The sequence below is a fragment of the Pectinatus cerevisiiphilus genome (assembly GCF_004341685.1).
Classification (GTDB): Bacteria; Bacillota; Negativicutes; order Selenomonadales; family Selenomonadaceae; genus Pectinatus; species Pectinatus cerevisiiphilus.
Map to the genome: position 1 here is coordinate 1 of NZ_SMAA01000001.1, position 57671 is coordinate 57671.

Genomic DNA, 57671 nt, shown 5'->3' on the forward strand with positions numbered 1-57671 from the left:
AATTATTGGGATATAAAACTCCTCAAGAAGTATTTTTAGAAGAAGTTAGGCAGTTAGTGGATTTACAAACTGTTCAATTTGATATTGCAATTTAAAAAAAATTTTTGTTATTAAATTTGAACGGCCCCTGTCAATTGACAGGGGCCGCATTTATATTATCTCGTCAGTCTATAATTATTTTATATCTAGACACTGGTTGGGGGAAGCATCAAAGTAATTATACTGACGATGATAGAAAATATAAATGCACTGGCTATAACAAATATACAGTGAGCCATTCATTATAACTAGTGACTGTTCGGGATTAGTAAGTCTTTACTTACTAATTGAATAGATTATATCACTCTAAAAATAAAAAGTAAATATTTATTTACATTTTATGCCTTCAAGAGACAATAGATTTCCCAAAATAAAAATCTACCTAATTTTGTGATATAATATATACATTCCTTACGTTATGTATGTAAATCATTAAAATGCAGTATCTTTTAATTAGTGTTACGGAGTATAAAATTTTATGCAGCAGCGATTATGGTCACAAGCGTTTTTAGGTATGAGTTTCAGCAGTTTATTTCAATATATGACACATTATTCTTTAATTACGGTCTTACCTATTTTAGTAATCAACCAATTTTCAGGAAGTGTTTTTCAAGCCGGTCTGGCGATGACTTTTTTTCAAATTGGCGCTATTGCTTCACGCCCTCTGGCCGGCAGGTTGATAGACTCCTGTAATAAAAGGAAAATATTGTTGCTGTTTTTAGGTGCCTTCTTCGTCATAAATGTCCTCTATTTTTTCATAACAAATATTAACTTTCTATTGGGATTACGCGTTTTCCACGGAATAGCCTTTGCCGTAGGAACGACTTCAACAGCTACTGTAGCGGCATTAGTACTACCAAACAGTCGCAAAGGGGAAGGTATTGGCTATTTTGCCGCATTCTCTAATTTGGCAATGGTTATTGGCCCGTTTATGGGATTATTTTGTCTATCAAATTTTGGTCCTACACCGTTCTTTATTTTTATAATTATATTAGGCTTTTTAATATTTTTCGCAGGAACATACCAAAAATTAGATAAGAATATTATTTTACCCCATGAAAAAGAAAAGAAAGCATTGTCCCTGGCTGATTTTCTTGAACCAAAAGTTTTTTCGATCGCTTTTATCGGCGGGCTGGTTTTTTTCGCATATTCAGGCATATTGGTATTTATTCCCTTATACTTAAAATCTTTGAATTTAGTAAACTATTCCAGTCTTTTCTTCGCTGCGTTTGCTCTGGTAATTATCCTTACCCGCCCTATTATCGGCAAGCTTTTTGATAAATTTAGTGCAAAATACATTATCTATCCAGGCTTATTTTTATTTTTCTGCGGTTTTATTTACTTGAGCACTGCGCAGACTCCACCTGCTTTACTAGTAAGCGCCGTTATAATAGGTCTTGGTTTCGGTGCGCTCGGTCCTTCCTTTCAGACAATGGCCGTCCAAAGTGTTCCGCTGGAAAGGGCAGGTGTAGCCACAGCCACCTATTTTTTAGCACTTGATATAAGTGTAGGGCTAGGCTCTTTTTTCCTTGGGTTAGTAATTAATTATATGGATTATAGCGGTATGTATCAATTTGCCGCGGCTGTTATCGCCGTGACAGCCATTATATTTTTTATTGTTTTTAAAAATAAATAAGGTATTGCTATTATTATATTTTATAAAACGCCCTTGTTGCCAAAGTACCAAAACGTCCATTCCCAGAATTTCATTCACTATATATAGCAGCTATTGACAGAGAAAAGTTATTCGAGTAATATTATATATAGTTTATATGGACAGTTGATCATAAAAATGAAGACTGGGTTGTTAAAAAAACTCTTTGCGGCATTCACATACAATGCCTTTCAATGATGCTTTTTTACGGCTCAGTTTTTTTTATTACAAAAAAACCGTTTATAATAGAAAGGTCGCATATTAATTATGAACAATAAAGATATAGAAAAAAAGATCCATGAAGAATTTTATTGGTTCCACAAACATCCCGAACTGTCCTATGCAGAAGTTAATACAACAAAACGAATAAAGAAAAACCTACAGGAAGCAGCTATTGATGTTTTGGATCTGCCGCTGCAAACAGGTCTTGTAGCGCAAATAGGCTCAGGGAAACCACCGATTGCGGCAATACGCTGTGATATTGATGCTCTGCCAATACAGGAAGAAACAGATTTAGCATATAAGTCTCAGACAGAAGGAAAAATGCATGCCTGCGGACATGATTTTCATATTTCCACCATCTTAGGTGCAGCCTATATTTTAAAACAAAAAGAAAAAAACTTAAAAGGCACAATACGCATCATCTTCCAACCGGCAGAAGAAGCTCCGGGCGGAGCACTTGATGTGCTTAAAACCGGAGTATTAGACGATGTACAAGTGATTTTCGGTCTGCATAGCTCCCCACTATTTCCCGTTGGTGTCGTTGGCATCAGGGAAGGCGCCGTCACAGCTGCCGTAGATCGCTTTGAAATCAACTTTATCGGTAAAGGAACACATGCGGCCCATCCCCAAAATGGTATCGATCCCATCGTGGCAGCATCTACCTTTATTTCTTCCTTGCAAACAGTTGTCAGCCGCAATGCCGATCCGTTTGCAACAGACCTTATAAGTATAACGCATTTTCAGAGCGGCAATACCTGGAATGTCATTCCGGAAAAAGCCTACTTGGAAGGAACCACACGCACACTACAACCTGAAGATCGCAAGCTTGTACGGCAAAGAGTATACGACTTAGCAGAAAACATAGCCAAAGCATACGGAGCCAAAGCAGAAATCATCTGGCATGCCGGCCCACCGGCAACAAACAATGATGCAGCTTGGACAGCCTTTGCCAGAGAACAGGCTCCCAAAGCTGGTCTTCGCGTAGAACCATCACCCTATTCACTGGGTGGCGAAGATTTCGCCTTTTACCAAGAAAAAATAAAAGGTGCCTTTGTGCAGATTGGTACAGGAAAATCCTATTCAAACCACAATCCGCATTTTCAAGTCGATCCGGCAGCACTCCTACCAGCCGCTGAATATATGTCGCAGCTGGCCTTTAACGCATTGGCGCGCATTGGGAAATAACAAAGTCTGGAGATGCTAAATATGATAAAATTTACCGATATCAGTAAAACTTTTATAGTAAAAAAACAAGAAATACATGCATTACAACATATATCATTAGAAATACAAGATGGTGACATATTTGGTGTTATCGGCTTTAGCGGCGCGGGAAAATCCACCCTGCTCCGGATGGTCAATGCCTTAGAATCACCGACAGAAGGAACCGTAGAAATAAACGGCAGGGACATAAATAAGTTATCTTTTAACGAACTAAGAAAAGTGCGTAAAGATATAGGCATGATATTTCAACAGTTCAACCTTCTCGAGTCTAAAACAGTTTATGACAATATTGCCATTCCATTAGTATTAAAACGCATGAACAAAGCGGATATAGAAAAACGCGTTTCCCAGCTGCTGGATTTTGTAGAACTAGCCGATAAACGAAATGCTTATCCTGCACAGCTGTCTGGCGGCCAGAAACAACGTGTTGGTATTGCCCGCGCTTTATCTACCGATCCTTCTATTTTACTGTGCGATGAAGCGACAAGCGCACTTGATCCCGAAACGACAGATTCTATTCTGCGTTTACTGGAAAAGATCAACAAAACACTTAACATAACGATCTTGGTAGTAACACACGAAATAAATGTCATTCAACATCTCTGCAACCAGGTAGCCGTGATGGAACGGGGACACATTGTCGAAACTGGCTCTGTCTTAGATGTATTCAGCAACCCCCAGCAAAATATCACAAAGAGATTTGTCAGGAATGTGCTGCCGGATACAATACCAGCTAGTGTTGCAGCAAAATTAAAAGAAGATACGCGGCATTATAAAATTATTAAACTGCGCTTTTTAGGTGATAATGTTGAAGAAAACATACTTTATTACATTAATAAACATTTTTCGGCAGAAACTAATATGCTTTTTGCCTCTGTCAACGAATTACAAAAGACAGTAGTAGGTATTTTTATTCTTCAAATAATAGGTGATAATACGGAATTTGATAAAATCACAGCCTATATAAGCGAACACAATATTCAATGGCAGGAGGTAACATTATGATTGACTTGGGTGTACCTTATTCACAAATAATACTTGCTGCGGAACAAACACTTTATATGGTCTTTATCTCTTTGGCAATAGGAACGGTTATCGCCCTTATCCTATCCGTCGTACTGGTATTGACAAATCCCAGCGGAATACTAAAAAACAACATTATTTATAGTCTTGTAAATACCGTAGTAAATATCATTCGCAGTATACCATTCATTATTTTGATGGTATTTATTCTACCTCTGACCAAAATGATTGTAGGAACCCGCGTTGGTACGACAGCAGCTCTGGTGCCGTTGGTAATCTTTATTGCCCCTTATCTGACAAGACTATTTGAAAATTCTATTCTGGAAGTTAATAAAGGGATTATTGAAGCAGCCCAGGCTATGGGAGCATCACATTTTGAAATTGTCTGGTACTTTATCCTGCCAGAAGCACGTGGTTCTTTGATTTTATCTGTCACTACAGGTACTATCGGCCTGATCGGGGCAACAGCTATGGCTGGTGCCATAGGCGCCGGCGGTGTCGGCGATCTGGCTTTAACATATGGTTATGAACGATTAAACTTTCCTCTAATGCTTTTTACTGTAATCGTCTTAATTATTTTTGTGCAAATAATACAATCAGTAGGAAATTATTTCTCTGCAAAGGTACGTGGACATTGAGCGTATAGTAGCCATCATTTTATATATTAGAAAGAAGGAAAACCAAATGAAACTAAAAAAATTAGGCATTGCACTACTAACATTAATCATGGGAGCGTCATTACTCGCAGGCTGCGGCAACGACACCGCTTCCAACAATAACAAAAAAGAACTCGTCTACAGTAAATCCCAAGGCCCTTACTCAGAACTATTTGAACAGGGAATCAAACCTATTCTGGAAAAGAAAGGCTATAAAGTAACCGGTAAAGATATGTCAGACTTACTCCAAGCTGATGTGGCTCTAAATGAAGGAGAAGTAGACTTTAACGTAGAACAGCATACGGCTTATATGGAAAATTTCAACGAAAAACAAGATGGTCATTTAGTGGCACTCACACCGATACCTACTGTTCCGGCAGGTATTTATGCCGGTTCCAAAACCTCGCTTGACCAGATTGCTGATGGTGACCGCATCGCCGTACCAAATGATGCTTCCAATACGGCACGGGCTTACGCCTTACTGCAAAAAGCAGGCTGGATAAAATTAGACCCTAACAAAGATCTGACAGATGTTACACAGCAGGATATTGTCGAAAATCCGCACAATCTTCAATTTGTAGAAATGAAATCCTTAAATATCCCCGCAGTTCGCAGTGACTTCGCTTATATTGTCATCACGGGTTCAATTGTCTATAATGCCAAGATTGATCCATCAACAGCACTTTTAAAAGAAGATATTTTACCGCATCTGCTTTTACAGTTGGTTGTCAATGAAAAGAACAAGGATGCCCAGTGGGCTAAAGATATCGTCGCTGCCTACCATTCTGACGAATTCAAAGATTACATCAGTAAAAACAACAACGGTTTATGGTTCGTTCCGGAACAATAATAGTATATATACTCTTTAAAATTAACATTATAAAAACTACCATTGATATACGATATTTCCGTAATTAGGACAAAATCTAATTTACAGGGAAAATCCACAATATCAATGGTAGTTTTTTTATAAAATTTTATGCAGTCGTTATTATTACTATAAATTACTACAAAAAGAAAATTACTGTAAAAGAAAAGTAAATAAGAAAAAGCTTTCTTTATAATGTCATTTAGTATATACTAATATTGTTGTTTATATAATTAGCATATACTAATGGAGGGATATACATGAATAAAGAAAAGGCTCTAATTCTCTGGTTCGAAGCTATCGGCAAACAGGATACCGCCATTGTCGGCGGAAAAACAGCATCCTTGGGTGAACTTACCGTAAAAACAGCAGTTCCCGTCCCCTACGGTTTTGCCACTACAGCCAATGCTTACCGGTACTTTATGGAAAAAAGCGGTGTAAATGAGAAAATAGCTGCATTGCTGAAGACATTGACCGATGTGGAAAATAATTTACTGCTGCGCCGGATCAGCGCCCAAATCCGCAAAGAAATTATCGAAGCGAAAATGCCAGAAAAATTAGCGGAAGCTATAAGGGAGGCTTATAACGAACTGGGTCAAAAGATGAAGCAGCCTTCTCCTTATGTAGCGGTGCGTTCCAGTGCCACCGCAGAAGATTTACCAGATGCAAGTTTTGCGGGGCAGCAGGAAACTTATTTAAATATAACTGGTGCCGACGCTGTAATTGCTATGGTAAAAGAATGTTATGCCTCTACATATACAGACCGTGCTGTTTACTACCGCACTAAACAAGGTTATGACCATCTTGCTGTAGCACTTAGCGCAGTCATTCAAATGATGGTATTTTCCAAAGCCGCAGGCGTAATGTTCACCGTAAATGTAGCAACCGGTGATGACTCACATATAATGATAGAAGGTGCCTGGGGGCTCGGTGAATACATAGTACAGGGAACCGTAACACCGGACAGTTACCTGATAGATAAAAAAACCTTAGCTGTAGACAGTAAAATAATCCATGAAAAGAAAATAAAATTTGTGCGTATGCCATCAGGCGGGTGCGAAGAAAAAACTGTGCCTGCTGATATGGTAAAGACTTCTGTTTTAACACAACAGCAATTATGCGAACTGGCAAAATATGCATTGGCAATAGAAAAACATTACGGTTGCTATATGGATATAGAATGGGGTATAGACGAAAGAGACGATAAAATCTGGATCTTGCAAGCTCGTCCGGAAACTGTATGGTCAAACCGTAAAACTACCATACCAAAGGTAGAAAAGACAATCCATAACCATAACGCACTGGTAAAGGGGATGCCGGCAAGCCCCGGCATTGTCACCGGCAAAGTCAGGGTCATAAACGATCCAGCAAAAATAGATACTTTTCAGACAGGTGAAATATTGGTGACTGAAATGACCGCCCCTGACTGGGTTCCTGTAATGAAAAAAGCAAAGGGCATTGTCACCGATGCCGGCGGTATGACCTGCCACGCTTCCATTGTCAGCAGAGAACTGGGTATTCCCTGTATTGTAGGTACTAAAAGCTGTGGCTGTGCGGGAACTGCCGCTATGAAAAATGACATGATCGTCACCTTAGATGCAGCCCATGGTGTAGTGTATGCAGGTGATTTATCTAGCGAAGAAAATAAAAACGGGGAAAAAGAAAATCCAGCATATTATGTACAGGAAAGTTTCCCTGTTACCGGCACTAAAATTTACATGAATCTAGGTGACCCCGACCTGGCGAAAAAATACGGCAAATTGCCATGTGACGGTGTAGGTTTGATGCGTGAAGAATTTATCTGGACGACATATATCCACGAACATCCCCTTTACATGATAGCTGAAGGCAGGGCACAGGAAGCTGTAGATAAACTTGCCGAAGGTATCAATAAAGTATGCAGTGCTATGGCTCCACGCCCAGTCACCCTGCGCTTCAGTGATTTTAAATCAAGTGAATACAGATCACTCAAAGGCGGCAGCAATTACGAACCGCATGAACCGAGTGCGCTTTTGGGCTGGCGCGGTGCCTCCCGCTATTATGACCCCAAATATATTGAAGCCTTTAAGCTGGAAATAAAAGCCGTACGGAAAGTACGCGAAGAATACGGCCTAAAAAACCTGCATGTAATGATCCCCTTTTGCCGTTCAGTCGAAGAAGCACGTAAAGTGACCGAGATAATGGCTGCTGGTGGTTTGCGCCGCAGTGCTGATTTCAAAATATGGTTAATGGCTGAAATCCCAGCCAATATTATTCTCGCTGACCAATTTAACCAATTTGTCGATGGTTATTCCATTGGTTCAAATGACCTCACAATGCTTATTTTAGGCTGTGATCGGGATAATGATACCATATCGCACATCTTTGATGAAAGGAACCAGGCCGTAAAACGGGCAATACAGCACTTACTGCAAACAGCCCATCAGGACGGAAAAACAGTTTCCATATGTGGCCAAGCACCAAGTGTATATCCTGATTTTACGCAATTTCTCATTGAAAACGGCATAGATTCCATCTCAGTAAATCCCGATATGGTTGCCCAGACCAAAAGGAATGCAGCGCAGATAGAACAGCGCATTATATTAAATAACGCCCTTAAAATGAGTAAAATAAAATAATCACAGCTAAAAATACAAATGTAGTTTCAAGCAGTATTTAAAATATGCTATCATAAGAATAGTGCTAAAATATAGTAGATATTGCAAACACTGTTTGAGGGGGAGATAATTATTGCATTGACAAAAAGGCAGCAGGCAATCGTTGATATAGTGCAGCAAGAAGGGCCTATCACGGGCGGTCAATTAGCTGTGCGGATGCATGTCACCCGAGCAGCTCTCAGAGCTGATTTGGCAGTTTTGGTCATGAGCGGTTTATTGGGCTCACGCTCCAAAGTCGGTTATTTCTATACCGGTAAAAGTCTGCTGTCATTTTTTACTGAAGAACTTGATTCTGTCCGAGTGCGTGATATACAATCCGTACCGGCAGTCCTGCCTATAGGAGCCACAGCTTATGACGCTATGGTAGCGCTTTTTCTGGAAGATGTAGGCAGCGTGTTTATCGTTGAAGGACAAGGCCTGTTAAAAGGTGTAGTGTCACGCAAGGATTTGCTCAAAGCTTCATTATCCGCAGGTGGTAATCTGGCGAAAATTCCTGTCCAGATGGTTATGACCCCGCTGGCAAAATTAATAGTTACTGAACCCAGTGAATCAGTCGTTGCCGCCGCCCAAAAAATTATTGATAACGAAATCGATGCCTTGCCGGTTGTGAAAGTCCTGCCAAAGGGAAAGCGCTCCTACGAAATTGTCGGCCGCCTTACCAAAACCAATTTAGCGCGGCTGATAGTGGATTTGGCAAAAGGCAAAAGGGGGTATTCAGCATAGTGAATTTGCCAATTATTTATATGATCAGTGAATCGTTGGGTGAAACCGCCGAAGCAGTTATCAGGGCTACTGCCAGTCAGTTTGAACCGGAAAATTTTGAGATTGTCCGCATCCCGTATGTAGACTCAGTCAAGCTGCTCGAAGATACCTTGCAGGAAGCCAGCGGGCAAAACGCCTTTGTCTGCCATACACTCATTTCACCTAAACTGCGTGCAGCTTTTACCAAACTAGCTGCTAAATACAGTGTAATCGCGGTCGACATCCTAGGTCCCATGCTGGCGACTGTCCAAAAATTGTCTGGCGTTGAACCTAAGAATCAGCCAGGCCTTACACATCTTTTGACAAAAGACTATTTCAGGCGGATTGAAGCCATTGAATTTGCCGTAAAATACGATGACGGGAAAAGTCCTGCTGGCCTATTAAAAGCAGACATAATTCTTATCGGTGTGTCGCGGACATCAAAAACACCGCTGAGCATGTATCTTGCCCATAAGGGTTTAAAAGTAGCAAATGTCCCGCTTATTCCCGGAATAGCACCACCGGAAGAATTATTCAATATATCACCCCAAAAAATCATAGGCCTTATCGTTGACCCCGGCAAGCTCAATGAAATCCGTGCCGAAAGACTGAAAGCAATCGGCCTTATGCCAGGTGCCAGCTACGCCAAACTAGCATGTATTGCCGAAGAAATCGAATATTCAAAAGCTATCATGCGGCGTTTAAGCTGTCGAGTAATAGATGTATCCAACAGTGCCATAGAAGAAACTGCACATATGATATTGGAACACCATGGTAAATACTTGGAAATGAATAATTATTGACGTCTATATGCCCTTATCTACGGTATATTTATTTAAATTATAAAAAATCCATAGCGAAGTTTCCTATAGTGAATGTAACCACTAAACTATGCACTAAAGGAAAACAATCGCTATGGATTTTTCGTGTCCAGACTTTCGTCAAATTTTTCAATCTGACAATAGAAAAAGTAATTATTATAAACATCTTTATACTTGTTTCCGCGGATAAAATCCTACAAAAACAAGCATAACAAATATGCTAAAAATTATAGCAACCGATTGGGCATTAAATATACCAAATCCATTCCCCGCATTGAAAATTTGCAGGATAATCGTGATTACTACACCACTGCCTGCCGAAGAAAAAGCTGCCGTAGTAGATGTTCTCCTACAAAACAAGCCAAAAATAAGCGGTGCTGTCAATGATACCGACATCAAAGAATAAAATATAGACAACGCTGAAATAACATTAGGTAACACACTCGCAAGGAAAATACCAATCAGTCCGGCAACCACAGCGGCAAGTCGGCTCATACGCAAAAGTTTTTTATCTGTTGCCAACGGATTAATAAAGGACTTATACAAATCTTTGCTGAACGATCCTGTAATCATATACAAGACGGCATCCGCTGCACTGATTTCCGCGGAAAAAATGGCGGCCAGCGCAATCGCCGATGCCCAAAACGGCATACATTCCTTCATTATATAAGGCAACGCTAAATCCCTCTGCGGCAAATCCGGAAATAACGCAAAAGCAGCCATGCCGAGAAATACAGGAACAATAGCAAAAACCAGCATAACCAGTCCACAAAGGAAAGTGCTCAGCCGAGCTGTCTTTTTATCCTTTGCTGCATATACCTTACCGATTAATGCCGGAGATAAAAAGAATGAAGGCGTCAGCATCAAGAAGAAACCAATTATAGCACCAATTCCTATACCGCTAAGGCTGAAATAATCAGTTGCTGTCGTCGCTGTCCCCACCATGTTGGCTGCTGCCTTTGCCTGCAATCCGTCTAAGCCGCCCACGAAGCTAAATACAAAAGGAACAGCTATAAAAAAGCCAATGAGCTTAACACATGCTTCTACAATATTTACATAAGCCGCCGAAAGCAGTCCACCTGTACAAAAATAAAGCACTATGACCACGGCTCCAATCAGGACGCCCGTGCCTTTATCTATATTGGCAATAACAGAAAGAATCCAAGCTATTCCCATGAGTTGCCCCGCAAAAATAGCGACAGTACCGATGAGCATAAAAGAAGAAATAAGACCGCGAAAATTTTTATTATATCTGTATTCGAAATAATCTCCCAGCGTATAAAAATTATGCTTTTTGGCCAATTCCCATATATAAGGACCTATTATAAAGGCCAAGATAAATGTGCCCACTGCTGAAGCAGTAATCCACCACACAGCAGAAAGCCCGGTTTTAAAACTAAGACCTGCAACCCCGACAGTAGAACCAGCCCCAATATTTGGTGCAACTAAGGTAATAAACAACAGCGCCGGTCCCAGCTTGCGCCCACCCACGAAAAAATCGTCGGCTGTTTTTACCCGCTTTGACATAATAAAACCTACGCCTATAAGAAATAATGCGTAAAGCACGATAACGACGATATAGCTGATCATGATAATCTCCTTTCAGAAAATTAAACTCAGCTAATAATACATGTATTATTGGTAAATGTAAAGCTTTACAAAAAATTGCAAAATTTAGGACAAGACAAAAGCAAAAGGGTAGTAAACTATAATTCCAGCATAGTTTACTACCCTTCTATTGTAGTTGTCTTTATCTCGTTTAGAATAGAAACTTCCTAATTAAAAGCAACCATTTATTGAAGCTATTTTATTATTTTTTCAAAACATTTTTCATAGCTGCTGCTACATTTTCTTTTGTAAAACCAAACTTCACAAACAATTTACTTGCCGGTGCCGATGCGCCAAACCCTTTCATCGTAACAGTGGCACCATTAAGCCCTACATATCTGCCCCAGCCAAAATCTACGGCAGCTTCTACGGCAACACGCGCGCAAACATTTTTAGGTAAAATACTTTCTTTATATGCATCGCTTTGCTGTTCAAAAAGATCCATACAAGGCATGCTGACAACACGTACGTCAATTCCTTCTGCTGCCAATGTTTCTTTTGCTTCTATGGCAAGGGAAACTTCCGAGCCGCTGGCAATGAGAATGCCATCCGGTGTAGCTTTCTTCGACGGAGCAATAACATAAGCACCCTTTAGTGCATCCTTACTGCTGCCTGCAAGTTGCGGCAGGTTTTGGCGGGTAAGGACAAGTGCTGTCGGTGTTGCTTTGCTGGTGATAGCAAGATACCAGCCGGCGGCTGTTTCAGTAGCATCCGCAGGACGGAACACATTGACATTAGGCATAGCTCTAAGCATAGCAAGCTGTTCAACAGGTTCATGGGTCGGCCCATCTTCCCCTACACCGATACTGTCATGCGTAAGCACATAGGTTGTCGGCAATTTCATTAATGCTGCTAAACGCATCATTGGTTTCATATAATCACTAAAGACAAAGAATGTGGCTACATACGGTTTCAGCCCGCCATGTAAGGCAAGTCCGTTCGCGATACCTGCCATTGCCAATTCCCTTACACCAAAATGGAGGTTACGTCCGCTATAATTGGTTTTACTGAAATCGCCTTCGTCGTCCATATGTGTTTTGTTGGAAGGAGCCAGATCGGCACTGCCGCCGATAAGCTGAGGAAGAATATCTTTAATGCGGTTTATCATAACATGGGAAAGATTTCTTGTTGCCTGCGGTTTATTTTCATAAGCCCAGAAAGCTTCATTATGCAAAAGTGCTTCACTATCAGCATCCTTATGCATCGTATCCCATAATTTCTTTTCCTGCGGGAATTTTGCAGCATATTCAGCAAAGAGTTTTTGCCATGCAGCTTCAACAGGTTCACCCTTTGCGGAAAGTTCACGGTAATGTGCATAAACATCATCAGGTACCGCAAAAGCTTCTTGGGTCGGCCATTTAAGGTTTTCTTTTAATGCCCTTACATTATCTTCACCCAATGGTTCACCATGGGCACTGGCCTTGCCTTGTTTAGCAGGACAGCCATAACCGATCTGTGTTCTTATCGTAATAAAGGAAGGATGTTCCTTGTCAGCCTTAGCAGTTTCGATAGCAGCGCCAATAGCAGCCAGATCATTACCATCTTCAACTGTAATTGTCTGGAATCCAAATGCTTCCATACGCTTTTGTACATTTTCGGTAAAGGCGATATCAGTACTGCCTTCAATAGAAATCTTGTTGCTGTCATATAAAACAATCAATTTGGACAATCCCAATGTGCCGGCGAGAGAAAAAGCTTCAGAAGAAATGCCTTCCATCATACAACCGTCACCACCAAGGGCAAATGTATAATGGTCAACTAACGGAAATCCCGGCTTATTGAAAATAGCTGCCAAATGGGCTTCCGCCATTGCCATGCCGACCGCCATAGACATGCCTGCACCAAGCGGTCCAGTGGTTGCTTCAACGCCAACCGTATGTCCATATTCTGGATGTCCCGGAGTAAGCGAATTATCCTGACGGAAATTTTTCAAGTCATCAATGGTCAATCCGTAGGAAAATAAATGCAAAAGTGAATACAAAAGCGCTGAACCATGTCCTGCTGAAAGGATAAAACGGTCACGATCAGCCCATTTCGGATCTTTAGGATTATGTTTCATATGGTTTGCCCATAATTCATAAGCCATAGCAGCAGCATCAAGCGGCAGTCCCGGATGTCCGGATTTAGCCTTTTGTACTGCATCTGCTGATAATACACGGATAGCATTCACACATTTTACATCGATATTACTCATAATATCTCTCCCTTTTAATAATTCTATAAAAAATATCCATACTGCCATAATATTATAAAATCTTCCATTTATTAGTATAGGACATATATCTGTGTTTTATCAATACATATTTGTATCTTCTTGCCCAAAAGTTATATGACATTTTAATTATGTAGAATATTTTCTCAAGATATCGTCCGATTTGCATTATATGCATAGCAATTAACTTGAAAATTATGTATCTTTATGTTACAATATGCGGTATATTGATGGATTTTAAATGCGGAGGTTTGTCTTTTTGCAGACACGGTCTGTTGGGAAGCAAATTGCGCGAATAGATGATATTTAGTAAGTGACCAACTGAATAAGAGTTGTTTGATAGATAGATTTTGGAAAGTCAAATAGTGGGCTGATTTTCGCTTGGGCTATATAGACACCTATATCTTTTTTGATATAGATGTCTTTTTTTTGTTAAATTAACGCACATAACCAAATAATTTTGACAGCAGACAGCATTAAAAATTAAAATAGGGTGCGGTTGATTTTCACCAGCAGATACATTGTATTTCAGGCGAACCAATATCTTCTGGTAAAGGAAATCTGTTAATAAAACTAATTACATTAAAGGAGACATATTTGTGGTTAAAAAAAAATCTTTATCTGCAATCTATTCAGTCGATACTGGACTATCAGAAAAATTTAAGGCGTAAAATATACGAACACTATCAATTTCCTGAGCTTACACAGATAAAGCACATAACAGTTGGCAGACAAGTAGAACTCATTGTTTATGTGGAATATTTTTCAAAATGGGAACGGGCTTTGCTTGATTATGGAGGAGAGCATGATAATTTCAAAAAATATTATCCTCTAATCCTCAATATCATCCAAAAACATATCCTGCCCCAAAAAGAAAAGGATTATGCGGCCCATATCCGTTATTTTCATTTATTTAAACCATGCAGCCGCCAAATATTATCATACAGTATTTCTTTAACGGTATACGATGATAATATATTCAAACATTTGACCAAAGGACAAGGTAGCAGTGACGATTCTCTTGCGGCTGATATATCAAGGTATTATAGGGAACAAAACCAACGCGGTCCAGAATGGGTAACGGTAGTAAGTCTTGATAAAACTTTCATAGCAATCATAATAAGTGGCGTTACCTCTCCATTCTGGTACCGCTATCAGCAAATTTCTCCGGAATCAAAAATTTTCTTTAAAAATGCAATAAAGCAATTATCTAGAGAAGCTATTGACATAGCTTTTAAAAATCATAATCTTGCAGGAACCCGCATTCTATTCTCAGATTTTCAATGGGAAAAAGATGCCATATTTATTGTCGCTATCCGCGATATGGAAAGTTGGGAAAAATTATTGAGCATATAATTTAGAAATTATTAAACAGGATGTTGATAATCTATAATTTTAAAGGAGAGATTTTTTCGTGCAATGGTTAAACGACCTAAAGGTCGGAACAAAAATAAGCCTTCTGGGCGTAGGGACAATTATCGTATTAATAATTGTCGGTGGGATAGGCTATTATTATTTACAGGCAATCAGTAATGATATGCGCAAAATGTACAGCGAGAAACTTATGGCAGTTGACTTCATCAATGATTCCCGGGTGCAGAACCGGATGGTAGAAGCAAACGTTTTTGCTTCTATCGCCGCGAACCAAATCTCTGACAAAAATGCCTTCATTGATAATTTAAAAGCACGTATGGACGACTTCAATAAAGACTCGGAAGAATTTCAAAAAATACCAATGACTGCTGCAGAAAAAGCAAAATACCAGGAGTTACTATCTCAACTTACACAATATCGCTCTCTGCGTGACAAAGTAATTGACCTGTCATTACAAAATAAAAATGATGATGCATTTGCCCTATATATGTCGCAAGTAAAACCATTGGCCGATAAATTTAACGATTCCTTAAAAGACTTCTCCGATGATATGAAAAAATCAGCTGATACCATGAATGAAGAAAGTAAAAGAAGAGCTGATTTTGCCGGAATGTTATTTGTCGGCATAATTTTATTATCCATATTAGCTATGGTCGGCCTAAGCTGGCTGATTATCAAACAAATAACAGGCAGATTAAATGATTTCACCAACTATTTAGAGATATTAGCCGGTGGTGATTTTTCCCAGTCCATAAGCCAGAAAAGCCTGGATGATAAGAGCGAGTTCGGCAATGTTTCAAGAATGGTCGACAAAATGAAAACTAATATCCATGCATTAGTCAAAGAACTGCTGAATATAGCCGAACAATTAGCCGCCTCTTCCGAAGAATTGACTGCCAATGCCGAAGAATCGGCACAGGCCTCCGACCAAATTGCTGGAGCAATTTCTCAGGTCGCTGAAGGCTCTGAAAAACAACTGGCCGCTGCCAATAACACTGCCAATATCGTTGAACAAATATCTACCGCGATTGGCCAAGTTGCCGTTAATACAGAAACAGCAGCTAATTCAGCTGAAGATACGGCAAATGCTGCCAACAATGGTGAAGATTCTATAAAACAAGCTGTCAACCAGATGAAAACTATTGAAACAAAGACCAATGCTACATCAGATGTCATCCTTGATCTTGAAGAAAAATCCAAGCAAATCGGCCAAATAGTCGATGTTATTTCCAGTATTGCCGGACAAACCAACCTGTTGGCACTCAATGCCGCTATAGAAGCAGCAAGAGCAGGTGAAGCCGGTAAGGGATTTGCCGTAGTAGCAGAGGAAGTAAGGAAGCTGGCTGAACAGTCACAGGAAGCAGCTAAACAGATCACTGAACTTATCGGTGATGTACAGACTAAAACAGATAATGCCGTTGCCTACATGAGCGACGGTAAAAAAGAAGTAGACCGCGGAGCGAAGGTTGTATCTGGTGCCGGTGAAAGTTTCGGCCAAATTTTGAAAATGGTGCGCAATATCACTAACCAAATACATGAAATATCAGCCGCAGTAGAAGAAATAACCAGCAGCACGCAAGATGTCGTTACCGCTGTAAAGAGTGTTGATGAAGAAAGCCAAAAAGCTTCAGAACATACACAGACGATATCGGCAACAACACAGGAACAATCTTCCTCTGTCGAAGAAATAGCTACAGCCAGTGAACATCTGGCCCAAATGGCAGAAAGACTGCAACAATCTGTCCGTCAGTTTAAAATTTAAGGTTCTATACTAAATGTTGGGGTAAGCAAAAATTCAAGCTTACTCCAACATTATTTTTTTACAAAAAAAGAACATAAAACAAAAAATCCGTTACAATTAAAGTTCCGCAACTTAAAAGAAAGGATTGATGTTTTATGCTCAAAGAAAATTATACTATAGAATTATTAAATTTAAAAGGATTTAACGTAATAAGGACAGTTAACAATGTAATGTTTATATCCACATGTTTATTTTTTACTTTATATTTTGGCTGATATAACTTACATCTGCTGCGATACCGTCAATATCCTGTGCACACTGCTGACCATATTCAACAACTATATCCGCATTTGGCGTATACGTCTTATACCAATCTATAAAATTTGCGAACTTAAACTTCCCGTTAAAGATTCTGTCATGCTTATCCTCATGACCATCATTATTATGTACATGATATGCGGTTATTCTATCTGCCAATTTTTCCATGACATATTTTATATCCCATCCATTAGCATATGCATGTCCTATATCCAGTAATATTTTTTCTTCTATATTTCCTGCCATTTCAATAAATTCATCCTGATCGAAAAGCATATTTTTACGCGCCAACACACCCGCATTTTCCACAACAATCCTTGCCCCAAAAGCTGCTGCCGAATGCCTCAGCTTTAATAAATTTTCGGTGCTTATAGCAATCATTTCCTGCTTATGTGCAGCATCCACCGGACAATTATTATGATGAAATACTATATGTCCAGCGTGAAGTGATTGGGATAATTCTAATGTTTTTGCAAAATATGCTGTTGCCTGCGCAAATTCCTTTGTTCCTTCAGGCTTGCTATGTTCCGTCCCGTAATAGGGACCATGTAATGTTATGGGATATTGCCGAAATGCATCACGGTATTTTTTAATTGCCGTACAAAAATCCTCACTCTGCCATTCGGGGAAGATTTCTATTCCTACTGGTACAGCGACTTTATCGACTAACGTAAAAATTTCTTGCAGCTGCTGTGGTTTATACAGATTGGTACTGATATACATTGTCATAGCATACCTCCGGATACCCTATATTTTTTTTGCTTTCCTTATCAAATACATGCATTCTGGCACTATCCAACGTGAAATATATATTAGTGCCCGGTTTTAAAGCCGTATTAGTCCCGCTTGCCACTACTTCATGTCCTTCCAAGTCAAAATATATTCCACAATGGCTGCCATATTCTTCAACGTATTTGACTACGCCGACAAAACTATTTTTGCGTTTTTCATTTTGTAAAAAAATATGCTCCGGCCTAATACCCAAATAAAATTCCCGACAATTCCTTTTGCCAATGTAAGCACTCCAAAATTCAGGTAATTTTACGGACTGTTTACCTATTTTCAAAAAATGGTCTGCATAGGCCGCTGCAAAAATATTCATTCCCGGTGAACCGATAAATTTAGCCGTAAAAATATTTGCCGGTTTATTATAAACATTGCTAGGTGTATCTATTACCTGTAACCGCCCTTTATCCAATATTGCCACCCGATCACCGATTGTCATCGCTTCTACCTGATCATGCGTAACATAGATAAAGGTCTGCTTATATGTCTGATGAATCTTTACAAGCTCTTTTCTAGCATGTACCCTAAGCTGCGCATCAAGATTCGACAACGGTTCATCAAGTAAAAGTAATTCGCTGCGTTTCACTACAGCCCGCGCCAAAGCGACTCTCTGTCTTTGCCCACCTGATAAATCCTTTGGTTTCCTATTCTCCAAGCCGCCCAGTTCCAGCATTTCTACTGCTGCCTTAAGCCTGCTGCTGATTTCTGCTTTTGCTATGTTCTGCACTTTTAATCCGTAAATTATATTATCCGCAACTGTCATATGCGGATAAAGGGCATAATTTTGGAAAACCATACTTATATTGCGTTTACCGCTGCTTATATCATTGACACGTTTGCCATTCATATATAAATTACCCGAAGTAATATCTTCCAGCCCTGCTATCATTCGCAGTGTGGTAGATTTACCACAGCCAGATGCACCCAAAAGGATCAAACGTTCACCACTTTTTATCGTAAAATTCAAATTATCTATTATAAGATTTTTACCATACTTTTTGCATACATTTTCAAACACGATTTCTTTCAACGCATACCATCCTTTCCTATCAGCCTTTTACCCCTGAAGAAGTGAACGTATTAATAATGTATTTCTGGAAAATCAAATACAACCCCAACGGAATAATCATTGTGACAACTGATACCGCCATAGCCAGACAAAAATCTGTTCCGCCTTCAGAGCTGACAAACAATTGCAGGGCAAGCGGCAAGGTATAATTTGTCGTATCCTTTAAGATCAGCACTGGCCATACATACTCATTCCACGAATTTATAAAAAACATTATGCCGGTAGAAATCACTGCCGGCTTGACCAGTGGCAGCACTATATTGGCCATTATTTGAAAATTCCCCGCCGCTTCCAAGCGCGCCGCTTCTATTAAAGGCATTGGTATACTTCGCATCGCCTGGCGAATGAGGAATATACCGGTAGCATCGCTTAACTGTGGTAAAATGACACCCATTATATTATTTCTTAAACCAATTTGGGAAATAATAAGATAATTAGGTATCATCGTCATCGTAAACGGAATAAAGATGGTACTTATCAATATAAAATACAGCAAATTTTTCCCTTTAAAATCAAAATAAACAAAGGCATATGCAGCCATAACACTTGTTATTACCTTAAAAATGGTCACTGTTGCCGCTACTACAAGAGTATTAAATGTTATCTTATTCAGCGGCAGTTCTTGAAATATACGCAAATAATTACTTAGCGTCGGCTTATCTGGTATAATTCCCAAAACATTACTATAAGCCTCACTGAGTTCCTTAAAGGATGTAGAGACAGCAAAAACGATAGGCATTAATGAAATAAAAAGCGCTAAAATAAGTAATATATGCCATTTTAAATTACTTTCAATTCTCATAATATATACCTTTTTCTACATACCTAAATTCAATAACCAGCAACACGATAAATAAAACCATCGCTACAATAGACATGGCAGAAGCATATCCCGTATGATAGAATACAAATCCTTCCTGATAGATGTTATAGATAATATTGGAACTTGCATTATCCGGGCCGCCCTGTGTAACCACCTTCACAGGTGTAAACACATATTGCAGTCCCTGTACAATCGTCATTATAAAAATATATACTCCCGTAGCACTGCTCATTGGCAATACTATATCAAAAAATATCTTATACAAGGGCACGTTATCTATTTTGGCAGCTTCTATTATTTCCTGGGGGACCCCTGATACACCGCCAAAAATAACAATGAAATTATATCCAAAAATTTTCCATGTAGTTATTATACTTAATACCACTATAACCAAACCTTGTGTCTTGCTCCAAATTGGTATATTTATCCCCAAAAATTCAGCCAGTATAGCTGCCGGTCCCGATACCGGATTCAATACCCATAGATACAAGATTGAACCGACAACCAGAGAAATAACACTTGGTAAAAAAAATGCCCCCTTATAAAAGCCTCGCCCCCTTTTTATGACAAATGATAAAACAAATGCCAAAACATATGGCGCGACACAATTGAGTACAAGCAAAATCAATATATATTCCACCGTATTTTTTATTACCAACGGCATCAATGGATCTGCAAAGAGAGCCTTATAATTGGCCAGACCGATAAACTCCTTCACCGGCTTTATCATATTCCAGTCAAAAAAGCTCAAATATACTGTGTAAAAAAATGGATAAAACATAAATATGGCAAATACCAAAAGTGCTGGTAATATAAGCCCATACGCTATCCATACATCTTTGTTGCCAAATTTTTTCTTCATACTGCACACTCTTTTATAATATATAAGTTTTATTATTATTTTTTATCAACATCATCCACATGTAATAAAAAACGATGGCTTTAGAGAATGTTTTTTCTCCAAGCCATATCGTTTTCCATACAATCGCCTAATTATTTAAGCAATGCATTAATTTGATTTTGTGTCTGCGTTAAAGCATCATGTGCTGAAACATCGCCACTGAGGATCTTATCCCGAGCATCGAGCAGCATCTGTTCAGCCTGAAGCCCCGCGTCACCGGGGAAAGAAGCCCACGGCACTACACTATCCATTTGGGAAGTCGCAGCCTTCATCATTTGATTTTCTTCCAAAAAGCTCTTGAGTCCATTTTCTGCATCAGCTACATCCTTACGTGGTGGCACATAGCCGGTCCCCTTAGTCCACGCAGCCATAGATTCGACACTATAAAGATATTTCAAAAATTCCCATGCAGCTTTTTGCTGCTTTTCATCTTGGGCAGTTATAGCCAGGAAGCAACCGCCTGCCGGTAATCTTTTCGGTTTACCCGCCCATGCCGGTGAACTGATCGCCGCGACATCAAACTTAGCTCCTTTTTGTACATTTGCCCTCTGCGCAATCGTTGTATAAAGCATGCCTACATCACCGTTTACAAAAGACTGCACGCCTTGATCCCAAGAAATATGCAATGCGGATTTTGTCTTTGTGACCATATCGGCATATGCCTGATATGCTTTGATCCCATCTTCAGAAGCAAAACTAGCCTTACCATCGCTTATCATTCTGGCGCCATTGCTTTCTAGCAAAGCCTGCTGCGCCCAATTATCAGCCGGTTCCTGCATATAAAACCCATACTTGCCTGTCTTTTCTTTTATCGTATCAGAAAACTTTATCAAGTCTTCCCATGTTTTAGGCCCATTTTCATCAAGCCCGGCTTGCCGCAGCAAGTCTTTATTAATATATAGTACCGGCGTACTCAGGGAATACGGTATACCAACCTGTTCGCCCTTATTGTTCTTCGCCAAATCCATAACATTGGGCAAAAAATTATCCTGTAGAAAAGCTTTATCCTGCGGAAAATAATCGTCAACGACTTTCTGTGGCGGCACATAACTGAAATTATTAGAAAAATAGTCCAAAAAAGCCCATCCTACCTGCACCACGGCAGGTGATTTACCTGCAGCCGCTTCAGCCTGTAAGTTTTGCATAAGTCCTTTATACATATCTGGATTATAGCGGGCCACAACTTCCACATCTTTGCTCTGCGCATTAAAATTATCAACAAGTTCCTGTACAGTTTTCCCACCTTGGGTTTCCGCATTGACATGCCAGTATTCTATTTTTACTTTTTCTCCTTGCCCAGCCTGCTCATTTCCCGTATCGCTTTTACCGCACCCTGTTAGCAGCACTGCACTCATAAGACCGACAGCCACTGCTTTCAGAATATTTTTTTTCATATATTTTTTACCCCCTTATTGTTGAGTGAAGTATAACATTAAACTAAATTATTATAGTTATCTTTATGTAAACCTTATGTAAAAATAGAAAATGCTCCGTAGCAGAATTTATTTTCAAATTCTACCACGGAGCATTTTCTTCAATATTTATAAGCTAAAAGACTTTATACAATTTTTAATCTATCCACTTTACAACATCTTCTATTTTTCTGCGTGTCTTGGCACGAGGAGTTTCTGCCCGATAACCAAATCCCGCCATTACAGAGACACCAAAATGCGCTGCATCCATAACACCTTCGTCAGCCAATATCTTATTCACCTTGTCTTGCACAAACCCTTCAATAGGACAGGAATCTATTCCTAACATTGCCGCTGTAGTAAGCATATTAGCCAATGCTATATAGGTCTGCTTGGAAGCCCAATCAAAAATAGCCCTATCGCTTTCAAGCAAGTTAAAATCTTTCTTCTGAAAATTTTCAAAAGCTGCTTTGTAATGTTCAATTATATCCGATGGCAGTTTTTGCACATCTTTCATTATTTTTTCTATATATGATGCTGTATAAATCGTATCAATCTTTTTTCTCGCCAATATAATGACAAAATGGCTCGCACCTTTAAGGCTGTTCTGCGCACCCCATGCCGAATCCCATAATTTTTTCTTCAAAGCTGAATTTCTTATCACAAGAAATTCCCATGGTTCAAAACCAAATGAACTAGGTGACAATCTGCCTGCTTCTAAAATAACCTTAAATTCTTCTTCAGAAATCTTCTTATTGGCATCAAAATGCTTACATGCATAGCGAAAATTAAATGCATCTAAGATAGGTTGTCTGTCTACAAATTTCATCTAATATTCTTCTTTCAACCATTATCAGGTTTTGTATTTTCATTATTTAATAATATATTATAACAAATATATTTATTTAATTATAGTACGCACATTTTTGTACCTGTATAGAATTCAGATAAACAGTATAAAAATCATATCGAAAATTATCAATATACTATCTAGTATGATGAGATCTGCTACATCTTCTTTTGCCAATAGAAAAAAATCGATAAACAAACAGTTCTTTCAATTTATTAAGTATCCCATGACGACCATGAACCCGCATTTTTCTCTTCCTATGCAAACTTTTACCGCCTGTCCTTTGCCTATTATTCACATACACATTATCCGGTAGTAATCTATCCTTGCTTGGCACATTACTGCCATCAACTGCTGCAATAGCATTAAAGGGGCAAATAGCTGCGCATTCACCACAGCCAATACATATCGTCAGGTCAATTGCATAAATGTTGCCAGATTTTTTAATCGCTTGTACCGGGCATCTCCGGCAGCATTTTCCACAAGCATGGCATGTTTCTGTTATTTTATATGACATAACCGTTATCTCCTTTTACTTAAACTCCAAAATATAGCATAGTGTATTATAAGTTAGGTTCCTAACTATTATCTAAATCTTAGCACCACTATTTAAGTAAGTCAACAATATTATTTAGGTTCCTAATGTTTTTGTTGATTTACATAAATATTTTTGTTATACTAAAAACATATTAGGTTCCTAATTGTTTCATCAATATATAGAAAATACACTCTATCCGTGGAGGTTAGCAATATGGAAAACAAAGCATACACATTATTAACTGCCTTACATCGATTGGGAAGACAGTTGCACAGAGCTTATCACCACCATGGGCACAATAATAATCATTACCGCGAACAATCACATCTACTTTTCCTCATTGCTGCTAATAATGGTATAATACAACGTGATTTAGCTGAAAAAATGGATGTACGCCCATCATCGATGACAGAAATGCTGATAAAATTTGAACATGCCGGTTTAATAAAACGCTGCCAAGATGAAAAAGACCAGAGGATTATGCATATATTTCTCACAATAAACGGTTGGGCTTCCGTCAAACAATCACAAAATGATGATGAGATATTAGCTTCTTCTTTACTACATGGCCTTACAGAAAACGATATCGGCACTATGCTGCATCTTACTGAGAAACTTTCTGCACACTTAAATACAATTGAAAAGATTGCACCAGAAAACGCCCATCACCCACATATACGCAGAGCAAATTGTATCAACCAACCATCCCATCATAAATGATTGCTCCATTACGAATTCACACCTTATGTTAAAGAAATGGATATACTATGATAAAAAATATTTTTAAAAATATTTCCCAAACCTTTATAAAAAATGGTCATCGGCTAACAAACCAAAGACGCATTGTCATAGAAGTAATTTTAAACCATAAAACTGACCATATGACGGTTGAGGACATTTATGAAAGCACCAAGACAATCTCACCAAATATTTCGCTTTCTACTGTATATAGAATCGTAGATTTTTTAAAACAAAACAATATCATACATAAATTACAAGTTGACGACGACCATTACTTTTATGAATTAATTAATACTGAAGGTTCAGCCATACATCCCCATTTTATATGTAAAAAATGCGGGAAAACCATTGATATTTTAAATGAAGATATATTAAATCATGCTGCCGCATGCCAAAAAAATATAACTTCTACCTATGATTTTAAAATAGTATCTTCAACCATACTTTATTACGGAATATGCTCTAACTGCCTTGAAAAATTAAAACCAAACGCCTTACCCAAAAAAAATAAGAAAAAATAATGCTGAAATAAGCCTGAATTTTCGGTTACTCCAATATTGTAGGAAACTTATTTCAATACATAAAAATGACTTCTGTCTGAAACGCCTCCATAAGTTAACCTTAAAAGCTAACTCATGAGGGCAATTCAAATTGACAGAAGTCATTTTTTATACAACATAGTGAACATTACTTGCTATACTTTAAACTTGCTGATAGCACCCTGTAAATCCTGTGCCATTTTTGCCAAAGTACGGCTGGAATCGGCAATTTCATTCATTGAAGCAGTTTGTTCTTCAGTGGCGGCGGAAACAGTCTCAGCTTCAGAAGCTACGCTGCGGCTCATACTATCCATCTTGCCGACAGCTGCCGATATATCTTCTGACCCTTTAGCCAAGCCGGTAACAATTTCCTCCATCTTTCCCGAACGTTCAGCAATTTGTTCTACCATACTGACAATATCATTAAAGGTATTACCAGCATTATCGACTACCTGCGTTCCTTCTTTTACCTGTCCAACACCTGACTGCATAGCACTAACGGCATTTTGCGTTTCATTTTGTATCGAACTTATCAGCTCAGCGATTTCACTGGCAGCTTTTTGGGACTGCTCTGCTAATTTGCGCACTTCTTCAGCAACAACAGCAAAACCTTTACCATGTTCCCCTGCCCTTGCTGCTTCAATAGCGGCATTCAAGGCCAAAAGATTAGTCTGTCCCGCAATGTTGCCAATAGTGTCTACTATTGTACCTATTTTTTCTGATTGTTGACCCAGGCCGCTGATAACTTCAGCGGATTGACTGACGGAATGCTCGATATCTTTCATCTTCGCAACGGCAGCCGACACTTCTTTACTTCCCTGGTCAGCAGTCTTACTAGCTGTTTGTATTTTTTGTCCTGACTCTTCAATAGCACTCATAAAATTTTGCATGTGTGCAGAAAGGTCACTTGTGCGTTTACCGGCTCCATCCACAGCAGAAAATTGGTCATTGCATAAATTGGCCACATTCACCATAGAATTGGCCACCTGGTTACTTGCCGTGGCGGATTGCTCTGCACTTGAAGTCAACTCCTGCGCTGACGCAGACAGATATTCAGCCGACTCAGCAATTTTTACCAACAAGGCCTTTACATTTTCATGCAAGGATTGCAGGGCACGTCCCATGACGCCAATTTCATCTTTTCGGTCTAAAATTTTTCCTTTTAAAGATACACTAAAATCACCTGTTGCCAAAACATTCATCTTTTCTGTAACAAATATTATAGGATCTGCTAATACTTTTCCCATGTATATAGCAATACCTATGAATACCAGCTGCAATACAAGCATATAAAGGATAACCCGCACTATACTACTCCGTAAGGTTTCACTTTCAACAGTTTCCTTTTGTGCTACTTTATTATCTATGTAATCAACCCAGCCGCCTGTTCCCAAAACCCATTTATACGGTTCAAAAGCAATAGAATAGTTTCTCTTGGGTAATGGTGTAGTTTCATTGGGTTTTGCAAACATCAGGTCAGTATAACCACCGCCAGGTTTACGCCCATTTTCTATTATTTCTTTTATATAATATTTGCCATTAGGATCAACTGAATTAATACGCGATTTACCTTCTATATCTCTGCCTTCAAGTGCAACGTTTACACCATCATATGTATCAATCCAAAAGTACCCTGCTCCATCATCATAGCGCATTTGGCGGACAAGATCCGCTGCCTGTGCCTTAGCCTGGTCTTCTGTCAACAATCCGGCTTGCTGCTTATTATATTGATCTTTAACCACACTCAAAGCAATCTCCGTCTGCACCTTTAATTCATTGTCTACGTTTTCTGTAAGTGTACGACGATAATCAGCAATCTGGATTTCCTTATTTTCTACCATATTATAAATAAAAAAACCACCAACACAAATTACTGTTCCTATTGAGACCATAACGATTGTCAATATTAATCTAACTTTAATGGAATGTAGATTTTTCATATATTCACAGCCTCTTTCCTTGTATAAGTACTCCACAATCATTGTTATATTATATTATTCAATATAATCGGATTTTTTCCTTTATTATATTTTTGTAATCTACTATGCAATCGCAAAAAAAGCCCTGTAAAAAGTAATATATCAATAAAAACAGGTAAATTTAGATATATTACTTTTATACAGCAGCATTTTCCATTAAAGCATTATCGCACTATATTAACCAAGTAATTTTTCGATTTCAGGTTCCATCTGTTTTGGTGTAGTCGTAGGTTCACAACGTTTTACAACATTGCCTTCTTTATCAATAAGGAATTTTGTGAAATTCCATTTTATTGAATCGCCCTTCATGAAATCAGGGAACTTGGTATTAATTGCATTCTGCAATGCCTGTGCATTAGGATGATTGTTGTCAAATCCCTTAAAACCTGCTTGTGCAGTCAGATATTTAAAAAGTGGCTGTGCCGTTTCGCCACGTACATCGCCTTTTTCAAATATAGGGAATGTAACGCCATAGTTCACCTTACAAAAATGTTCTATTTCCGCGGCGTTACCAGGTTCTTGTTCTGCAAACTGGTTGCTAGGAAAAGCCAAGACAGCAAACCCCTTGTCTTTATATTTCAAATAAACCTGCTGCAATTCTTCATACTGGGGCGTAAATCCGCACTTGCTGGCCGTATTGGCTATAATAAGGACCTTTCCCTTATAATCTGCAAGCGATACTTCTTTTCCGTGATTAGTTTTTACCTTAAAATCATAAATAGACATCATTAATCCTCCTTAACAATTTAAAATAACCATTTACACAAAAGATTGTTGAACGTTCTATTCTCATTGTATACTCCAAAATAAATCAACAATCCTTTCTTTTTTCAATAAAATCTTATCTAAAAATCTTGACTCTTTCGTCTACATTCATTTTTTCTATAGGTGCAGGATCTTGCAAAGGCTGTCCAAAAGGCATTTGTGCGATCAATTTCCAGCTTGCTGGTACATTAAAGGCACTCTTCACCTGATCATCAATCAAAGGATTATAATGCTGCAGGTTAACACCAAGGCCAAGACCAGTAAGTGCTGTCCAAATAGCAAATTGCAACATGCCGTTTGCCTGTTGCGCCCATACTGGGAAATTATCCGCATAAAGGGCATATTGCTTCTGCATCGCTTCTACTGTAGTCGTTTCATCAAAATATAGAATTGTCCCATAAGCTGCAGCAAAGCTGTTTATCTTTTCTTCTGTAGCCGCAAAATTCTTTTCTGGTACAATTTTTTGCAAAGCATCCTTTGTTATCTGCCAAATCTTGTCATGATCGCTGCCGAATGCGACAACAACCCTGGCAGACTGCATATTAAAGGCTGATGGTACCTCCTTCGTTAATTGTTTTATTTCTGCAATTATTTGCTCTGGAGCCACCTTAACATCTTTACCCAACGCATAATTAGTCCGCCGCTTACTTACTGCTTCCTGAAACTGTCCCATCGTCAACAACCCCTTTTTACTTGAATTTATTATATAACTACTAAAAAAATGTTTTCGAGTAACTAATTATTATTATATTACTATACTATATAATTTTCAATAGTTTTAAATATTTTTTGTAATTTATTTTGTTATATATATATACTTACCATAAGTTATTTGCTATAAAAAGAGACTATCACACAGCATTGTTTCAAATAAATATGCAACAGCGACAATCAATAAGCGTCCTGCTCCCTTGACCGTAAATAATACTGTAAATTCGCATACCCATTTAAACTGTGCATTAATGCGACAGTCCCTTTTTCATAACATTAAATTAAAAATCTGTTTTCCACAGACCGTGCAAGTTGCAATATTCATAAACAGAACCGCTTTCTGCTCCGCAGAATTCAGCCTTAGGTTCTTCTCCCGGTTTTAAGAACTGGATGCGTACCCGTGAATCAGCAACAAGTGCTATCCACTGAATATAATGTTCCGCTTGCATAGGATGTAAAGTAGAACCAACAGCAACTTCGATCTTACCATCCTTTTTAGCTACTACAGGTACATGTTTTTCCTGTGCAGCATCAGTGGTATTAGCTTCGAGCTTTGTCATCGGCTGTCCACAGCAAGAAAGAGTTCCTCCCCCGTTATTGATCAGAGCCACTATGTTTCCACATCTTTCACAACGATAAAAAACTACCTTTTCCATTCTAAATTACCTCCATATATAATATATTTACCCACTTATAGGTTATCTACTCATTCAAATACAACAATAGACTGTGCTCTTTTTATTCTTAACAGCATCGTTTCCAAAATACGGAACTTATGGTTCAATTCGGTTTGTTCAAGATACGCTGTTTTTATATCCTGACCGATTACTAAATCTATATTCCGACTGTCTGAACATACTAATACAGCCTTATTTTTCCCTAAAACCGGAGTAGAATATATTCTCTTTTCAAGCAGTTTCTTCACTCTATCTATTTCGAGTAAACCCGTGCCTGGCTGCAATCTTTGCATCTGCAAATATAAATCAGGGCTGACTGCCAGTGAATAAGCTCCATATATGCCTTTTTCAACCAATAAGTTTATCGCGGCTGCTATATTAGTAAAAGCATTTTCCCCTACAGTCCAATCAGTTTTCTTGATCTTGCTTGTACCGGAAACACTAAATAGACCGTCTATGCCGAAATCTGTATCACCAAAAAATATTAACTTATCTTCTTTTAAGGCGCAATTTTCTGCTGCAGTAACAACCCTTGTCAAATCTATTGGATATCCTGCATGGACAGCACTTTCCAAATCCCTTGCCGATAAAACAAAATCTTCATATAAGGTAGGAATTTCTAAGAACCTGCGTCCAGAAGTCATCATCAGACCATGCTTTGAAACCTCCGCCAATTTATCAGTATCATCAACGGTAATAGTATTAACACCTATGCCCAAAGGACCAAATAAAGGAATAAACCTGCGTCCATGCAGAACCTTACCGGCTGTATCTACAACGGTCTTATCGATTTGTTCCCATAATTCATTACTAAGTGGTGCACTGTCTCTTGATAAATAATCCATAAAAACTATCCCTCCTATTACATTTCGTATCTATTAAATGCTTAATTATTATTAAAACTATTTTACTTAATGAGACTTCCTACTGTAGCTCCAGAATCATCTTTTTTAGAAGGACTTTCTTTTTTTTCGTTTTCCAGTTCTTCCAGTAATTCTTTTACTTCAGCTTCCCCAGAAGCGAAGTGGTCAGCTTCTTCGGGATCAAGAATGCGCAGCAGTGCCATCAATTCTCCTACATGTGCTTTTTCTTCATCACGTATATCAGCAATAATTTTTTTAGCAATTTCATTATCTGTAGCTTGTACATGTGCATCATAAAGATAAATTGCTTCAAGCTCACCAGAAATATCTAAGCGAACTGCTTGTATCAATTCTTCCTTCGTTAATTTACGGTCAACATTTCCTTGAAACGGATTTGCAAACTCTGCCATACTTTCATCCTCCCTTAATATAAGAAATTATATTCATAAACATACTATTAAACACATAAGCACTAATACTATCTTACTATAGAAAGTAGAACTTTATTATTTTTTATTATTTAATAACAAATTTTCTACTACATACTAGGATTTATTCTCTAATAATTGACTAAATCCTTCTTTAAATATCTACTTATATGTATATATTTTATTTAATGGATACTTGATAGTTTAAAGTTATTAAGTATCCAAATATGTATAGTTATTATTTATACTTATGAAATAATAACTGTTATTTAAGTTCCATTGCATCATTCAAACTTTTTATTGCGATGTCCAATTGTTTTTCTAATAATTTAAGGCGGTTAGCAATTTTTATTTCGTTCTTCTGCCTATATATAATTTCATCAGTACGCACATGCAACAGTATATCTTCTAATTCATTCTTTTGTTTTTCTACATCGGCAAATAACTTTAAAATGAGAAGTTCCCCCTATATATATTTCATATAAAATTATTATTATAAATAAATTTTGTTTATGCCTTGCACTTTTATAATAAATAAATTTCCTTAATTTGTCAAGAGTTATTATTATTAACTACATAATATTTCCAAATAAATTCCAAAAAAAAATGGCTGGCAGCGATATATTTCATCACTGTCAGCCATTTTAAACCTTAGAAAAAAAGGGGAATAACTTTATTACAATTTTTATTTTTTATACATATATTCATTTGTCATCGGCAAATTATTATTTATACCTTTACTCATCAAATACTGTACAACGTCAATATTACCTGTTCTAAATGCAGCTGCACATCCCGATAAATACAATCCCCACATTCTTTTAAACTGTTCATCGTATTTTTCTGGCAACGTATCTTTACAGGCCTCAAAATTCTTATACCATTCATCAAGAGTACGTGCATAATGGCGGCGTAAGCTTTCCATGTGTAACAAATAGAAATTAAAATCAGGGAAAAGACTTACTGTTTCACGTACGGTAGGCACATATCCGCCTGGGAAAATATATTTTTTTATCCAGCCATTGGTAGGTGCTTCATTATAACCCATTATTGAATGGAGTAAAAATAAACCACCATCCTTTAATAAAGTATTTACTTTATTAAGGTAAAGAGGTAAAAATTCCTTACCGACATGTTCAAACATACCAATGCTAACTATTTTATCAAATTGATATTCTGCCGGGTCCAAATCCATATAATTCAAAAGTAAAACTTTTACTTTATCTTGAAGACCAAGTTTTATTATTCTTTCTGTAGCTCCTGCATATTGTTCATCACTCAATGTTATCCCTACAGCCTTAACTCCGTACTGCTGTGCTGCCCTTATTATAAGCCAGCCCCAGCCGCAGCCTATGTCAAGAAGGGTTTCATTATCTTTCAATAGTAACTTCTGCAAAGAATGATCTATTTTATTTAACTGTGCTTCATCTAATGTATCAGTTGGCTTCTTAAAATAGGCGCAAGAATAAGACATTGTCTTATCGAGCCATTTTGCATAAAAGTCATTACCTAAATCATAATGGCTATGGATATTTTTCCGTTCCTGTTCTTCAATGCCGGAAAACATTTTTTTTCTAAGATCATCAAGTGCATATTTTTTTACATCGCCATTTTGGTTTTTAAACATAACAGCTATAACGTCATCAAGGGAGCCTTCAAAATCTATACTTCCATCCATATACGCCTGGCCAAGAGTCAATACTAAATCATTATTCATGTCTTTAATATCGCTTAATTTAGGTTCACGATGAAAGATTATCTTAAATTTAGGTTCTTCTTCACCGTAGCTTTTTTCCTCGCCATCCCAAAACTGGACAGAAAAACCACCCTTATTCCACAATTTCAGTGCAGCTTTCAACGCCGCTTTTTTTAACATAAAAATCGCCTCACGGATTACTTCTCATTTCTAAAATCACAATTCAACAGCCCGCTCATTTAATCAGCAGCGGTAAATACATACATAAAAATACACCATATTTAATAATATATGGCAGTAAATACAACTAAAGTGTAACGAGGAAATATAATCTTATCTTTTATTGTAATTAGTACGCTTGTCGCTGTCCATCGATAATCATAATTTTATTGCTATTTTCTCGCTTACAACTTTTAACTTTACATAGATGGTCACTAGCAAAATGGAATTTATCTTTATTCCACATAAATAAACTTCTAAGTTCAAATGAATACGCTATCATCTAAGCCTAGAAGCAAAGGATGAATAAAACTTTATTTTTACAATAAAAACATTTTCTTCAAGCGACAAAAGCCACTATATCAGTGGTTAACAGCACTGTGGTCATTTTTAGTCTATCACTATTTTACCGGCATTACAAGTATATGTCATCATCAAATATATTTGTAATCATTGTAATTTTTTTTATATCATATGTATTTTTAAATGCACCGCACTTTAATAATTTAAATAATAAACCCAGACAAAAAAAATATAACCTAAGGCAAAATTAAATAATGCCTTAGGTTATAGTATTACTGCTTATTTATCCTTTTGCAATTGCTTTTTCCAAAGCTTCATTTTCTTCAGCAGAAAGTTTATATACGGAATGTCCTTGGTCGACGGGTTTCATATATGTAATAGAACTATTCCGACTGAATATTCCAGATAATATTATTCCCGTATTTGTCCTGTCAAGAAGGGCAACTGCATAACTAAGATCACCACCGACATCATCAAAAGCAGAAAAACGTACAACCCCCACCTTTTGTACCACATTTTGCAAAATATCACGAATCTGCTTATTTTCTTCTTTTATCTCAGCATTTTGCTCTGTTATATCCTTTACTTTATGCATGTGTTCCAACAGCATCTGTTCTAAATTTTCAGTGTTGGAACCTCTCATCATTTCCTTATAACGGCTTTTCATATTTCCTAATTTGACCATTAATACTACCGCAATTATATAGGCTATTAAGATCAATACTGCCATCGCAGCTATAACATATATTATGGCGTCATTCAATGTTCCTATAGAACCATTTGTCATCTCTATATACTCCCCTTTATGTGCATCATAGCACTATCTTTCCACAGAAAAATATCTGTTAGAAATTTAGAGCTTTATTATATAGTATTCGTTTAAAATATCCATTAATGAAGCACAGACCACCAGCTATTTTTCGAATACAAAATATTATACCATAAAAATAATTTTCTTATTTAAGATTTACACAAAAAATTCACGTTCTCCAGTTTCTTTTTTATCAGTTTTATTCATTACAGCCTCAATTATTCTGTCAAGATCTTCGGTTGAAGTAAATTCAATCTCTATTTTACTCTTTTTATTTCCTTTTTTTATATTTACTTTTGTTCCCAATAAAAGTGTCAGTTTTTCTTCAACATCAGCCATATATATATCATCTGAAAAATGAATATGTTTTCTTTTTACATCAAGATAAGCAGGGTCTTGTAATATTTTTTTAACTATATTTTCCGCTTTCCGCGCTGAAAGATCATTGGCTATTATATATAAAGCAGTTTTTTCCTGCAATTTTTCGTCATCAATCGCTATAAGCGGTTTTGCCTGCCCCATGTTAAGGCTGCCGTCAATTATGAGTTCTTGTATGGACTTTGCCAAATGCAATAAACGCAAAAAATTGGCTATATGGCTACGGCTTTTTCCCACATATTGGGCAAGTTCATTCTGCGTAAGGTTTGTTTCTGAAAGAAGGCGGGCATATGCAGCAGCCTCTTCCATCGCATTGAGATCTTCTCTTTGCAGATTTTCAATGAGTGCAATTTGTGCGATCTCCTTATCAGAACAATCTCGTACAATTGCTGGAATTACACTCATTTTTGCTTTTTTGCAAGCACGCCACCGACGTTCTCCACTTATCAATTGATAGCCGTCTACTATTTTTTTCACCAAAATAGGTTGTAATATGCCATATTTTTCAATTGACTGCGCTAACTCAACGATCGTTGTTTCATCAAAATTTGAACGCGGTTGAAAAGGATTTGCCTTTATAGCAGTTACATTTATCTGTTCTATTTTTTCTTTATTCTCGGTCTCAATATTTTTTAATAATGCACCGAGACCTTTTCCTAAACCTGTATGTGTATTTCTAGCCACGCGCCATCACCTCATCTGCCAATGCCCTATAGGCAAATGCACCTTTCGATGACGGTGCATATTCATTTATCGGACAACCATAAGATGGTGCTTCACTCAATTTTACGTTACGTGGAATTACTGTCTTATATAATTTATCGGGAAAATGCTTTTGTACCTCTTTCGCCACTTGCTCGGACAAATTCGTTCTGGCATCATACATAGTCAATACTACTCCCTCTAATAACAATTCTTCATTAAGATTTTTCTTTACTAAATTTATGGTATTTAAAATTTGTGTCATTCCTTCCAAAGCATAATACTCGCATTGCAGTGGCAAAATTACTGAATCGGCCGCAGTGAGGGCATTTATCGTCAAAAGTCCCAACGATGGCGGACAATCAATAATAATATAATCATAAGCATTTTTCACTTTTGCTAAAGCTTTTTTTAATTTTGTTTCACGTGAAAACGCCGAAACAAGTTCTACTTCCGCACCGGCAAGATCGATTGTTCCCGGCAAAACCATCATATCATTTTTAGCTTTCAATAAGATGTTTTCCAGCTTCTCATCCCTGAGTAACAGATCATATAAGGAGTTTTTTATTTGTTCTTTATCAATGCCGCAACCGCTAGTAGCATTACCCTGCGGGTCAGCATCCACCAATATAACTTTTTTCCCTGCTTCTGAAAATGCGGCACTCAAATTTATGGCTGTTGTTGTTTTTCCTACGCCGCCCTTTTGATTTGCTATAGCAATTATCTTTGCCATCTGTCCACCCTCTCCTGTTTTTAATCTATACTGCCAGCTTTTCCTCAATTTATCATGCCAAGAAGACAATCATCCCTACAATAAATCGTTCTACCTTGGAAAATAATTTCATGCTTCTTCCCGTAGATAAAGCATATATATTATATCCAGCTAAACTTTTTCCATATTACCGTAAAAGATTATTTTGTGCTAAAATATATTATACTTTTTCGGTATAGTTATTACTTACGTTTAGCGGACTTTCTTTAACGATTTTATTTATCCCATTTCGCTCCCGCATATACTTATACTATTGATAATTTATTCGCTGTTATCCTTATTTTAACCTGCTTTATCCCTTATCTAGCGCCTAACCTTAAAGAGGATTTTTTCATTATGCCTTTTACGGGCTTTATCGTCCCAATTTTACACTAAAATTATTTAATTATTATTCCGTATTATGATGAGGTGATATGAGTTTATGCCGATATACAATGCTCCTTTAAAAAACGTTGACCCCAAGGAAACACGCCGCTATGCAGGCCTTGCTAATGCTGATTTCAATGAGCAGGCAATTGTCGATGCTTGCAATGAAATGACATATATCGCGGAACCCCGCGGAAGTTGGGAAATATATGACTATGACAATGAACAGGGAATTGTTTTAGCCTCTCCCCTTTTTAAGATTCAAGGCAGTAAAATTCTAAAACACTTGAGCCATTCTAAGAAAGTGGTTTTATTAGCTGTGACAATAGGCGGTAATGTCGAAAATTTCATAGCAAAAACCTTTCACAATGGCAATTATTCCCAAGGCATGTTACTGGATGCGGCAGCTACAACAGCAGTTGAACAAACTGCTGACAGCCTTGAAAAAAATATTGATGCTTTCACCAGACCTCTTGGTTACAAACGAATTTGGCGGTTTAGTCCCGGTTACGGTGATTGGGACATAAATTGTCAACCCCAAATGCTTCGCCTATCCAATGCTGCAATGATAGGCATCCATCATACCGACTCAATGATGCTGGACCCACGAAAATCTGTCACTGCTATTATAGGACTTGTTCCTGAGATGGACCCATTTTCGCCCCAAAAACCATCATGCGCCACATGCCAACAGAAAAATTGTCACTCACGCGTAAAAAAGAAATAATAATCTGTTGTATGTTTCACGTGCAACAATAAAGAGGTATATCTATGATAAATATATTCGACGGTGCTATGGGCACCATTTTACAGGCTGATGGTATTTTAAAACCCGGAGTTTGTCCAGAACTACTTAATATACAATCTGCCCAAGCTATTATTAATGTCCACAAACAGTACATTTCTGCTGGCGCTACTATCATCGAAACAAATACTTTTGGCGGCAGTTCCTTAAAACTCGCCCAATATGGCCTAACTGATAAGGTGCGGGCAATAAATATAGCAGGTGTTAAAAATGCTAAAGCTGCTATGCAGCATAACGGCAAAGTTGCCGGTTCAATGGGACCTATCGGTAGATTTATTGAACCGCTAGGTGATATTAGTTTTGACACTGTATATAAAGCATATTTTGAGCAGGCTTCCGCTTTAGCAGAAGGTGGTGCAGATTATATACTGATTGAAACCTGTATAGACCTGCAAGAAATGCGGGCAGCCCTTTTAGCTGCCAAGGACGCCGCCCCCGGTATTCCTGTCATATGCCAAATGTCTTATTCGGAAGATGCCAGGACAGTTACCGGTACTGACCCACAGACAGCTGCTATTACGCTGGAGGCAATGGGTGCTGACATCATCGGTGCCAACTGTTCTACAGGCCCGGAAGAACTTCTGCCAATAGTAAAAATACTTGCGCAAAATTGCAAATGCCCTATAAGTGTCCAACCAAATGCAGGAATGCCCCATTTAATAAATGGAAAAACCATATTCCCCATGCATCCTGCCGATATGGGTAAATGGGCACCAAAACTAATAGAAGCAGGTGCTACTTTTATCGGTGGCTGCTGCGGAACTACGCCAGCACATATAGCTGCCATAAAAGAAGCGGTCAGTGGTCTTGCCGATCCGGTACGTTCCCCGCTGCCCCATAGACTTGCCCTGACAAGCCGCACTAAAACAATTTTTATTGGCACTGACCTGCCCACGAGGCTTATCGGTGAACGTATAAATCCAACCGGCCGCAAAAAACTTGCCGCAGAAATAAAAGCTGGTTCCTTTATTTCTGTAAAAAAAGAAGCTGTAGAACAGACAAATGCCGGTGCTGATATTCTTGATGTCAACATGGGCGTTGGCGGAATAGACCAAACTGCCGCAATGGAAAAAGCCATAAAGGAAATCGCCCAAATAGTATCTACTCCGCTATCCATAGATACAAGCGATCCCAAGGCTTTAGAAGCGGGACTAAAAGTCTATCCTGGACGTGCCCTCATAAATTCTGTTTCAGCAGAACCCGATCGCCTAAAATATTTTTTACCTTTAGCTAAAAGATATGGTGCAGCCGTTTTGTGCCTGCCGCTTTCTGATAAAGGCCTTCCCAAAACCGGTAGCGAACGCGTTGCCATTATAGAAAAGATTATTGCAGCAGCAAAACAAGCCGGCCTGCAAGACAATGATTTCATTCTTGATTGTCTTGTCATGACCGTTGCCGCAGATAAGACCGCCGCTCTGGAAGTATTACAGGCCTTATCCTTATATCATAGTAAATTTGGTTACCCTTCGACAATGGGGCTGTCAAATATATCATTTGGTCTTCCTGACAGGCCGCTTATCAACAGTACCTTTTTCGCAATGTGCCTGGCATACGGTCTCAATGCCCCTATCATGAATCCCTATGACAGCTTAATGAAAAATACCTTATTAGCCGCTTCTGCTTTAAATGGCAATGACCCACACGGCCAACATTACAGTCTTACTATTGCAAAGCAACCGCACAGTGAGACTGCTGCCGCAGCTGAGGTTACCCCCAGAAATATTATTGAAGCCATTAAGCATTCTATCATAGTTGGTGAAAAGGAAAATATTGCCCAAATGGTAGAACACGCCTTAAAAGAAGGCCACACATCAAATGAAATAACTGAAAACGCCCTGACCACCGCCATGAACGCTGTCGGCAAAGATTTTGGTGCCAAAAAGATATTTCTGCCGCAGGTTATGCTCTCAGCAGAAGCCATGCGTGAAGCCTTCCTAAAAATAAAAGAAATCCTTCCTTCCCAGGCATCAGCAAATAAAGGCACCGTGGTAATCGCCACCGTAAAAGGCGACATACATGACCTTGGTAAAAATATAGTATCTGCCTTGCTCGAAAATAACGGATTTAAATTAATTGATCTTGGTAAGGACGTTGACAGCGAAAAAATCGTACGGACTGCCATCGAAAACGACGCTGATATTGTGGGTTTATGCTCATTAATGACTACAACAATGACCCAAATTGACAAGGTTATCGCTTCTTTAAAAAAAGCTGGCTCAACAGCGCAGGTAATCGTAGGTGGCGCTGTACTCACACAAGAATATGCGGACAGTGCCGGTGCTGATGCCTATGCTGAAGATGGCGTTATCGCCGTTGAAATAGCGAAAAAATTAACAGCAAAAAGAAAGGGTAGTCAGGCTCTTTAAGCTAAACATTTATCCATAGGCGATCACCATAGTACCTCTTGGAGACTATCTGACCTATAAATATACACAAAAATAAGGACCATTACTACTCTGGTCCTTATTTTTGTATCCAATATTCTTCAATTATTATTTAATCCACCATATATGATTTGATAAACTATCATTAAAATCTATTAATCAATAATATTTCAGTAAAATAACAATCAGGTTAAAATTTTGGAAAGACGCACATATTCTCTGTCCAAATCTTTTTTGTCATTTACAGCATCATTCAGGGCAATTGTCACAATATCATTTTTCTTATAACCAACTACCATATTATATAACCCTGATAACAATGCCAATGCTGCCTTTTCTCCTAAGCGGCTGGCTTTTACCCTATCTTCTACTGACGGTGAACCACCACGCAGAATAAGTCCCAATACGGATATACGTGTGTCAAGCTTTGTCTTATCAGCAATTTCCTTGCCGATTTTCATAATATCGCCACAACCGTCAGCAACAACAATCAAACTGTATGTTTTGCCACAGGAATGGCGTTTTTTTAATTCTTCAACTAATTCATCTATATCAACTTTATATTCAGGAACTAAAATATATGCTGCACCGCTGGCTATGCCAGATACCATAGGCAGCCATCCACATTTCTTCCCTGCTACTTCTACTACAATAACCCGACGATGGGACAGCGCTGTATCACGCAATTTATTAAGTGCTTCGACGACTGTATTTGCTGCCGTATCGCAACCTATAGTATAATCTGTACCCCATATGTCATTTTCAATCGTTGCCGGTATACCTACTATGGGGAAGTCAAATTCATCATTAAAAATTTTTGCGCCCCGCATAGTGCCGTCGCCACCAATTACAATCATTCCATCAATTTCATGTTTCTTTAAATTGTCAAAAGCTTTTTTCCTACCAGCGCTCGTTTCAAACTCAGGGCAGAAACTAGTTCCCAAAAAAGTGCCGCCTCGTTGAATAATATCACTGACTGATGTCGATTTTAAAGGCTCTATCTGATCATGTACCAAGCCATAATACCCATCGGTCACACCCCATACAATACTTTTTTCAAATAAAGCCGTCCTCGTCACAGCCCTTATCGCTGCGTTCATTCCCGGGCTGTCAGTACCACTCGTCAAAACAGCAATGCTCTTTATCATTTATAAAGCCTCCTCTCAAAACCAGCATGATGCCTACACCATATTATACATACAAAAAATATATACGTCTAATCTTATTATTAATTTGTAACAATATCTTGTTACTTACATCTGAAAACTTACTCCCTTTCTTGACAAAATATCACGTAAAATGATAAAGTGAATTCGTAAATAAATTTTCTACCTTTTACAATTGCATTCATCAGTTAAATACAAATGTACACAAACCTCTATATAGTTTGTGCATTTTATTATTTTAGAATAAGGGAGTGCCAATATGAACTCAATGGAACTAAAATATGGCTGTAATCCTAATCAAAAACCAGCCAGAGTATTTATGAAGGAAGGAGAACTTCCTTTCAATATTCTTAACGGACGTCCTGGTTATATAAACTTACTGGATGCCTTCAATAGTTGGCAGTTAGTACGCGAATTACGCGAAGCCACCGGACTGCCGTCAGCCGCTTCCTTCAAGCATGTCAGTCCTGCCGGTGCAGCTGTCGGTCTGCCGCTTTCTGATTTATTGAAGAAAGTATATTTTGTAGAAGGTATAGAATTGACCCCGCTAGCAACAGCTTATATCCGGGCACGCGGAGCAGACCGTATGTCTTCGTATGGAGATTTTGCAGCCTTATCTGATGAATGTGATGCAGCCACTGCCTCTTTCCTGGCTCGTGAAGTTTCTGACGGAATAATAGCCCCATCTTATTCTCCCGAAGCACTTGCCATCCTGAAAAAAAAGCGTAAAGGCAACTATCTTATAATCCAGATGGACAAAGCTTACCATGCCCCTGAATTAGAAAGAAAAGAAGTTTTTGGCATAACCTTTGAACAAAAAAGAAATAACATCAAAATTACGGAAGATCTTTTACAGCAACTCCCTACGGTCAACAAGGACTTACCCGCTGCTGCAAAACGTGATCTCATTATTGCGCTTATAGCTCTCAAATACACCCAATCCAATTCTGTATGCTATGCCAAAGACGGCCAAGCTATCGGCATCGGTGCAGGCCAGCAGTCACGTGTCCATTGTACCCGACTTGCCGGCAATAAAGCTGATATCTGGCATTTACGCCAACATCCTAAAGTGCTTGCCCTTCCTTTTAAGAAAGATGTTCGCCGTCCTGATAGGGATAATGCCATAGATCTATACATTTCTGATGAATATATGGATCTATTTACAAATGATGCCTGGAAAAATGTATTTACGGAAAAACCACCTATTTTAAGCAAAGAAGAAAAAATAAACTGGCTCGCCTCCGTAACCAATACCGCTCTTGCCTCGGATGCCTTTTTCCCTTTTGGTGACAACATTGAACGTGCACATAAAAGCGGCGTAAAATACATAGCTCAAAGCGGCGGCTCTATCCGTGATGATAATGTTATCGAAACCTGTGATAAATATGGTATAGCCATGGCTATGACCGGTGTCCGTCTCTTCCATCATTAACAAATAATATCTTGTGGTTTCACTATAGATATTTCCTTCACTATAAAAAAGAAGAATTATCCACAGTTTTTTTTACAAGCTTGTGGATAATTCTTCTTTTTATATTTTAGTGTAAATTATTTATATTTCCTAAATCCTAGAAAATCCTTATAGATCAACGATCAGCAAATTATTACCAAAAAATTTTTGTTATTTTTTATTTATATATGTACTTGTGGATAACTTTGAAAGTTACCTACAAATTATCAACAGCTTTCTTCCCTTATTCAGAGTTTATCCACAATTTTTGAACATTTCCCTGTGGACATTGTGGATAACTGAATATAACATTTCAGTTTTCTAAAATATCATACCCGAAATTTTCCATAAGAATACGTTAAACACGACCTACATTATATTCTGTCCAACGCTAAGCTGATAATAATTTTTTCATAAACTTACATTAAATACCCGATCCAGAAAGTCTCTGGCTTGTACATCCATGCCACTGGATTTAGTATCAATTCCCACCAAATTTTCTTTTGTGGCCATCACCGCATTAAATATTGTTTCTTCGACACTGCCGGGAATAATATCTTCCCAATTTTTCACGGAGTACAAATTTTGCGTCACATTGTTAGATGGCTGACCCACAACATCTAGCTCACATAAGAATTGAATTTGGCGTAATTCTGGACGTATGTAATAATGGTCCAACAAATAAGACTGATCAGGAGAAACATTTGAGTATTTTTCAGCGGGTGCATTTACTTTATTCGCATCTATCAGCTGAATCCATACATCCATTATTTTTCTATTACTATTCGGTTCAAAAATCCAGCGGGCTGAACGGCGATCAAGATAATAAAAAAACCGGCTGTCTTTCGCAATAAGGACAAATCGCTTTTGGTCAGCTTCACTAGCCTGATCTATTTTTTTAAATACTTTATCATCCTTTCCATTTGTTGTAGTCGTTTTTTCCGCCTCGTCCTTTACCGGTTCCTGTGGTTCTTGCAACTCCTGTGTATTCTGAGCTACCTGGGGCTGCGTACTTATCACTGGTTCTGAATCTATTGCCGCTGACGGAAGAGCTGCAAAACAAAGTCCTGAGCTAAATAAAAAACTGATGCATACTGCCATTAAAATATATTTGCCCATATATTCCCCTCCCATATACATTAATTTATAATTATTTATCATATATAATAAATATTATTCTAAAGTAATTATTCAATGCAGCTCATTAGCCATTAGCAATTGTTCTTTATAATAAAGGTTTTCTTTCCGGAGTACCCGCTTTACGTGGATATACCGCTGGTGTCTTACTTACCTTCTGTACATAAATGACAGCTCTCACATCATCAAGCCCTGGTAGCTTTACAGGTTTTACTTCTGCCAGCACTCCCCCCAGCACCTTAATGGCATTGTGCGCTTCACCAGCTTCTGCTTCATACTGCCTGCCCTTTAAGGCTGTAAAATACCCTTCCTTTTTAACCAAAGGCAGTGCGTATTCACATAAGACCGGCATTCTGGCAACTGCCCGCGAAAAAACTATATCAAATTTTTCTCTGTACGGTTTCCTTCTACCTATCTCTTCGGCACGCCCATGCAAAAACTCAATATCTGTAATATTTAATTTAGCAGCCACAGTCTGAAGAAATTTTATGCGCTTAGCGAGAGAATCCAGTAATGTCAGCTGCAAACCTGGATGCATTATTTTTAAAGGAATTCCGGGAAAACCAGCACCTGTTCCCACATCAATAATTTTTGCCGTGGGTGAAAATCTTTTTTCATCCCATGCGCTTAGTGAATCCACTATATGCTTAATTGCGACCTCATCAGGAGCAGTTATCGCTGTCAAATTAATTTTACTATTCCATTCTAGCAAAAGTTCATAATAAGCATTAAATTTTTCATACTGTTCTTTGCTTAGCTGAATACCATATTCCTTCGCACGTTGCAGCAAATAATCACCAAAAACCATCAAACAGTCCTCCGCCCATATTGTTCCAGATAGATTAAAAGTATCGAGATATCAGCTGGTGAAACACCTGATATTCTGGCTGCCTGTCCCAATGATATCGGCCTTATTTTATTCAATTTTTCTATGGATTCATCACGCAGATTGGAAATTTTTGTGTAATCAATATCTGCCGGCATCCTTCTATTTTCCAGCTTTTCCATTCTTTGAACTTGTTCTTCCTGTTTATTGATATATCCTTCATAAACAGCATCTGTTTCTATCTGTTTCACAACTTCATTTGTTATATTTGGCAGCGAAAACGCCCTTGCCAATTCCCTATAACCTATATCTTTTCTTTTCAATAAATCATATAATGTCGTACTTGACTTAATTTCCTCTAAGCCATTTTCCTTCAGTAATTCATTTATTTCTCTGCTCGGATTTATTTTCTTGTCCTTCAATAAGGCCTTGATTTCGTTTATTTTACCTTTTTTAGCCAAATATCTATCGTAGCGCGCGTCAGAAACCAGTCCTACCTGTCTGCCTTTTTCCGTAAGGCGCATATCCGCATTATCCTGCCGTAAAAGCAGCCTGTATTCTGCCCGGGAGGTCATCATACGATATGGTTCCTGTGTTCCCTTTGTTACCAAATCATCTATAAGGACACCTATATAAGCTTCTGATCTTTTTAATATAAGCGGTTCGTGTCCTTTTACTTTCATCGCCGCATTAATCCCCGCCATAAGTCCCTGTGCCGCCGCTTCTTCATAGCCTGAAGTACCGTTTGACTGGCCGGCAGAAAAAAATCCTTCTATATTTTTATGTTCCAATGAAGGCTGCAATTGCAACGGATCCAAGCAATCATATTCAATAGCATAGCCCGGCCGCATTATTTTTACATTTTCCATACCGGGAATAGTTTTCAAAAATTCAAATTGGACATCTACTGGCATACTCGTAGACATGCCCTGAACATACATTTCATTCGTATGCAAACCTTCCGGTTCTATAAACAACTGATGCCTATCCTTATCGGGGAAACGTATAATTTTCGTTTCTATTGAAGGGCAGTAACGCGGTCCTACTCCTTCGATGATACCGTTGGCCATTGGCGCCCTATCTATATTATCCCGCAATATTTTATGTGTTCTTTCATTCGTATAAGTAAGCCAACAGGGAACTTGGTCACGTGTACGTTCATCACTCATAAAGGAAAAATTACGGGCTTCATCATCACCAGGCTGAATCTGCATCTTTGTAAAATCCAGTGTCCTTTTATCTACACGGGCTGGCGTACCCGTTTTAAAACGCATAAGTTTCACACCGATTTCTTTAAGTGATTGCGATAATGCCACAGCAGCACGCTGCCCTATCGGCCCGCCTTCGTATGTCTTTTCCCCTATGATTATTCTTCCCCGTAAATATGTACCGGAGGCCAGAACAACACAACGGCATGTATATATTTCTCCTGTTTCGATCTGTACACCTGTGACTTTTCCGTTTTCTACCAATATTTTTTCTACGAGCAATTGTTTTACATCCAGATTGTCCTGATTTTCACAGGTTTCCTTCATCGAAAATTGATAGACCTTTTTATCTGCTTGTGCCCGCAAAGCCTGTACAGCCGGTCCTTTACTGGTATTGAGCATACGAAACTGGATACAGGTTTTATCTGCATTCACACCCATTTCACCACCCAAGGCATCAAGTTCCCGCACCAAATGGCCTTTAGCTGGTCCTCCTACTGACGGATTACATGGCATCAAGGCTATATTATCCATATTTAAAGTAGTAAGCATAGTTTTACAACCAATACGCGCAGCAGCAAGACCTGCTTCTACACCGGCATGCCCTGCCCCAATAATAATAATATCATAATCTCCGGCAATAAACACTTTAGTTCCCCCAGTTTACATATATCTATAATTGCAGGCATATTTTCATAACAACAATTTTTACCTGTATTATTTGCCAATACAAAAACGGCTAAAAATCTCGTCAATTATATCCTCATTAACCGTATCACCTATAATATCCCCTAGCTTTTCCCATGCAGAACGCAGGTCTATCACCACAAGGTCTTCTGGAATATCATTATCAAGACTCTTCATGGCATCCTCAAGATGCTGACCTGCTTTCTTCAATGCCTCCAGCTGATAAATATTATTAACGAACTCACCTTCATTATAGACTACATTTCCTGCATAAACCTTCTCTTTTATAGTCTCTACCAACTCTTTAATGCCCTCTTCTTGGATTGTAGATATATGTATTATTTTACTATCAGAACACTGTTTTCTTATATAGGATTCATCCAGATTCTGCACCAAATCACTTTTATTTATAACGACAACGGCATTCTTTTTCCTTATTAACTCTATTATCTTTGTATCCTCAGCCGTCATTGCCTTTGCCCCATCGAACAAGGCTAAAACGAGGTCGGCCCGTTCTATATATGAGCGTGCTTTATCCACACCGATTTTTTCTACTTCATCATCTGTCTGCCGTATGCCAGCTGTATCAATTATTCGCAACGGTATGCCGTCTACATCAACATACTCCTCTATGCTGTCGCGTGTGGTTCCCGGTACATCTGTAACAATAGCCCGGTCAGAGTGCAAAAGCCTGTTCAAAAGGCTGGACTTTCCCACATTAGGTTTCCCAACTATTGCCGTAACAAGTCCTTCATTTAAAATACGGCCCGTTTTTGCGCTTGAAATCATCGTATTTATTTTAACTTTTAATTCTTCGATTCTTTCCATAACCTGAATGTTATCTATATTATCGACTTCTTCTTCAGGAAAATCTATGGCAGCCTCATAATGGGCAATCATTTCCAATAGCGCATCCCTTATTTGGCGTATATTAGAAGAAAAATAACCTGATAAGTGCCCAGTTGCGACCCGCAGCGAGGCATCTGTTTTGGCCTTTATTATATCCATCACAGCCTGTGCTTGTGCCAAATCTATTCTGCCATTCAAAAAAGCCCTTTTCGTAAATTCACCAGGTTCTGCCAGCCTTGCGCCCCATTCAAGCAGAAGCGACAATATTTTACGCAAAGGCATTATACCACCATGGCACTGTATCTCTACCACATTTTCTTTCGTATAAGAATGCGGTTCCCTCATCAGGATGCAAATAACTTCATCAATTATATTTTTAGTTTTGGGATCACTTATTTTACCATATACAGCACGATAAGAACGCCTGTCTGCCAAAGCCCTTTTATTGGCAGCAAGAAAAATTTTATCCACCATCTGAATTGAATCAGCCCCACTGACGCGAATAACCCCTATTCCACCTTCGCCAAGCGGCGTGGCAATAGCAGCAATCGTATCATTTTTTTCCTTATATACCAATTTCTTCCTCCATCATATAAAATCCCAATAAATAAATTATTTACTTAATAAAATGCAATTTATTTTTCTATATTTGAATAAGCAATGGCTGTCCATAATAACACCAAAGTTTACTTTTTTGTAGATTTACTTAAAATTTTCCATTCTGGATAACCAACCGTATTATTTTATATTATAGCAGATAATTAAAAAAGCCGCCCCTCATTTTGGACAGCTTTTATGTAAAACTTCATAATGCAATTAAAGCAAATCTAAACTATGTTAAATACAGCCTATTAAATAAAATAGACCAACACCTAATATTATTTACTTCTCTTTATGTCAATAACAACTTTGCGATGCGGTTCTTCACCATCACTATAAGTGATAACATCCGCTTCTTCCTGTAAAGCCATATGGATTATCTTCCGTTCATGTCTGTTCATCGGTTCCAAAGACATTTTTCTTTTAGAAGCCCTAACTTTATCGGCAATACGCCATGCCAGATGTTTTAAAGTATCTTCCCGCCGGCTTCTGTAATCTTCTACATCAAGGATAATATGCTTTCTATTTTCATCAGCGCCCTTATTTGCTGCCATGTTAGTCAGATACTGAAGGGCATCAAGCGTTTGACCATGCTTGCCGATCATTATCCCCATGTCCTGGTCACTGTTTAAATCAAATATACATCCATATTCCGATTCTTTTTTATTTATAGTTACATCCATATTCATAGCTGCAAATATTTTTTCTAGAAAATCATATGCTTTTTCTTCAGGAGCGATTTCTTTCACGCTTGCACGTATCTTTGCTCCCTTGTTGCCTATAATACCAAAAAACCCCTTCGAAGGTTCTTCCAGTATTTCAAACGACACTCTGCTTTCGGGCAAACCCAAATCCCTGAGTGCGTTCTGTTTTGCTTCTTCTATACCTCGTCCTGATACTTCAATAACTTTCGCCATATTAGTAAGAAGCCTCCTCTACTTAGTTGGCTGTCCTTCTTCATTACGGTACATCCACCATTGCTGTATTACCTGCATAATATTCATTACTACCCAGTATAAAACCAATCCTGCCGCAAATTTAATACTTATCCAGCCAATAAATATTGGCATCGCAACCATCATAACCTTCATCTGCGCTGCCTGCGCCGACGATTTGGATGTCTGCCACTGTGTAATAAGAGTAGTCAATGCCGATAAAACGGGCAATATATATAAAGGATCTGGTAAAGCCAGATTCGGCACCCACAAAAACGCTGGGTTATTATCAAAATGAACGCTTTGCAAAGCATAAAACATCGCCATCAAAATAGGCATTTGCGCTATAAGCGGTAAACAGCCTGCTAAAGGATTAACGCCTGCTTCCTTATATATCTGTCCCATCTTTTGCTGAAGCTCTTGGGGTTTACCTTTATATTTTGCCTGCAACTCTTTTATCTTCGGCTGCAGATCCTGCATAGCCTTCATTGATCTTACTTGTTTTACCGTAAGCGGATATAACAGCATTTTTATAACTATCGTCATCAATATTATGGCTAATCCATAATTGTCCAAACCTATAAGTTGTGTCAGAGAATAAAAAAAACCCAACACAATTTCCAATATCTGTACTATCGGGTGAAATAGCGAATCAAAAAATCCACTCAATTCATCACATCCTAAATTAAATTTTATTATTTAACGGGATCATAACCGCCCTTATGGAATGGATGACAGCGTAATATACGCTTTATCGCCATAAAGCCGCCCTTTCTTACCCCATATTTTTCAATTGCAATAACAGCATATTCCGAACAAGTAGGAATATATCTGCAGGAAGGAGCCGTTAACGGAGAAATATAGTTACGGTAAAAATATATCATATTAAGCACTATTTTTTTAACCATTCTTTACCGGCACAACTTTCCATATCTTTGCCTTTTTACACAATCTACAAAAAGATTTTTCGATAATTTTATAATCGGCAGTTACTGCCGCTCTACGTCCAACTATTAGAATACAACAGCCAAATTGAATATTTTTTTTATTTTTCCGATAAATTTCCCTTAAAATCCTTTTTATATGATTCCTAATAACGGCATTGCCCAGCTTTTTACCAGCAGCAAAGCCAACCTCATGATTATATTTGTTGTTTTTTGCAATATGTATCACTATATAGCGGTCAGAAAAAGTCTTCGCCTTCTGATAGATATATTGGAATTCCTCATTATATTGCATTACTATTTTTTTCGATAATTTTTGATTCATACAGCTCCATATAAATAGGGCCAACAATCCCCGCAGCGTTTGCCCGGGGATGCTTCCCTGCGCACGATCAGTTCTATTAAAGACTACACAAATTCTCAGATAATCTATGTTATGTTTCGTGCTTATGCAGACAATTTCTTTCTGCCACGGGCGCGTCTTCTTTTCAGAACTAACTGTCCACCCTTTGTTTTCATACGTTCACGAAATCCATGCGTCTGTTTTTTCCAATGAGTATTGGGTTGAAAAGTCATTTTCATTTTACACACCTCCTTAAACTGATAAAATGACAATTTGCTATATGAAATTATAGACTACGCGGCTTATAGTGTCAACAATACAAAATAATTATTGATAACTTTATCTGCTTTTGTTAATATGATATATACATATCCACATATTTATCCACATATTTTAAAATTATCCACATAACTTATCAACAACCTTATAAATACCTAACTAATCAGTATTTTTTCCTTTAAAATATTTCTCTAGCCCCCAAATACAGGACTTTAGAAAATTTAAAGTTATCAACAACTGTGCATAACTTTGTGGATAACTTTTTTTATTCAATAAAAGCTGCTTAATCAATATTTATTACAAGGCTTAAATATTTCCTCATTTTTATATGCGCACCACGCGTCATTTTCTTATATATATTTATTAATAATTATTACATAGCCAGATTAAGCAGGTTCAGTTTAAGCAGTTTATACATAAAATTGCCATCTGCTTCAACTCTTATAGACAGAAAGGATCTTTTTAATGGAGAACGCACAACTACATGCTACTTGGGAAGAAATACTAAAAAAATTAGAAAACTCCCTTTCAAAAATGGTATGTGACACATGGCTTAAACCCATAAAACCAATCGTATTGACTACTACCTCACTGGAGCTCGGAACGCCAACTGATTTTTCCAAAGATTGGATTGAAAAACATTACATGCAGCTCATTCTCGACGCAAGCTATGAAGTTACAAAAGCTAAACTTGACATAATTATAACAAGCTTTCATTTACAGGATAATTCACAAGAAGAACAAACACAAATTCCTTTGATTTACACAACACCAACAGCCAATAAAACTGAAGAACCGCCTGCCGCGCCACCAAGAACAACTTCGCCCTTACCAATAACTCCCGGCGATTCTTCATCACTTAACCCCAAATACACTTTTGAAACATTTGTAACAGGTAATTCCAATCGTTTTGCCCATGCAGCAGCCTTAGCCGTGGCAGAATCTCCTGCCAAAGTCTATAATCCTTTTTTTATGTACGGCGGTGTCGGCCTTGGCAAAACACATTTAATGCACGCAATAGGCCATAAAATACTGCAAAATAACCCTGATATGCGTGTTTTATATATATCGAGCGAAAAATTCACAAACGAACTCATAAATTCTATACGCGATGGGAAACCAGAAGCGTTTAGACAAAAATACAGGAATATTGATGTCTTACTTGTAGATGATATTCAATTTCTCTCAAAAAAAGAACATACGCAGGAAGAATTCTTCCATACTTTTAATACACTGCATGATGCCAATAAACAAATAATTATTTCCAGTGACCGCCATCCAAGAGAAATCCAAACTTTAGAAGACCGCTTGCGCTCACGTTTTGAATGGGGCCTGATAACTGATATACAGGCACCTGACCTTGAAACACGTATAGCGATTCTACGGAAAAAAGCATTACTCGAAAATTTAACCGTACCAAATGACGTAATGGTCTATATAGCCAGCCGTATAGATAATAATATCCGTGAACTAGAAGGCGCGCTGACAAGGGTAATGGCCTTTTCTTCCCTGAATAAGCAGATAATCACAAAAGAATTGGCTGCCGAAGCACTAAAAAATGTATTCACAAACAACGAAAGCCGCACAGTAACCCTCGAACTCGTACAAGAAATAGTTTCATCTTATTTTAAAATAGATATTTCTGAACTGGTTGCCAAAAAAAGGACAAGGAACTTGGCATTTCCTCGGCAAATAGCCATGTACCTATGTAGAGAATTAACCGACTCATCATTGCCGCGTATTGGTGAAATTTTTGGCGGCCGTGACCATACTACAGTTATCCACGCTTATGATAAAATCAGCCAAGAGCGTAAAACTGACAAGAAATTAGACACAACAATTAAAGAGTTAACAAAACGCATTAAAAATATCTAAAACCAGACTTATCCACAAAATGTGTATTATATATGTATAATATGTTAATTATCTGTGCATAAAAACGAATAATTTCTTTTAATGTGCACTTGTGGATTAAAAAGGTGAACTTATCAACAAGTTACTAACACCAAAGAACCTTACCCACAACGATAAAAACATACTTATCAACATGTTCACAGCCCCTACGACTACGACGACTAACTTTATATAAATATATATTAATAATAAATAAGGAGAACAAAATGAATTTTATATGCACCAAAAGTGACCTTTTACAAGCCATTCAGATAAATATAAAAGCCATATCAAGTAAGCCACAAATGCCTATTTTATCAGGCATTTACATACATGCAGAAGATAATACATTAGACATTGAAACAACAGATTATGACATAGGCATAATTTGTAAAATACAAGCTGACGTGAAAGAACCAGGAACAATAGTTTTACCGGGAAGATATTTTGCCGATGTTATAAAGACATTACCTGGGGATAACATCGAAATTTCTTCAGACACTGAACAAAACACTATTAATATAAAATCAAACACAGCTAAATTTAATTTACTAAGCATGTCTGCTAATGAATTCCCTAAAATAAAGAAACTTGAAAGCGAAAACAATTTATCGATCAGGAGTAATATCTTAATTGACCTCATCAAGAAAACCTCCTTCGCCTGTGCAACTGAAATGATCAGGCCAGTATTTACAGGTTGTCTGCTTGAATTAAACAATGCGGAACTTACCATGGCAGCAACAAATACACATCGCCTTGCCATAAAAAAAGAAATCATGGATGATAACAATATAGACCTTTCGGCAAAATTCATCATCCCTGCTAAAATACTAAATGATTTGGCAGCATTACTAGTAGCCGATATCCCAATTGATGTAAATATAAGTTATTCACATAACCAAATAAGCTTTACTTACGAAAATATATACATCGTTTCCAGACTGATAGAAGGACAATTCCCCAATTACAATACGGTTATCCCGCCAAGTTTTTCCTCATCTGTACTGATCAAGACAAAAGAATTACAAGGAGCTATCGACCGTGTATCCCTTATATCGCGTTCGAACCAATACAATATAATCACACTTGCCTTTGATACGGACAACCTGCTTTTATCCTCAAACAACCCAGAAATAGGTAAAGCCGAAGAAAATATAGATATAAAACTCAATGGCCAGCCGATGAATATTTCCTTTAATGCTAAATATATATTGGACATATTAAAATACATCGATTCAGAAAACATTACCTTTTCCTTTAACACAGAGGTAAGCCCAGCTGCCATAAAAGCGGTCGGTGATGATATGTTTATTTATGTGGTTACTCCTGTACGAAAAGCTGTTTAACAAAATAAAACTTCTTATGCGCTAATCTCTTTTGAGAAAAAACAACCGCATAAGAAGTATTTTTTTCTATTATTATTAAAAGTAAATTGTAGGATATAGCTATGAATATAAAAAATATGCTTTTAAAAAACTTTCGCAGTTATAAAGGACTGCAGCTGGAATTTTCACCATCCTTAAATATATTTACAGGAGATAACGCACAGGGTAAGACAAATATAATAGAGGCTATATATTATGCGGCATTAGGCACATCATATCGAATAAAAAATGACGCAGACCTAATAGCCTGGCAAGAAAACGAAGCAGTTATAAATATTAAGTTTTTAAGAATGGATATCGAAAATAATGTTAAATTTTATTTAAACAAAATAAAACGGCGGCAGATAATATTAAATGGTGAAAATATAAGACAAAGGGAACTGCCGGGAAATATAAAAATAGTAATGTTTTCTCCTGAAGATCTGCTATTGGTAAAAGGCGCACCTAGTTTACGGCGCAGATTTCTAAATATAGAATTATCTCAAACTGATATTTTTTATTATGATAATTTAGTAAAATATAATAAAATAGTAATTCAAAGGAATAACCTTTTAAAAAAAATACGCGAAAAAAAGCAAAGTATTAATTTACTGGATGTATGGGATGAGCAGCTTTTTGACGTAGCTGTTTTCATATGGAAAAAAAGATATGAAGCTGTAAAAAAATTATCAGATTTTGCTGCTGTCATGCAGAAAAATATTTCTGATAATAAAGAAATACTGACAATGAATTATAAAATACATAATATAGATCTTTTAAATAATGATATTGCTGATCTAAAATCTTTGTATAAGGATAAAATACGACAAAATCGTATGGAAGATATCAGACGAGGTTCCACAGGTATAGGGCCGCACCATGATGATATAGAACTTTTTATAAATGAAATTAATTTGAAAAATTTTGGTTCACAGGGACAGCAGAGGACTGCTGTTTTAGCATTAAAATTGGCAGAATTGGAATATATTAAAAATACCTCCGGCCAATATCCTATCCTTTTATTGGATGATGTAATGAGTGAGCTTGACGAAAAGCGCAGGAAAAAAATGGTATTATTTTTTAAAGATAAAAAAATACAGACATTTATCACTGCTACGGATATTTCTATGTTTGATGACATAAAAGATGCTAGAATTTATAGTGTATCGTTAGGACATGCAGAGGTAATAAAATGTTAAAAAGAAAATGGAAAAATACTAATTTTGCTACTGTCGGCGAAATAATGCCGAGAGCTTTAAAGCATCTGACGAAATCTCCTGAATATAAGCTTTATCTTATAAAATTTTATTGGGAATCGATTGTGGGAAAAGAAATAGCTGAACATGCAATACCTAAAAATTTTGCGTTTGGCGTTCTTTATATAGGGACTTCAAGCAGTGTCTGGGCGAATAATCTTCTTTATATGAAATTTGATATCATAGATAAAATAAATAATGCTTTAAAATATAAATTAATAAAAGATATACATTTTACTTATGGTAAAAAGGGTAGTAATAAAATTATTCCAACCAGAATAAAGGATAAAAGAGATATAAAGAGAATATTAGCCAATACAGAGTTATTACCGCAGGAAATTTCTGCTATCGAATCGTCATGCGGCAAATTGGAAGATAAAGATTTGGCTGCCAGTATGAAAAAGATTTTAATTATAAATGAAAAAATAAATAAAGTTAAGAAAAAAAATAAATGGCATAATTGTAAAAACTGCAATACCTTATGTCCAGAAGATGAGATCTATTGTGATATCTGTAAACGAAAATTAAAAAATGGAAGATATGCCCAAATACGAAAAATACTTTTAACGAAACCATGGGCTAGATATGGGGAAATAAAAGAATATATAGAAGGCTGCTCGGCAGAAATGGTAAATGCAGCGAGAACGGATTTAGTCCAACGTATGACAGCTAATTTACAGATAACCTCCTATGATGATATTCAGCTGCAAACGCTCGTAATGTTATATAGGGCACTGCCGCCTGAACAGATAAACCGCAAGACCGTAAAAGAAAATATAAATCGTTTGAAATACGATTTAATATATAATGAGATGAAAAAATTAATGAAAAAAGAGGAGGAAAATTAATTGTTTCTCCATATAGGGCAAAATATAGCTATTCCTTTAAAAGATATAATTGTTATTTATGATATTAAGAATAAGCATGACGATAATTTTCTTTCAAGTGCGAAAAATAATATTAAAGACATATCTAAAAGTTCTCCTAAATCATGTATAGTAACAGATAATAAAATTTATATATCATCAATATCCGCAGCAACTTTATATAACCGCTCGATCGGGAAAAATTTTTATGGTGATGAATAAATGGGCGAAAAGAATATTATAAATATAGCATTGGGGGTCGATAATAAATATTTTCCTTATGCTGGTATTTTAATGACTTCTATTTTGTTAAATTCATTGGGCAATAAGATAGTATTCCATGTAGCCATGAATGAAAAAATATCTGTTGCCAATGAAAAGAAAAAAGATTTTTTTAATAATTTGTATAAAAATGCACAGATTAAAATATATGATCTAACGGCTGTTGTCGATGCGTTGCCCGAATTGTCCTTATATACGGATAAACGTTTTAATAAGGCGATATTGCTAAGAATTTTACTTCCAGAGGTCTTAGCCGATGATATAGAAAAGTTAATTTATCTGGATGCTGATATATTGTGCATTGGTGATATTAAAAAGTTATGGGATATGCAAATACCAAAAAAGTATATAATAGCCGCCAGTCAATACAAAAAAAGACATGGCCCTGAGCAGGTAAAAAGATTGGGTTTAAAAACTGATAAATATTTTAATTCCGGTGTTTTAGTAATAAATATGGCATTATGGAAAAGAAAAAATATAACAAAATTGATTACAGCCTGCTATAGTGAGTTTTATGAATTCTTTTTATTACCTGACCAGGATGCCATAAATGTAGTATTGCAGAATAATATATATGATCTTCCTTATAAATTTAATAGAATGCTGGCACCAAATGATCCAACTTTAGATTTTAGGGAGAAGGATGACATATTATTACATTTTGTAAATGAAGCTAAGCCTTGGTTAAAAGGAAATACGCCTGTAATGGAAAAATTGTATGAATTTTATGTTAATCAGTCAATATGGAATGATATGCAGTTTTTAGAACCGCAAACACCTGAACTGATGCTTCTCGCAGGAAGAAATTATGAGGAAAAGGGCGATTACGAAAATGCTGCCTATTATTACGGAAATGCGGCTAAGGAGTTAATGAAATTTTACATAAAAATGAATAAATAAAATTGATGTAAGAGAATATTCATATAGTCATTATTTATTTTTATATGAGGCTAAATTATTTTCTAATTTTATTTAATTGTGGTATAATAATAAAAAATAAGGCGGTGTAGAAATGAAATATGCATTTGTGGTTGTATCCGTTGGTGAAAATGTGTTAAGTCTTTTAAAAACAAGCAAATGTGTGACTATTGTAAATGAAGGGTGCAGCGATGGGTTGGCCGCAATGTCTATTGTGCATACAAAGGAAAAACTTGAAGAAAATATCACCCCAGGAGATACTCTTGAATGGGGTTCATTAAAGTTCAAGATAACCGACGTAGGCGCGGACGTTAATAAAAATTTGGCGGATATTGGACACTGTACTATTTTATTCAATAGTAAAGCTTTTTTACCAGGGCAGATAACTGTCGAAGGATCGTATTTTCCCAGTTTTAATAAGGGTGAAACTGTGAAGATATACTGATTGCTGTTTCATTTTTAGTCTTGGGCAAAGAATATTTTATTGTTTGCTGTGAAGCATTGTACAGCGGCAAATAATAAAGTATAATTTGATAAAGATTAAATATTTTAAGGCCGTTTTTATTTTTTTTGTGAAAATTTACAATATATTATATCTTGTAATTTTTTGCAGCGATACAGCATAAATTTTAATGGATTGGGGTGTTTAAATGAATATTCATGAGTATCAAGGTAAAGAAATTCTTCGTTCCTATGGCGTATCTGTTCCTGAAGGTAAACCTGTATTTTCTGCCGAAGAAGCAGTAAAAGCTGCTAAGGACCTCGGAAAAGATGTAGTTGTTGTAAAAGCACAGATTCATGCTGGAGGACGAGGAAAAGCCGGTGGTGTAAAAATCGCCAAATCTATTGCAGAAGTAGAAAAATATGCAAAAGAACTTTTAGGAAAAGTTTTAGTAACTAAGCAGACAGGTCCTGAAGGTAAGAAAGTAAATCGCCTCTTAATAGAAGCTGGCTGCAAAATAGGCAGAGAATTATATTTAAGTTTCACAACTGACCGTAATACAGCTCAGACAGTTATGATCGGTTCTGAAGCAGGCGGTATGGAAATAGAAGAAGTAGCCTCATCTACTCCAGATAAAATAATAAAAGAATATATAGATCCGTTTATTGGCCTTGCACCTTTCCAGGCACGTCGCATGGCTTTTAAATTAAACATTGAACCTGCTGTTGTCAATAAAGCAGCTGCTTTGATGATGGGATTGTATAAAGTATATGTAGATAAAGATTGTTCTCTTGCTGAAATAAATCCTTTGGTTATAACAGAAGATAAAAATGTAATGGCACTTGACGTAAAACTCAATTTTGATGACAGTGCTCTTTTCCGTCATCCTGATATCTCTGCATTACGTGATGAATCTGAAGAAGATCCAAAAGAAAGAGAAGCTGCTGCGTTAGGGCTCAATTATGTAAATTTAGGCGGCAATGTTGCATGCATGGTTAATGGTGCAGGACTTGCTATGGCTACAGTGGACATAATTAAACATTATGGCGGAGAACCAGCTAACTTCCTTGATGTAGGCGGACAGGGATCAGCAGAAGATGATGCCAAAGCATTTAAGATAATGACAGAAGATGGCCAGGCAAAAGGAATTTTTGTTAATATTTTCGGCGGCATAAACAAGTGCGATATAATTGCTGAAGGTATTATTGAAGCTAATAAAATGCTTAGTCTGAAAATTCCTATCGTCGTACGTTTGGATGGTACAAATGTAAAAGAAGGTCGGGAAATCTTAAAGAAAGCTAATATTCCTAATGTCATCATGGTCGAATCAATGACAGAAGGCGCGGAAAAAGTCGTCGAATTAGTTAAAAAAGCTTAATTGACAGAGGGGGGAATTTTTTAATGGGAATTTTTATAAATAAAAATACTAAAGTTATAGTTCAAGGGATTACCGGAAAACAGGCTCTTTTTCATACGAAGAATATGCTCGCCTATGGAACTAAAATAGTAGGCGGTGTAACACCGGGAAAAGGTGGACAAACTGTAGAAGG

General features: G+C 37.4%; 53 protein-coding genes (1 of these 53 running past the window's edge). 24 read left to right on the forward strand and 29 right to left on the reverse strand.

The window, feature by feature from the left end; genetic code table 11:
* Positions 1 to 517: 517 nt before the first annotated feature.
* The 8 genes from EDC37_RS00005 to EDC37_RS00040 all read left to right on the forward strand — a co-directional run bounded on the left by EDC37_RS00005 (position 518) and on the right by EDC37_RS00040 (position 9887).
* Positions 518 to 1675, forward strand: coding sequence for an MFS transporter (locus tag EDC37_RS00005; RefSeq protein WP_132546822.1), 1158 nt, complete (start codon positions 518 to 520; stop codon positions 1673 to 1675).
* Positions 1676 to 1960: 285 nt separating this feature from the next.
* On the forward strand, positions 1961 to 3100 hold the full coding sequence (locus EDC37_RS00010) for an amidohydrolase (RefSeq protein WP_132546823.1): 1140 nt from the start codon (positions 1961 to 1963) through the stop codon (positions 3098 to 3100).
* A gap of 21 nt (positions 3101 to 3121) precedes the next feature.
* Positions 3122 to 4144, forward strand: a complete 1023-nt coding sequence (locus tag EDC37_RS00015; RefSeq protein WP_132546824.1) for a methionine ABC transporter ATP-binding protein — start codon at positions 3122 to 3124, stop codon at positions 4142 to 4144.
* Complete coding sequence (locus EDC37_RS00020; protein ID WP_132546825.1) at positions 4141 to 4800, forward strand: methionine ABC transporter permease; 660 nt, start codon at positions 4141 to 4143, stop codon at positions 4798 to 4800. The genes EDC37_RS00015 and EDC37_RS00020 overlap by 4 nt, the downstream gene beginning before the upstream one ends.
* 46 nt (positions 4801 to 4846) lie before the next feature.
* On the forward strand, positions 4847 to 5668 hold the full coding sequence (locus tag EDC37_RS00025; protein ID WP_132546826.1) for a MetQ/NlpA family ABC transporter substrate-binding protein: 822 nt from the start codon (positions 4847 to 4849) through the stop codon (positions 5666 to 5668).
* Positions 5669 to 5946: 278 nt separating this feature from the next.
* Positions 5947 to 8304 carry a phosphoenolpyruvate synthase gene (gene ppsA, locus EDC37_RS00030; protein WP_132546827.1) on the forward strand — a complete coding sequence of 786 codons (2358 nt, stop codon included), beginning with the start codon at positions 5947 to 5949 and terminating at the stop codon, positions 8302 to 8304.
* Between the two features lie 117 nt (positions 8305 to 8421).
* Positions 8422 to 9066 carry a CBS domain-containing protein gene (locus EDC37_RS00035; protein ID WP_231040006.1) on the forward strand — a complete coding sequence of 215 codons (645 nt, stop codon included), beginning with the start codon at positions 8422 to 8424 and terminating at the stop codon, positions 9064 to 9066.
* Positions 9066 to 9887 (forward strand): pyruvate, water dikinase regulatory protein, encoded by an 822-nt coding sequence (locus EDC37_RS00040; RefSeq protein ID WP_132546828.1) that lies wholly within the window; start codon positions 9066 to 9068, stop codon positions 9885 to 9887. Before EDC37_RS00035 ends, EDC37_RS00040 begins: the two co-directional genes overlap by 1 nt.
* Before the next feature lie 186 nt (positions 9888 to 10073).
* Here EDC37_RS00040 and EDC37_RS00045 read toward each other — a convergent pair whose 3' ends face one another.
* Entirely contained in the window at positions 10074 to 11495 is a 1422-nt protein-coding gene (locus EDC37_RS00045) for a sodium:solute symporter family protein (RefSeq protein WP_132546829.1), read from the reverse strand.
* 220 nt (positions 11496 to 11715) lie between these two features.
* Entirely contained in the window at positions 11716 to 13707 is a 1992-nt protein-coding gene (gene tkt / locus EDC37_RS00050; RefSeq protein WP_132546830.1) for a transketolase, read from the reverse strand.
* Between the two features lie 615 nt (positions 13708 to 14322).
* Between tkt and EDC37_RS00055 the strand changes: the two genes are divergently transcribed.
* Positions 14323 to 15081: a hypothetical protein gene (locus tag EDC37_RS00055; RefSeq protein WP_132546831.1), complete on the forward strand. Its 759-nt coding sequence runs from the start codon at positions 14323 to 14325 to the stop codon at positions 15079 to 15081.
* A gap of 58 nt (positions 15082 to 15139) precedes the next feature.
* Positions 15140 to 16861 carry a methyl-accepting chemotaxis protein gene (locus EDC37_RS00060; RefSeq protein ID WP_132546832.1) on the forward strand — a complete coding sequence of 574 codons (1722 nt, stop codon included), beginning with the start codon at positions 15140 to 15142 and terminating at the stop codon, positions 16859 to 16861.
* Between the two features lie 234 nt (positions 16862 to 17095).
* Here the strand turns inward: EDC37_RS00060 and EDC37_RS00065 are convergent, their stop codons facing one another.
* From EDC37_RS00065 to EDC37_RS00095, 7 genes are all read right to left on the reverse strand, one after another.
* On the reverse strand, positions 17096 to 17887 hold the full coding sequence (locus tag EDC37_RS00065; protein WP_132546833.1) for a sugar phosphate isomerase/epimerase family protein: 792 nt from the start codon (positions 17885 to 17887) through the stop codon (positions 17096 to 17098).
* Positions 17856 to 18974, reverse strand: coding sequence for an ABC transporter ATP-binding protein (locus EDC37_RS00070; protein WP_132546834.1), 1119 nt, complete (start codon positions 18972 to 18974; stop codon positions 17856 to 17858). The genes EDC37_RS00065 and EDC37_RS00070 overlap by 32 nt, the downstream gene beginning before the upstream one ends.
* Before the next feature lie 19 nt (positions 18975 to 18993).
* Positions 18994 to 19815, reverse strand: a complete 822-nt coding sequence (locus EDC37_RS00075) for a carbohydrate ABC transporter permease (RefSeq protein ID WP_132546835.1) — start codon at positions 19813 to 19815, stop codon at positions 18994 to 18996.
* Entirely contained in the window at positions 19805 to 20698 is an 894-nt protein-coding gene (locus EDC37_RS00080; RefSeq protein ID WP_132546836.1) for a carbohydrate ABC transporter permease, read from the reverse strand. The genes EDC37_RS00075 and EDC37_RS00080 overlap by 11 nt, the downstream gene beginning before the upstream one ends.
* 131 nt (positions 20699 to 20829) lie before the next feature.
* Entirely contained in the window at positions 20830 to 22131 is a 1302-nt protein-coding gene (locus tag EDC37_RS00085; protein WP_132546837.1) for an ABC transporter substrate-binding protein, read from the reverse strand.
* 175 nt (positions 22132 to 22306) lie between these two features.
* On the reverse strand, positions 22307 to 22978 hold the full coding sequence (locus EDC37_RS00090) for an NAD(P)H-dependent oxidoreductase (RefSeq protein WP_132546838.1): 672 nt from the start codon (positions 22976 to 22978) through the stop codon (positions 22307 to 22309).
* A 157-nt stretch (positions 22979 to 23135) separates the two neighbouring features.
* Positions 23136 to 23516: a DUF362 domain-containing protein gene (locus tag EDC37_RS00095; RefSeq protein WP_132546839.1), complete on the reverse strand. Its 381-nt coding sequence runs from the start codon at positions 23514 to 23516 to the stop codon at positions 23136 to 23138.
* Between the two features lie 234 nt (positions 23517 to 23750).
* Here EDC37_RS00095 and EDC37_RS00100 point away from each other — a divergent pair, with 234 nt between their 5' ends.
* Positions 23751 to 24257 (forward strand): MarR family winged helix-turn-helix transcriptional regulator, encoded by a 507-nt coding sequence (locus EDC37_RS00100; RefSeq protein WP_132546840.1) that lies wholly within the window; start codon positions 23751 to 23753, stop codon positions 24255 to 24257.
* A gap of 47 nt (positions 24258 to 24304) precedes the next feature.
* The gene (locus EDC37_RS00105) at positions 24305 to 24799 is read left to right on the forward strand and encodes a Fur family transcriptional regulator (protein WP_132546841.1); all 495 of its coding nucleotides are present in this window, start codon (positions 24305 to 24307) and stop codon (positions 24797 to 24799) included.
* Positions 24800 to 24972: 173 nt separating this feature from the next.
* Here EDC37_RS00105 and EDC37_RS00110 read toward each other — a convergent pair whose 3' ends face one another.
* The 10 genes from EDC37_RS00110 to EDC37_RS00155 all read right to left on the reverse strand — a co-directional run bounded on the left by EDC37_RS00110 (position 24973) and on the right by EDC37_RS00155 (position 35082).
* Positions 24973 to 26757 carry a methyl-accepting chemotaxis protein gene (locus tag EDC37_RS00110; protein ID WP_132546842.1) on the reverse strand — a complete coding sequence of 595 codons (1785 nt, stop codon included), beginning with the start codon at positions 26755 to 26757 and terminating at the stop codon, positions 24973 to 24975.
* A gap of 216 nt (positions 26758 to 26973) precedes the next feature.
* Positions 26974 to 27525 carry a glutathione peroxidase gene (locus EDC37_RS00115; RefSeq protein ID WP_231040007.1) on the reverse strand — a complete coding sequence of 184 codons (552 nt, stop codon included), beginning with the start codon at positions 27523 to 27525 and terminating at the stop codon, positions 26974 to 26976.
* A 112-nt stretch (positions 27526 to 27637) separates the two neighbouring features.
* Positions 27638 to 28234 carry a nitroreductase family protein gene (locus tag EDC37_RS00120; RefSeq protein WP_132546843.1) on the reverse strand — a complete coding sequence of 199 codons (597 nt, stop codon included), beginning with the start codon at positions 28232 to 28234 and terminating at the stop codon, positions 27638 to 27640.
* 319 nt (positions 28235 to 28553) lie between these two features.
* Positions 28554 to 28928 (reverse strand): desulfoferrodoxin, encoded by a 375-nt coding sequence (locus EDC37_RS00125; RefSeq protein ID WP_132546844.1) that lies wholly within the window; start codon positions 28926 to 28928, stop codon positions 28554 to 28556.
* A 50-nt stretch (positions 28929 to 28978) separates the two neighbouring features.
* Positions 28979 to 29794, reverse strand: a complete 816-nt coding sequence (locus tag EDC37_RS00130) for a family 1 encapsulin nanocompartment shell protein (RefSeq protein WP_132546845.1) — start codon at positions 29792 to 29794, stop codon at positions 28979 to 28981.
* A gap of 62 nt (positions 29795 to 29856) precedes the next feature.
* Entirely contained in the window at positions 29857 to 30222 is a 366-nt protein-coding gene (locus EDC37_RS00135; RefSeq protein ID WP_132546846.1) for a ferritin family protein, read from the reverse strand.
* Between the two features lie 703 nt (positions 30223 to 30925).
* Positions 30926 to 32116 (reverse strand): SAM-dependent methyltransferase, encoded by a 1191-nt coding sequence (locus EDC37_RS00140; protein WP_132546847.1) that lies wholly within the window; start codon positions 32114 to 32116, stop codon positions 30926 to 30928.
* Between the two features lie 625 nt (positions 32117 to 32741).
* The gene (locus EDC37_RS00145) at positions 32742 to 33245 is read right to left on the reverse strand and encodes a DUF4446 family protein (protein WP_132546848.1); all 504 of its coding nucleotides are present in this window, start codon (positions 33243 to 33245) and stop codon (positions 32742 to 32744) included.
* Between the two features lie 180 nt (positions 33246 to 33425).
* A complete protein-coding gene (locus EDC37_RS00150; protein WP_243642144.1) occupies positions 33426 to 34331 on the reverse strand; it encodes a ParB/RepB/Spo0J family partition protein in 906 nt (301 codons plus the stop codon).
* Entirely contained in the window at positions 34324 to 35082 is a 759-nt protein-coding gene (locus EDC37_RS00155; RefSeq protein ID WP_132546849.1) for a ParA family protein, read from the reverse strand. The genes EDC37_RS00150 and EDC37_RS00155 overlap by 8 nt, the downstream gene beginning before the upstream one ends.
* A gap of 460 nt (positions 35083 to 35542) precedes the next feature.
* Between EDC37_RS00155 and EDC37_RS00160 the strand changes: the two genes are divergently transcribed.
* Both EDC37_RS00160 and EDC37_RS00165 read left to right on the forward strand, forming a co-directional pair.
* The gene (locus EDC37_RS00160) at positions 35543 to 36214 is read left to right on the forward strand and encodes a methionine synthase (RefSeq protein ID WP_132546850.1); all 672 of its coding nucleotides are present in this window, start codon (positions 35543 to 35545) and stop codon (positions 36212 to 36214) included.
* 44 nt (positions 36215 to 36258) lie between these two features.
* The gene (locus EDC37_RS00165) at positions 36259 to 38658 is read left to right on the forward strand and encodes a homocysteine S-methyltransferase family protein (RefSeq protein WP_132546851.1); all 2400 of its coding nucleotides are present in this window, start codon (positions 36259 to 36261) and stop codon (positions 38656 to 38658) included.
* Positions 38659 to 38861: 203 nt separating this feature from the next.
* On the opposite strand, the gene pfkA is transcribed toward EDC37_RS00165, so the two are convergent.
* Entirely contained in the window at positions 38862 to 39824 is a 963-nt protein-coding gene (gene pfkA / locus EDC37_RS00170; RefSeq protein WP_132546852.1) for a 6-phosphofructokinase, read from the reverse strand.
* Positions 39825 to 40101: 277 nt separating this feature from the next.
* On the opposite strand from pfkA, the gene EDC37_RS00175 reads away from it, so the two are divergent.
* Positions 40102 to 41274: a phosphoribosylaminoimidazolecarboxamide formyltransferase gene (locus tag EDC37_RS00175; RefSeq protein ID WP_132546853.1), complete on the forward strand. Its 1173-nt coding sequence runs from the start codon at positions 40102 to 40104 to the stop codon at positions 41272 to 41274.
* Between the two features lie 429 nt (positions 41275 to 41703).
* On the opposite strand, the gene EDC37_RS00180 is transcribed toward EDC37_RS00175, so the two are convergent.
* From EDC37_RS00180 to rpmH, 9 genes are all read right to left on the reverse strand, one after another.
* Positions 41704 to 42411, reverse strand: a complete 708-nt coding sequence (locus EDC37_RS00180) for a hypothetical protein (RefSeq protein ID WP_132546854.1) — start codon at positions 42409 to 42411, stop codon at positions 41704 to 41706.
* A 106-nt stretch (positions 42412 to 42517) separates the two neighbouring features.
* On the reverse strand, positions 42518 to 43237 hold the full coding sequence (gene rsmG, locus EDC37_RS00185; RefSeq protein ID WP_132546855.1) for a 16S rRNA (guanine(527)-N(7))-methyltransferase RsmG: 720 nt from the start codon (positions 43235 to 43237) through the stop codon (positions 42518 to 42520).
* Positions 43237 to 45111: a tRNA uridine-5-carboxymethylaminomethyl(34) synthesis enzyme MnmG gene (gene mnmG, locus EDC37_RS00190; protein ID WP_132546856.1), complete on the reverse strand. Its 1875-nt coding sequence runs from the start codon at positions 45109 to 45111 to the stop codon at positions 43237 to 43239. The genes rsmG and mnmG overlap by 1 nt, the downstream gene beginning before the upstream one ends.
* A 69-nt stretch (positions 45112 to 45180) precedes the next feature.
* A complete protein-coding gene (gene mnmE, locus EDC37_RS00195; RefSeq protein WP_132546857.1) occupies positions 45181 to 46575 on the reverse strand; it encodes a tRNA uridine-5-carboxymethylaminomethyl(34) synthesis GTPase MnmE in 1395 nt (464 codons plus the stop codon).
* 302 nt (positions 46576 to 46877) lie between these two features.
* A complete protein-coding gene (jag, locus tag EDC37_RS00200) occupies positions 46878 to 47516 on the reverse strand; it encodes an RNA-binding cell elongation regulator Jag/EloR (RefSeq protein WP_132546858.1) in 639 nt (212 codons plus the stop codon).
* Positions 47517 to 47534: 18 nt separating this feature from the next.
* Complete coding sequence (locus EDC37_RS00205) at positions 47535 to 48203, reverse strand: YidC/Oxa1 family membrane protein insertase (RefSeq protein ID WP_132546859.1); 669 nt, start codon at positions 48201 to 48203, stop codon at positions 47535 to 47537.
* A gap of 26 nt (positions 48204 to 48229) precedes the next feature.
* Positions 48230 to 48442, reverse strand: coding sequence for a membrane protein insertion efficiency factor YidD (yidD, locus tag EDC37_RS00210; RefSeq protein WP_132546860.1), 213 nt, complete (start codon positions 48440 to 48442; stop codon positions 48230 to 48232).
* Positions 48435 to 48803, reverse strand: coding sequence for a ribonuclease P protein component (gene rnpA, locus EDC37_RS00215; RefSeq protein ID WP_132546861.1), 369 nt, complete (start codon positions 48801 to 48803; stop codon positions 48435 to 48437). Before rnpA ends, yidD begins: the two co-directional genes overlap by 8 nt.
* Before the next feature lie 122 nt (positions 48804 to 48925).
* Complete coding sequence (rpmH, locus tag EDC37_RS00220; protein WP_132546862.1) at positions 48926 to 49060, reverse strand: 50S ribosomal protein L34; 135 nt, start codon at positions 49058 to 49060, stop codon at positions 48926 to 48928.
* Positions 49061 to 49565: 505 nt separating this feature from the next.
* On the opposite strand from rpmH, the gene dnaA reads away from it, so the two are divergent.
* The 9 genes from dnaA to sucD form a co-directional block, all read left to right on the forward strand.
* The gene (dnaA, locus tag EDC37_RS00225; RefSeq protein WP_132546863.1) at positions 49566 to 50975 is read left to right on the forward strand and encodes a chromosomal replication initiator protein DnaA; all 1410 of its coding nucleotides are present in this window, start codon (positions 49566 to 49568) and stop codon (positions 50973 to 50975) included.
* A gap of 245 nt (positions 50976 to 51220) precedes the next feature.
* A complete protein-coding gene (gene dnaN, locus EDC37_RS00230; protein WP_132546864.1) occupies positions 51221 to 52339 on the forward strand; it encodes a DNA polymerase III subunit beta in 1119 nt (372 codons plus the stop codon).
* 101 nt (positions 52340 to 52440) lie between these two features.
* On the forward strand, positions 52441 to 53556 hold the full coding sequence (gene recF, locus EDC37_RS00235) for a DNA replication/repair protein RecF (protein ID WP_132546865.1): 1116 nt from the start codon (positions 52441 to 52443) through the stop codon (positions 53554 to 53556).
* Positions 53550 to 54461, forward strand: coding sequence for a DciA family protein (locus EDC37_RS00240; RefSeq protein WP_132546866.1), 912 nt, complete (start codon positions 53550 to 53552; stop codon positions 54459 to 54461). Before recF ends, EDC37_RS00240 begins: the two co-directional genes overlap by 7 nt.
* The gene (gene remB, locus EDC37_RS00245) at positions 54462 to 54701 is read left to right on the forward strand and encodes an extracellular matrix regulator RemB (protein WP_132546867.1); all 240 of its coding nucleotides are present in this window, start codon (positions 54462 to 54464) and stop codon (positions 54699 to 54701) included. It begins immediately after the preceding gene.
* Positions 54702 to 55661, forward strand: coding sequence for a glycosyltransferase family 8 protein (locus EDC37_RS00250; RefSeq protein ID WP_132546868.1), 960 nt, complete (start codon positions 54702 to 54704; stop codon positions 55659 to 55661).
* 112 nt (positions 55662 to 55773) lie between these two features.
* Positions 55774 to 56124 (forward strand): PTS glucitol/sorbitol transporter subunit IIA, encoded by a 351-nt coding sequence (locus EDC37_RS00255; RefSeq protein WP_132546869.1) that lies wholly within the window; start codon positions 55774 to 55776, stop codon positions 56122 to 56124.
* 205 nt (positions 56125 to 56329) lie between these two features.
* On the forward strand, positions 56330 to 57499 hold the full coding sequence (gene sucC, locus EDC37_RS00260; RefSeq protein ID WP_132546870.1) for an ADP-forming succinate--CoA ligase subunit beta: 1170 nt from the start codon (positions 56330 to 56332) through the stop codon (positions 57497 to 57499).
* Positions 57500 to 57522: 23 nt separating this feature from the next.
* A protein-coding gene (gene sucD / locus EDC37_RS00265; RefSeq protein WP_132546871.1) for a succinate--CoA ligase subunit alpha crosses the window boundary here: on the forward strand, positions 57523 to 57671 show its start. Its footprint extends 754 nt past the window's final position; only the first 149 of its 903 coding nucleotides appear in the window; it begins with the start codon at positions 57523 to 57525; its stop codon lies beyond the right edge, outside the window.

Excerpts from the sequence above, each read along its gene's own strand:
- EDC37_RS00005 (WP_132546822.1), top strand. The coding sequence starts at position 518 with ATGCAGCAGCGATTATGGTCACAAGCGTTTTTAGGTATGAGTTTCAGC.
- EDC37_RS00010 (WP_132546823.1), top strand. The coding sequence starts at position 1,961 with ATGAACAATAAAGATATAGAAAAAAAGATCCATGAAGAATTTTATTGG.
- EDC37_RS00015 (WP_132546824.1), top strand. The coding sequence starts at position 3,122 with ATGATAAAATTTACCGATATCAGTAAAACTTTTATAGTAAAAAAACAA.
- EDC37_RS00020 (WP_132546825.1), top strand. The coding sequence starts at position 4,141 with ATGATTGACTTGGGTGTACCTTATTCACAAATAATACTTGCTGCGGAA.
- EDC37_RS00025 (WP_132546826.1), top strand. The coding sequence starts at position 4,847 with ATGAAACTAAAAAAATTAGGCATTGCACTACTAACATTAATCATGGGA.
- ppsA (WP_132546827.1), top strand. The coding sequence starts at position 5,947 with ATGAATAAAGAAAAGGCTCTAATTCTCTGGTTCGAAGCTATCGGCAAA.
- EDC37_RS00045 (WP_132546829.1), bottom strand. The coding sequence starts at position 11,495 with ATGATCAGCTATATCGTCGTTATCGTGCTTTACGCATTATTTCTTATA.
- tkt (WP_132546830.1), bottom strand. The coding sequence starts at position 13,707 with ATGAGTAATATCGATGTAAAATGTGTGAATGCTATCCGTGTATTATCA.
- EDC37_RS00065 (WP_132546833.1), bottom strand. The coding sequence starts at position 17,887 with ATGACAATGTATATCAGTACCAATCTGTATAAACCACAGCAGCTGCAA.
- EDC37_RS00075 (WP_132546835.1), bottom strand. The coding sequence starts at position 19,815 with ATGAGAATTGAAAGTAATTTAAAATGGCATATATTACTTATTTTAGCG.
- EDC37_RS00080 (WP_132546836.1), bottom strand. The coding sequence starts at position 20,698 with ATGAAGAAAAAATTTGGCAACAAAGATGTATGGATAGCGTATGGGCTT.
- EDC37_RS00085 (WP_132546837.1), bottom strand. The coding sequence starts at position 22,131 with ATGAAAAAAAATATTCTGAAAGCAGTGGCTGTCGGTCTTATGAGTGCA.
- EDC37_RS00090 (WP_132546838.1), bottom strand. The coding sequence starts at position 22,978 with ATGAAATTTGTAGACAGACAACCTATCTTAGATGCATTTAATTTTCGC.
- EDC37_RS00095 (WP_132546839.1), bottom strand. The coding sequence starts at position 23,516 with ATGTCATATAAAATAACAGAAACATGCCATGCTTGTGGAAAATGCTGC.
- EDC37_RS00100 (WP_132546840.1), top strand. The coding sequence starts at position 23,751 with ATGGAAAACAAAGCATACACATTATTAACTGCCTTACATCGATTGGGA.
- EDC37_RS00105 (WP_132546841.1), top strand. The coding sequence starts at position 24,305 with ATGATAAAAAATATTTTTAAAAATATTTCCCAAACCTTTATAAAAAAT.
- EDC37_RS00110 (WP_132546842.1), bottom strand. The coding sequence starts at position 26,757 with ATGAAAAATCTACATTCCATTAAAGTTAGATTAATATTGACAATCGTT.
- EDC37_RS00115 (WP_231040007.1), bottom strand. The coding sequence starts at position 27,525 with ATGATGTCTATTTATGATTTTAAGGTAAAAACTAATCACGGAAAAGAA.
- EDC37_RS00120 (WP_132546843.1), bottom strand. The coding sequence starts at position 28,234 with ATGGGACAGTTTCAGGAAGCAGTAAGTAAGCGGCGGACTAATTATGCG.
- EDC37_RS00125 (WP_132546844.1), bottom strand. The coding sequence starts at position 28,928 with ATGGAAAAGGTAGTTTTTTATCGTTGTGAAAGATGTGGAAACATAGTG.
- EDC37_RS00130 (WP_132546845.1), bottom strand. The coding sequence starts at position 29,794 with ATGGATTATTTATCAAGAGACAGTGCACCACTTAGTAATGAATTATGG.
- EDC37_RS00135 (WP_132546846.1), bottom strand. The coding sequence starts at position 30,222 with ATGGCAGAGTTTGCAAATCCGTTTCAAGGAAATGTTGACCGTAAATTA.
- EDC37_RS00140 (WP_132546847.1), bottom strand. The coding sequence starts at position 32,116 with ATGTTAAAAAAAGCGGCGTTGAAAGCTGCACTGAAATTGTGGAATAAG.
- EDC37_RS00145 (WP_132546848.1), bottom strand. The coding sequence starts at position 33,245 with ATGACAAATGGTTCTATAGGAACATTGAATGACGCCATAATATATGTT.
- EDC37_RS00155 (WP_132546849.1), bottom strand. The coding sequence starts at position 35,082 with ATGGCAAAGATAATTGCTATAGCAAATCAAAAGGGCGGCGTAGGAAAA.
- EDC37_RS00160 (WP_132546850.1), top strand. The coding sequence starts at position 35,543 with ATGCCGATATACAATGCTCCTTTAAAAAACGTTGACCCCAAGGAAACA.
- EDC37_RS00165 (WP_132546851.1), top strand. The coding sequence starts at position 36,259 with ATGATAAATATATTCGACGGTGCTATGGGCACCATTTTACAGGCTGAT.
- pfkA (WP_132546852.1), bottom strand. The coding sequence starts at position 39,824 with ATGATAAAGAGCATTGCTGTTTTGACGAGTGGTACTGACAGCCCGGGA.
- EDC37_RS00175 (WP_132546853.1), top strand. The coding sequence starts at position 40,102 with ATGAACTCAATGGAACTAAAATATGGCTGTAATCCTAATCAAAAACCA.
- EDC37_RS00180 (WP_132546854.1), bottom strand. The coding sequence starts at position 42,411 with ATGGGCAAATATATTTTAATGGCAGTATGCATCAGTTTTTTATTTAGC.
- rsmG (WP_132546855.1), bottom strand. The coding sequence starts at position 43,237 with ATGGTTTTTGGTGATTATTTGCTGCAACGTGCGAAGGAATATGGTATT.
- jag (WP_132546858.1), bottom strand. The coding sequence starts at position 47,516 with ATGGCGAAAGTTATTGAAGTATCAGGACGAGGTATAGAAGAAGCAAAA.
- yidD (WP_132546860.1), bottom strand. The coding sequence starts at position 48,442 with ATGGTTAAAAAAATAGTGCTTAATATGATATATTTTTACCGTAACTAT.
- rnpA (WP_132546861.1), bottom strand. The coding sequence starts at position 48,803 with ATGAATCAAAAATTATCGAAAAAAATAGTAATGCAATATAATGAGGAA.
- rpmH (WP_132546862.1), bottom strand. The coding sequence starts at position 49,060 with ATGAAAATGACTTTTCAACCCAATACTCATTGGAAAAAACAGACGCAT.
- dnaA (WP_132546863.1), top strand. The coding sequence starts at position 49,566 with ATGGAGAACGCACAACTACATGCTACTTGGGAAGAAATACTAAAAAAA.
- dnaN (WP_132546864.1), top strand. The coding sequence starts at position 51,221 with ATGAATTTTATATGCACCAAAAGTGACCTTTTACAAGCCATTCAGATA.
- recF (WP_132546865.1), top strand. The coding sequence starts at position 52,441 with ATGAATATAAAAAATATGCTTTTAAAAAACTTTCGCAGTTATAAAGGA.
- EDC37_RS00240 (WP_132546866.1), top strand. The coding sequence starts at position 53,550 with ATGTTAAAAAGAAAATGGAAAAATACTAATTTTGCTACTGTCGGCGAA.
- EDC37_RS00250 (WP_132546868.1), top strand. The coding sequence starts at position 54,702 with ATGGGCGAAAAGAATATTATAAATATAGCATTGGGGGTCGATAATAAA.
- EDC37_RS00255 (WP_132546869.1), top strand. The coding sequence starts at position 55,774 with ATGAAATATGCATTTGTGGTTGTATCCGTTGGTGAAAATGTGTTAAGT.
- sucC (WP_132546870.1), top strand. The coding sequence starts at position 56,330 with ATGAATATTCATGAGTATCAAGGTAAAGAAATTCTTCGTTCCTATGGC.